The organism is Methanococcoides sp. AM1 (assembly GCF_900774055.1).
In the GTDB taxonomy this organism is placed as follows: domain Archaea; phylum Halobacteriota; class Methanosarcinia; order Methanosarcinales; family Methanosarcinaceae; genus Methanococcoides.
Genome location: NZ_CAAGSW010000001.1, coordinates 56,485 through 114,155 on the forward strand (window position 1 = coordinate 56,485; position 57,671 = coordinate 114,155).

Genomic DNA, 57,671 nt, shown 5'->3' on the forward strand with positions numbered 1-57,671 from the left:
TATTCTTATTTTAGTGTTTTATATCATCCGATGTTGGAAAGTTCCCACCCGAAATGTTCCCTGATGATAGTGTAGGCCATCTGTGGGGGGAATGCTCCTACCTCTGTTATTATCATGTCAATGTATTCGGCAGGTGTTATGTCGAATGCAGGATTTTTGACTTTCACATTTGGCATTTCTGCAAGAACCTTTGGATCAATGACTTCATCTGCTGACCTTTCTTCGATATCTATCATGTCACCAAGTATCGTGTTTGGGATGAACTTGAAAGTTTCAGCAACGCTTAGAACATTCTTCCTTGCTTCGTGTGCAGCATGGGCCAATTGTGATGTTCCTACCTTGTTTACAAGAGCACCATTGAACGTTATTGCATCAGCTCCAACTATTACGGTATCAACCTCTTTCATGAAGTATCTGACTGCAGAATCCACGATCAATGTGGTGGGAATGCCGTAATCGTTCAGTTCCCTTATGGTAAGGAATCCCTGTCTTCTCGGGCGTGATTCGGTTGCTATGACCGAGATGTCCTTGCCCTGCTTGAAAGCAGTAGATATGACCGAAAGTGCTGCATGGGAATTGGAGTGTGTCATGATAACGTCCCCGTCATGTATCCTTTTAGCACCGATCTTTCCCATTTTATCAAGAGCTTCTCCTGCATGATTGAGGAACATATCCGCATTCAGGACTATTTCCTCCCGTGCTCCTGCTACATCATCAGAATAATGACGTTTTGTGATCTGCACTGCATTTGAAAGGGATACGGCGGTAGGCCGTGTCTGGATAAGGACATTTGCAGCCTCATCCACTTTCCTGTTGAAATCCGTTATGTTAGTAACCTTGAGGCTCAGTACGTAATCACGAAGTGCAGCAGAGGCGGCTTTGGCGGCCCTTCCTGCTCCACATATCTCCATTGTCCTTATTTTTTCTGCGGTGTCAAGTAATTGCTGCATAAAGATACATTGGGGGTGAATGCATTTATATGTATTTGGTTATGTGCCGGGCTTCAATCCTGCATGCGTTTTCGACGTAGTGTGGTAGTATCAGTAGAATGCCATGACCCTGAATTAAAACGCGACGATTGCGCCTTATGTGAACATTTTAAATGCTGGAACGACTTCCCACGCGAAAGGGGATATGAATATACGTGTAACAAGTTGAATCGTTTAATCAAACATGAAACAGTTGAACCCCATCTTCTTCCTTGTTAGCCATCCCTCTCTCCAATACAATAATTGCAAAGATTTATTTGTGTATTTGTACAATTATTGTATATGTATATTCAGTGGGGTTCTGGAATATGTTAACATTAATCGAAGATAAAAGAGGGATATTAAATGGAATCTAAAAGGGATTCTTTATCAACGCATCTAAGTATCTTTTTGATTCTGGTCCTTGTCAACACACTCATTTCAAGGTTTGCAATTGTCAATTCTCCAATATCTCCGACTCCGGGTGTATCCGGAATATATTTTGCGGCGGCTTTCATGATCGCTTTTGGGCTGTGGTATGGAATGTGGGGTGCTCTATCTGCTTATCTGGGCTGCCTGATAGGTGCAGGAACTCTTGTCGACATGCCTTTTTCACTAAACATAATATGGTCTCTTGCAGATTTCTGGCAGGTTCTTATACCGCTTATAGCTTTCATTTCACTGGGCGCTGATATCACTCTGAAGACACGGAGGGATGTAGCCATTTTTCTTGTGTTCGGACTTTTCCTCAATAATCTAGTGGGTGCTGTATGGGGTTCTTCCGTACTTGTTGCCGGGGGAATTGTCCCATGGTCTGAATACAGGATTGTTTTCCAAGGATGGTTCATTGGCAATCTGGTTGTTACAATCCTCATAACGCCTCTTCTGCTCAGGTTCGTAACTCCTTATCTGAGTAATACAAGATCATATATCAGGGGTTACTGGAGCTGATGCCTTTATTCTCTAAAAAAGAAAAGTAAACACTCCACAACCCTCTTTTTAGGAGGCACAAATATAGAAGTCACCCAGCTTCACTTCGAAACTCTCCAACCTTTCCATCACATGAGCATTGAGAGCATCTACCTTGTAGAACCTCTTTGCCAATTCAACTTATTACTCACTAACGTTACCAAATTTGTCTATCAAGCAACCTAGTAAAGAACCCGCCGAGTCCAGTAAGAAACTTTAGATAGACCTAGATAGATGTCGATTTTCTGCAAGAATTGAGTATATAATTCTCTGTCTTTTTTGTACTTAACCTCAGTGGTAATTTGCGTGGTTCTGGTCAGAAAAAAAGCTGCCCTACATCAGCTGGGAGAATTGAGTTAGGCAGCACTTGTATTTTGTCGAGGCGTGAGGTTCGAATCATACACCCCGCATTTTAAGAAGGGGATATAGGTAACGATGAAAAACGGAACTTTTATAAATTTTTGATTTCCATAGGTTCGAATTTTACCCCTCGCATAGAAAGTTGGGGTAATAGGTATCTTGAAAAATAGATACTCAGAAATTTAAGAAGTAATCTCTAAAAATAGAATAGTAAAAAGTTTGAATGTAACTCATTTGAGTTCATCTGATAAATCATCAATTGTGCTTTTTGCCTCATTAAATATTCTGATTGCATTTTCCTTTTTATTTGATTTCATTTGCGTTAAATCATCAAGGTTATTGAAAATGATTCGATTTTGATTAGATGGATGAGTAATAGAAATCATTTTTACATTCTTATTTGATAAAGTCGGATCATTTTTCCAGAAATCGATTTGATGAAATCGACCGTCTTTTGTAGGTGTATCAAGAAAAATGATTAACTTCAATTGATTACTAAATCTAAAGTGCTTGAAAAAGCATCCTATTTCATTTTGTACATTTCTGAACACTTTTTTTGGTGGTTCAGCACTTTTTTTCACTGGATGAAGTATAGCACAGTTAAATGCTTGAGTTAATTGAATTCCAGAATCTAAACTATTATCTAAATTTTCAAACATACCATTCCATTTCGTCTTTGGGTCGTTTGTTTCCCAATATGATACAATTTTGCTCAAGTAATCAAATAAACCAATTTTACTCAAATACTCAAAAAGATTATCTCGCATTCCATTAGCATAAATAGATGAAAAACAAGCTTCATGCATTGACTTACCATTTTTCAATGCTTTTACAAATAATTCATGACTTTTATCAGATGTTGTTTTCCCACAAATAATTACATGAGGTTTATCAGGATAATTTCCTACTGGAGAATAATTTATAAAATATTCACCTACTTTTAGTGGAATTTTTATTTCTGTTGTTGAATTAGTTTTTATTTTCTCAAATTCATCATAGAATATTTGTTTATCATTAAAACATGAAAGAGAACAAATGTCTGTTGTTTTTAGCATATATGTGACTCCATCAAATAAAATTTAAAACGACATTCACTATAAACTTATTTATACAAATAAATAGTGTATGTTCTAAAGTTTAACTACTCTTACTATTGAGGATTCCCAATGCTCGATCTCAATGAATTCCAAACCAGAACACAGAAAATAGATGTTCTTCTCAAAGAACACGGATGGGATATTTCTGACAGATCAAAGGTTATAGTTGAAGTTGATACCAAGCAATCTGATTTTAGTAAGCAGATTTACAAGCAGGTTAATGAAACTCTGAAAAACGATATGGATAGCAAGTATGCCGATTACCTTTTGCTTGATAGTCTAGGTGATCCTATTGCTATTATTGAAGCAAAGAGGACCTCAAAAGATTCTATTGTAGGACAAAAACAGGCTGAGCAATATGCTGATGATATTAAAGCTCAAACTGGAAAAGATGTCTTCATTTTCCTTTCCAATGGTTATGATATCTGGTTCTGGGATCGGGAACGCTACCCTATGAGACAGGTCAAAGGATTCCATTCTCAAAAAGACCTTGAAAGAATGGATTACCAGATACAAAGCGGGAAGATTGAATCTGATATCGAGGTAAATACGGATATTGTTGACCGTGCAAAAAGCATCGAGGTTACAAAGAGGGTTGTTGAACATATCCGTAAAGGACATCGAAAAGCCCTGATTGTCATGGCAACGGGTACGGGCAAGACCCGTGTTGCAATGGCCATTATTGACCAGCTTATGTGTGAAGGTCGTATTCAGAAGGTCTTGTTTTTAGCTGATCGTAAGGAACTTAGAAAACAGGCTTATGATAAGGGATTTATGAAATTTTTCCAGGATGAGTCTAAGGAAAAAATCCTTTCAGGCAATTATGACCCTAACAAAAGACTTTATGTTTCCACCATCCAGACCTTCCAGGAAATCTATAACCAGAAAGACAAGAATGGAAGATACAAGATATCACCGGGAGAATTTGACCTTATCTTCTCAGACGAAGCTCATAGGTCTATTTACTCCAAGTGGAAAGGAATCTTCACCTATCTCGATGCCGTCCAGATAGGACTGACAGCTACACCAGCGGACCTTGTTGAGAGGGATACATTCAGGTTCTTTGAATGTGATGATAATACTCCCACAGCCCTTTACTCCTATGATGAAGCAATAAAGGATGGTGTTCTTTGTGATTTCCGCAAGAATGTATCAGGAGCAAGAACACATTTCCAGATAAAAGGGATTAAACCTGATGATCTCAGCGAAGAGGAACGTGAGGAATTGATCGCGAAAGGTATTGACCCTGATACGATTGATTTTGAAGGTACTGAGCTTGAGAAAAAGGTTGCTGTGAAAGGGACATCTGAAGCAATTGTCAGAGAATTTATGGAGAATTGTATCACTGATGAGTCTGGAACATTGCCTGCCAAGACCATCTTCTTTGCAATATCAAAGAAACATGCTCTGAGATTATGGGAGGCTTTTGAAAGACTATACCCTGAATACAAGGGACAAATGGCAAAGAGGATCGTCTCTGATGATTCAAGGGCTTCAGAATTGATCAAAGATTTCCGGGAAAAATCATTGCCAAGGGTCGCAATCTCTGTTGACATGATGGATACAGGTATTGATGTTCCTGAGGTGTGTAATCTTGTGTTTGCAAAACCTGTGTTCTCAAAGATCAAATTCTGGCAAATGCTGGGTAGAGGTACAAGGTCTGATGCTGTATGCGAAAATCGGGAATGGTTGCCAAATGGTGAGAAGGAATATTTCAAAGTATTTGATTTTTGGAACAATTTCGAGTACTGGGAAATGAACCCAAAGGGTGTCAAGAACGAATCCCCTGAAGCTATTACAAACCGTATATTCCTGTTCAGACTCAAACAACTGGACGAACTGAAGACTCGTGGTAATGAGGAACTTGTAGAAAGGGTCAAGACGACCATTATTGAAGACATCAAATCCCTTCCACAGGATTCTGTGAGTGTAAAGGAACACCTTCAAGATGTGGAAAAAGCACTTTCTCCAAAGCTCTGGGACAATGTCGGACTCAATCCGATTGAGTTCCTTCTGAAGAAGATAATGCCTTTGATGAAGTTTAAACCGGGCGTGAATCTCAATGAAGCAAACTTCACCTTAAAGTGTGAGAAGCTTGCCTATGCTATCCTTCAAAATAATACCCAAGAAATTGAACGTCTGAAAGAACCCATTGCCCAAATGGTTGACCGCCTACCAAGGACTTTGGACAAGGTAAAGGAAAAAGAGGATCTGATTGACAAAGTCCTGTCCCATTCATTCTGGAATGATATTGTTTTTGAGGATGCCAAGATGATGATCGATGAGATCTCACCTCTGATGCGCTATATGAACAAAGAGCCCAGAAAAACCATTGTAATTGACATGGGGGACACGATAGAAGAGAGGAAAGAGTGGGTAATCGGTGATGAAAAAGCTGAATATGAAACAGCATACATGGAGAAGGTGGAGAACAGGATCAAGAAACTTGCAGAAACACATCCTGTTATCATCAAGATCAAGAATGATGAGGTCTTGACAGAAAGCGACCTTCAACAGCTTGAAGATACACTTTTCAACTCGGAGCTTACCCTCAGCGAATCAAGGCTCAAGCAGATATTTCACAGGCAGAACTCAACCCTTGTGGATTTCATAAGACATATCCTTGGACTTTATGAATTCCCATCACCTGATAATACGATCAAGGATGCATTCCAGACCTTTGTTATCGAGAATAACAAACACTATACAGCAGACCAACTCAATTTCATCAGAACAATCCAGACGGTTTTCCTGCGAAAGAAACATGTCGAGTTCTCAAACCTCTGGAACGCTCCATTCACAAACTTTGGCACAAATGCACCCATGCCAATGTTCAGCAAGGAAGAATTAAATGCTTTCATTGACATCTGCAATGGAATCGAGAGAGAAATATTTGCTTCAGAGGCATGATTAATGAAACATGAATTACCAGACGGCTGGAAATATATCCAGCTTGGCGACTTAACCAAAATAAAAACTGGAAAACTAGATGTAAATGCACAAGATAAAGATGGTCAGTATCCTTTTTTTACATGTTCTCAAAAAACCTACAAGATAGCTTTCTACGACTATGATTGTGAATGTGTCCTAGTTGCAGGAAATGGCGATTTAAATGTGAAATATTATGATGGTAAATTCAATGCATATCAGAGAACTTACATAATAGAATCATTGGATAAAGAGATCCTTGATGTAAAATATTTATATTATTTTTTGCGTAAATATATAACAATATTGAGAAATAAAACTATTGGAGGAGTTATAAAATACATAAAGCTTAGTTACTTGACTGAAATAAAATTACCAATTCCTTCCATTAAAATCCAGAAAAAAATTGTCGCCATCCTCGAAAAAGCAGACGAAACAAGAAAACTCCGAACACAGGCTGATGAATTTTCACACCAGCTTCTTCAAAGCGTATTCATGGAGATGTTTGGAGATCCTGTTAAAAATAATAAAGGATGGAACATTGAGAAAGTTGAAGATGCTGTATTAAGTATCGAAGCTGGATGGAGCGCAAACGGGGAGCAACGACGTCACACATTGAATGAATACGGTGTTTTAAAAGTAAGTGCTGTTACTCAAGGAATATTTTTACCTGAAGAACACAAAGCAATTAAGGAAAATACTGAATTAAAAAAAGTAGTTATCCCTGAAAGAGGCGATGTATTATTTAGCCGAGCCAATACTCTTGAACTAGTCGGTGCAACGTGCATTATCAAAAAAGATTATCCATGCTTATTATTACCTGACAAGTTATGGAAAATTAAAGTTGATACAAAGGTAGTAACACCTGTTTTTTTAAAATTCGTTTTGAGCCATCCTGCAATCAGGGCAGAAATTTCTAAAAAATCCACTGGTACAAGTGGTTCTATGTACAATATATCAATGAAGAAATTGAAATCAATTAACATAACCATTCCACCGATTGAAATTCAAAATAAATTCACAAATATTGTTGATAGAATCGAACAAATTAAAGATAATCAAAAGCAATCATCCGAAGAAATTAGCACTCTTTTTAATGCACTTACGCAGAAAGCCTTCACCGGAGATTTGATACATTGAGCATACCAAGGTACAGGAAAAAATTCAAATTTGGAAGTTTAAAATCTTTAGTTGATCTGAATTGGGGGAAATACGGACCCTATGGTTATGTTGGTGCAAAAGCAAAAAATGGTATCTCTGTAGGTTACTCAATAGGTACTCGTGGACAATATGGATACGGTAGTTACAATAAAAAGGGATGGCAAGCTCGAATAAAATATAATATCGAATCTGGAAATATCTCGCCTCGAATAAAGAAATATACATCCAGAAATAAAAGACAAAAATGGAACTAATATCATGAGACTTTCACCTGAAATCAAAACAAAGATAGATGGCCTCTGGGATAGGTTCTGGAGTGGAGGTATGTCAAATCCCTTACAGTCCATTGAACAGATGTCATATCTCATATTCATGAAAAGGCTTGAGGACATGGATGTTCTAGAGCAGAGGCGTGCATATGCCATGGATAAGGAGTACATATCCATCTTTGAAAGCAATGAGGATTGCAGATGGTCTGTTTGGAAGCATAAGTCCGCTGAGGATATGCTCAAGCACGTCAGAGACGTCGTATTTCCGTTCATAAAGACAATTCGTGATGGTGAGAAAACGCTGTTCTCACAGCACATGAAGGATGCTGTATTTGTTATTCCAAAGCCAACTCTTTTGCAGGAAGCAGTTGGTATTATCGATGAACTCAATATAGCTGCTCAGTCAACAGATGTGCAGGGAGATCTCTATGAATACCTTTTAAGTCAGCTATCCACAGCCGGCAAGAATGGACAATTCAGGACTCCAAGGCACATAATCAGGATGATCGTGGAGCTTGTTGACCCCGACATCAATGACAAGATATGCGACCCTGCGTGTGGTACAGGTGGTTTCCTTTTCACCGCTCACAAACATATACTCAGGAAATACACATCTCCTGATTTGATCGAGCAGGATCAAGAAGGGGAATATCACAACCTTATTGGAGATAATATCACCGAACAGGAGCACTGGGATAAACTACACCATGATACATTTTATGGCTTTGATTTCGAGTCCACAATGGTCAGGATAGGACTTATGAACATGGTGCTCCATGGAATCAAATATCCTCACATCGAGCTTGTTGATACTCTCTCAAACCTATACAGTGAAGAAAATTGCTATACCGTGATTCTTGCCAATCCACCTTTCAAAGGCAGCATAGACAAGGATGATATCAATGACAAGCTGACACTTGACACAAAGAAGACCGAACTGCTCTTTGTGGAGAACATGATCCACTTGTTGGAGATCGGTGGAAAATGTGGTGTAATTGTTCCTGATGGTGTACTCTTTGGTAATTCAAGGGCACACACGAACCTTCGTAAGATACTGCTTGAGAAATGCCAGCTTGAAGGTATCGTCTCCATGCCATCAGGGATCTTCGAACCCTATGCAGGAGTATCAACTGCTGTACTGATATTCACCAAGGGAGGAAACACGGAAAAGGTCTGGTTCTATGACATGGAAGCGGATGGCTATTCTCTTGACAAAAAGAGAAATCCTATCGACATGAAAGGGGATATTCCTGATATAATTGAAAGTTTCCGGAACAAACATGAAGAGAATCCTGAAGACAGGAAGGGTAAATGCTTCTATGTTCCATTTGATGAGATCAAGGAAAATAACTACGATCTTTCAATTTCCAAGTACAAGGAAATTGAGTATGAAGAGATTGAATATGAGATGCCAGAAGTTATTCTTCAGAAGATCGATGAGCTTGAGGATCAGATAAAGGCTAATGTTGCTGAGTTGAGGAAGATGTTAAAGCAGGATCTATAATTCTGCTTTTCGTTTCTAAAATGCTATTTATTAGATTTTTTCTTGTCTTTTAGCTTGTCTTTTATGTCGCTTTTCAGTTGTCGCATTGTCTCCTGGAATTGTCGCCTAATTTTTATTGAAAAGAGACACCAAAACCCCCATGAAATTAAGCATTTGCGACAAGTTTTTCCCATTGATTCAAGCGCTCTCTTACATGAGCATTAAGAGTAAAAGGCTTATTAGCCTCAGCATTTTTCTTCATATAATGCAATGTTCCCTTTGAAAATCCTAGCTTTTTCCAATCCGAATATGATATGCTAAGTATTTTCTGTCGTATGTCGCTTGAATCCTGTCGCTTTGTCGCATACAGCGGTTCTAAAAAATCAATCTCTTTGCGTTTACCAGTCAAATAATAGGCTAATTCCCTAGCTTTCAGGAGAATTACATAATTCCACATTGGCATTTTATCTTGGTATCTAACTCTTTTGTTAAACCACAAATTGACTTCTTCAGCCAGCTTCTTAGCCCCACTGGGCCTGAGCCTTAACGAATAATTCTCTGTCCTGATGAAGTCTTTCTTGTCTATGACATTTGTCTCTATCAGGTTAAGAACAGCAAAATCAACAAGGAATCTGAAAGGTTCCTGAAGATCATAAGCCAAACTATTCTTGCTAGGATTCATTTCATGCAAAAAGCCCACGTGAGGATCTAGCCCCACAGCGTTGATGGCCCGCAGGCACTCTGCCTCTAACAAAGCGTAGCCGTAGTTAAGCATGGCATTTACCATATCCCCAGCCCCTATGGCCCTCCCACTCTGGTTAATTCGTGATTCTAAATTGTATTTCTCAGGGATAGCTTTTGAAAATTCATTCCAGTACTTGTAGGCAACACCACCCTCTACACCCAATATTCCCCCGATTGTGTTGATTTTCTTTAGTTTATCAACATCCTCAGAGAAATCAAAATCAACAGTAGGATATCGTTGATTTAGGAAATCAAGGACAACTGTTGATTTATCAATTTTGGCATCAATAAAGCTCCTTGCCATCTTTATTCTATTTTCTTGATTCTCAAATGCATGGTATTGAGCGAACTTTGTCTTTATGTTGGTACTCTCAGGAGGAAGCATTGTTGTTAACAATTTTCCATCCCAGTTGAGAATTGATATCTGTACATTATGTTTAATCAACCACCTGATAGCATCAAGAGTGAGGTTTCCATTTTTCCCATAGATTATGATACTATCAACATCCATCCTTTTTGGAGAAAACATATATTCTTCTGGTTCTTCAGTGGTTGAAAATCTCCCATCCTTGATATGAAGTTTTGATCCGTTTACACGCATGTCGATACCATGACCGTTTAGAAGAAGGAATTTCATTATCAATCAACTCCTGGGAAATCTGGTTCTTGTGAAACAATGCCTAGGTTTTTCCTTGCCCGATGCTTAATTTTCTGGATTACCTCAGCGTTTTTGGTCTTGCCTTCTTTTTTCAACTTTAATTCATGATTAAAGAGTTCCGTTCTATGATTTTCAATCACATTTGAAGTAAATGGAGTTTCATATTCATCTTCTACAGTAGAAAGGTCTTCTAATTCTATAGAATCTTTAATTAGTTGATCAACAACATCTTTATCATTAGACCAACCAAGTAAAGCAATAATGTATCCTCTTAATGATTTTCTCCTGTTTGGAGACAAAGGGTATCTACCTAATAAATGCTTCAAAACACTCAAATATTCATCTTCATTTGCTGGTTTTATTCTCTTTTTAATAACATGATTATACAGAATTATGAGAATTCTATAGACCAGTTCTTCATCTTTTTCATCTAGATTTTTCGCAATGATGTTTAATTGAATAGGGTCCAGAACATAAACATGCTCATAACTAAAAATTTCTGCTACGACTGAATGTTTGTCATCAATAGTTCCTTTTTCAAGAATTTTAAAGATATCATCTAAGTGTTTTTTAATATCAGATGTTTGTTTTAAAATGAGATATGTGGCCCTAGCATCTGTTTCTTTAATTCCAAATTTAGCAAAGTTTTCAGGTTTTACAATTTTTAAGATTCCAAGATCAGCCATCTTGTCAATTTTTCGGTTGATGCTTTTCTCACTATATCCTCTTTCTTGTTTGTGTTTTTCCGTGAGATAATCTATGAGTTTTCTTCTCCTGATTGGGCCAGTTTTTTGGATGATTGATTTTACTTCTGAGTCAAAATCATACTTAATACTCTCATTATCATACCTATATAGAAAGGAATCTGATGACAAACTCATACTCAAATTTATACTCAAATTGGTATATAATCTTTCCGACATTTGTTGCTTTTGTGAGAACAATGAATTCTACCAGAATTATTGCAACACTATCTCCTTATCTCAAGGAGAAACTGGAAAAGCTGTCAGACAAACTAGGATGCTCTCAGGCTGAAGTGGTCAGAGTAGCATTACTGAAATTAGCCGAGGAAGAGCTATGACCAGAAGACGGTTCTCTGAGAAGTTCAGGACCTATGGAGAATGGCTCAAAGCAGAATCCCGGGATTCAAGATATGCAAAACGAATAATTCGTTTTCATGAACGTTTTCCAAACCTCATCCTTAAAGAGTTGAGGGATGTCAGGCTCAAAGACCAAGATCTAAGCACTCGCTCCTGGGACAGTCTATCATCTCAGGAAAAGAGGGACAGACAACTTTCTCTTCAAATATTAAGAGAAATAAGAACTGGTAGCCACCTTAGCCGTGTAACGGAAAAGCTTGGAGTCAAAAAGGATTTTGCTGTAAAACATCTCGGGAAATACCTCTACAAATCAGGAGGAAAGTGGAAGGTTACAGCCTCAGACAGAATTGAGGTTGAGATGCTTTTCTATGAGAGGGGAGAGGGTCAGAGAACGATCATTACAGCTAGCTCGAAGGATCGGTCCTTGATTGGTCAGTACTTTGCTCTTGTACAAAAGGCACTGAGATACAATGACCCTACAGTTCTTGACAAGTTCAAGGATAGAACAATTGTGGATGCTGAAGGCAATGTACACCATTTTGAGACGGATCTTGATAGGTTGTATGAAATAATGGAAGCTCAGGAAGAGCCTGAGTTTTTAGAGATATATCAAAACTGAGGAGTGGATACTTTGAAAAAAGAAGACTATGCGAACTATATTAGAAGGAACAAGAAAGGAAAGAAGCCACCTATTGCTTGTGCTATATGTGGAGAGGATGATAAAAGCGTTATTGAACGACATCATGTTGATGGGAGGAATAATTCAGAATGGATTAAACCTCTTTGTAAAAACTGTCATACAAAGATAACAGCAGAGCAGAACAAACTCAGCCCTAAAGCAAGATCCAAAGATGCAACTCTGCAAAATCTGAAAGCCTTTAACATAATCTCACTTGGGGCTTTGCTCAGGTTAATTGGTGAACGATTGATCAATATTGGTATGGGGATGACTGTACATGTCTAAGATAGCTGCAAGGGCTTTCACCCAAAAGTGTAATCCCACCACGAAAAACTACCCTCAAAGAAAAGATCCTCCTTTGAGATATGACAGAGTACTGGTATTTGATACTGAAACAACAACTGATCAGTACCAAAACATGAAGATTGGTCATTTTGAAATATTCCAGGATGGATATACTCAGCATGAAGGGTTATTCTATGACTCTTCAAAGTTAGACGATAGTGAGAACAAGGTTATAGAGGAATATTCCAAAAATCAGAAACTTGCACTTTATACCTTAGAGGGATTTGTAGATGAAGTATTCTATCCAGAGACATTCAATCTTGGTACGCTATGTGTTGGTTTCAATCTTGCTTTTGATATTATTAGAATAGCAAAGAGATCGGGTGATTCAAAGAAAGGGAATAAGGGTGGTTTCACTCTTACCTTGTCAGATAATCCATTCAATCCTCCTATAATCATTCGTAAGATGGGAGAATCCAACACTTACAAGTTCTCCACAACGAAACAAAACAAAGGTGAAGAATACTTTTCGGGTCATTTCCTTGATGCTCAAACCCTTGGTGAAGTTCTCCTGCAAAAGAAGCATATCTCACTTGAGAAAGCTTGTGAGCTGCTTGACACAAAACACAAGAAAATAAAGGATATAGACCATGGTACTGTTACTAAAGAGTATATCGACTACATGATTATGGATGTTAAGACCACTTATGATGTTTATAGGGAATTGCTTGATGAACTGGATTTATATCAGATAGATATTCCTTTAACAAAGATCTTCAGTGCAGCATCTCTCGGAAAACATGCTCTTAAGCAGTTGGGAGTTCAACCATTTCATAAACAAAACCCTCTCTTCCTGCCTGATATACTAGGTAATATCATGACTGCTTACTTTGGAGGTAGGTGCGAGTGCATGTTCAGGAAACAGCCAAAAAAGGTCACAGTCCTTGATTTTACTAGCATGTATCCAACTGTTACAATGGTTCTTGACCTTTGGAAATTCATCATTGCCGAAAAGTTACAAAAGGAAGATGCAACCAGTGAGATCAAAGAACTGCTCTCAAAAGTGTCCCTTGAGTACTTGCAGAATAAGGAAAATTGGGAAGACTTTGTAGCAATGGTCAAAATAATTCCTGACGAAGATATACTGCCTGTGAGAATGGACTATAAGGGAAAGAAATCAACCTTGAATGTAGGACTTAACTATCTTTCGTCCAAGTCTCCCATGTGGTTTTCCTTGCCTGATGTAATCAGTTCTGTGCTCTTAACAGGGAAAGTCCCGGAGATCATTGAAGCGATCCGTTTTGTTCCTTCAGGTGTGCAGGATAGTCTTGTGGAATCATCAATTCTTGGTATTAATCTTGATCCCAGGAAAGACAATCTTATTCAGACATTTGTTGAAGAGAGGCAGAAGATCAAAACAAGAATGAAGAGCTTGAATAGAGGCACATCAGAGTATCGTCATCTATCAAGTCAGGCTCAGGCTATAAAGATCCTTGTTAATGCCATGAGTTATGGAATTTTCATTGAACTGAACCCCGAGGATAAGAAGAGTGATATTGAAGTCTATGGCCTTGATAGCTTTGATACGTCTGAGAATAGGTATGAGAAAGCCGGGAAGTACTTTCATCCACTGCTGGCAGTGATGATTACTTCTGGCTCACGCCTGTTTTTATCCATGGCTGAAGCCAAAGTAAAGGACCTTGGCTCGGCTCATGCTTACATGGATACTGATTCTGTGTTTGTCCCACCTGAGCACGCTCAGGAGATCATAGATTATTTCCAACCACTAAACCCTTATGATCTTGATATCTCTTTACTGAAGCCTGAAAAAGATGATATGTGGTTCTATGGGATATGTTCCAAAAGATATGCTCTTTACAACAAAGAAGGAGATAATTTCAGCTTCTATGAGCATGAGAGATCCTATAAGTTACATGGTTTAGGTCATTTGACCAATCCCTTTCCTAATAGCGATAAAGACTGGCATGCTGATGTCTGGCTGGATATTCTTCGCTTACATTATGGAATCATAAAGCCAATTGATATTGAAGAAAAATACTCTTCACTCTTTGCTGTTTCAAGGCTCACAGTTAGTACAGCTAATGTGCTGAAGAGGTTTAAAACGATTAATGACGGCCAGCCATGGTCCAAGCAGATAAAGCCTTTCAACTTCTGCAATGTCGGCTTTCAGACCATTAAAGATGATGGGAAACCAATCAAACCATTAGCTCCTTTCTCCAAAGATCCACAGAAAATAGTCTATGAGCCATTTTTAGACTACAATACGGGTGAGATCAAGCAGGGAATGGAATATTTCAAAACTCTGAGTAGGACAATTTTGGAGTATGCAAATCATCCTGAGTACAAGTATGAAGGAGATATTGGACAGATGAAACGCAGGCATATCCACGCGGATAGTATCGTTCTCATTGGCAAGGAGGCTAACAATATTGATGATCAAGCCTTGGATATAGGACAAGCTCAGGTCTTTATCAACAAGCAGGATATCATGGACAAAATAATGCAATTGGATGCAGAAATGGGTAGGAAGGTTGGTATTGCTTACAGAGGTACTCTGAAAAGGATACAGGACAAAATAAAGCTAACAGGGGACATAAACCTTAATACAAATTTTATGAAAGAACTTGTGGATAAGCTCATTTGAGAGCTTATTCCTCTTTTTCTTTTTGTCTTACAATCTCATCAAGTGTTTTGTCGTCTTTATTTTTCCATTCTCTCCAGCCATTTGCCGTTCTAGCTAATACAACGGAAGCGGCCAGAGATGGTGAAGAAAATGTGAAATTTTCCTGAAAAACATAAACACCATTTTCTTCTTTTAGTATCCCTTTATCTAGAAGGTTTATCCTGAAAGATTTTATTCTTTCTTTAATGGATGGAGTTTCTTTAATGTTTGATTTTGAGTCTTTATTGACAACAAAACCTTCTTCAGTATATTCACCTACTGCATCGGCCTCTTTGCTTTTACAGTAGTACATATTTTTCTTGCTCCTCTTTGATTGCTCAAAAATAGGATAGCCAAGAGTAGTCATGATTATTTTTAAGTCCTCAAAAATACGCAAAACAAAGTCTCGATCCTGATTTGTTAAAGATGATTGAGTGGGATTGTTACTGTTTTCAAGAGTACATTTGTTAACCTTTTTTGCTTCATTGCAGGCATGGTTTTCAAGGTACTTGATATGAGCTTTGTTCAAATTGTTCTTTTCAGAAACAAAGCATATAGCTTGGTTCCAGAAGTCTTTCTCCTTGTTATGTTTATTAAGCCGAGTTAACAATACCTCAGATTCTCCAACATAAATACTCGGCTTTCCAACTTCGTCTTTTTCGCCTATTAGGAAATAAACACCCGGCTGAGTAAGCTCTGGATTTTGTGATGCATCACTCAATTTTGCCCTCGGAATTGAAACCGCTTTGACAATAGAATCTAAAAAATCACATATCTTAATGCTTTGGGGATTGGCATCTGGCAGGTAAATTGAAATTGTTCTTCCTATTGTCATGAATTAAAATTCCTTTCCTAGAATTATTTTTGAACTATTAACTGGACATTAAAAATGTTTTGCAAGTTGCTTTAGTAAATCTTTGTAAATGACTAATACTCTATCATAATCATCTGACGAAATCCAACTATTATGTGCAACATGGTTTCTTGAAACTGCACTATGTTCTATCCATGTTTCTATATGGCTTAGTTTAGTAAAATAAGCATCAAACAAATCAGTCCAATTCCGTTCAATAATTTTATAAAGATCGTTTATGTCAACATAGAATAGGTCTTTATCGCCTCTTACAGAATGAAACGGTGTCTTTTCTCCATTTGCAATTCTGGTTTTCACTCTATTTCTTACTGGTCTTGGTATATCGAGATGATTCCAATAATCATCTCCATATTTATCTTTTGATACATTATCAATGAATGTTCTAAGAGTGTTTTCAAAGCAATAAATCAACAAATAAGCTTCTGTCATCTTCTTTCCATTTTCTAAAACATCAGTTGGAATTAATTTTTTGATAGTTGCATCATTAATTGCGTCCATTTGAAGATCATTAATCATTGCTTCAACGGGTTGCCTTTCTAAGATCTCTACATTGTGATTATCTTCATTAATCATTAAATTTAATGGTTTAAGTGTTTCATTTAAGAAATCTATCTTCGGCTCCCATGTATTATTATAATTTATTTCTAAAATCGTTTCAACAATATATTGTAATTCCTTTACATTAGATATATTATTTAACAAGAGGTATTTTATTTTTTCAGGTTTGTTTGGAAGTTGTTCCATGTCAGCATCCGAAAAATAAGTCTTCAAGGCAACTTCTACTTTTCTACGTCCTCCCACGTAAAAAACATTAGCAAACTTAGATATATTTTGTTCAATTTGAGATGAAATCATGACTTTAGAAGTATTTTAATTGTATTAATATGTTTTGATTTGATATAAAATTATAAGACAATATTAAAATTAAATTTGGCCAACATTACTTTTTAAATTTCTGAGTATCTGTTTTCCAAGATACCTATTACCCCGCATAGAAAGTTGGGGATATAGGGAAATCGGGAAAGGCAACAAGCTACCTTCGTAAATATTTTTGTCACCGATGGATAGTACAGGAGCATGGTTTTCTTTTACTTTTACAAGCCAGAAATCATAATTAAACCCATAGGTATCACCGGCTACAATATAGTCACCGTCGGAAGTCTGCTGGACAGAATATGCATAATCATCGGAACCACTGTCAAAGGTCATATTCCAGTCCTCGGCACCGGTGGAATTTGTCTTGATAAGCCAGAAGTCAGAATCAACATCGTAATCAGTCCCACCGGCTATAATATAGCCGCCGTCGGAGGTCTGCTGGACAGACCATGCATGATCACTAAAACCACCATCAAAGGTCACATTCCAATCCTCAAAAACTTCCACAGTAGCTGGAGATGCAGCCCCTATGCTTGAAAGTATTAGCATTACAATAGTAACAAGCAACATATACTTAACAATAAATTTATCATTTTCCATGATATCACCATATAAACACATATTAAAAATTTAAGATGATGCCTAAGATATAGACATTGTATATAAATATTAGTATATGTTAAGAAATTTGATAATTTGTATGATATGTTCACACGGATAACATTCATCTTTACCTGAACCCCAATAATTTTGTAAGCCACATAAATATGAATAAGATAATGGCACATAGGCAGAGGCACAATACCAAATGCAGGCATCTATATTTGTGCCATAAAGAACTTTGGAAGAGTTTTATAGCACAGATGTGACCGATGAGGAAGGAATATGACACCTCGAAACAAAACGTGGTGTTGTAGAATAAAAGTAGAGCTTCCCAAAGAGAGCAACATAAAGAGATTATTTCCAAAATTGCAGGTTCTGAAGGCTCCGGCAAAAAAGCTAAACTTCCACTCTCACTTGATTAAGCTGCAGAGGAGCTTACCAGAACTTGAAAAAGAGAACGAACATGTGCATTCGCATATCTACGAGCATACACATGTGAAAGTAAAGGATATTCTGCACTCATATAACCATCATACAAAAGGGCATGAGTGAGAAGTAAAACCCTATCACCCATCATTTACAAAGAATGATCTTGCATTAGCAATCGCATCATTCACCATTTCTTCAATATCCAGTTTTTCTTCTTCTCTGACGATCAGATCGAATGCAGCATTGATCTCCGGTCGTGCAGGAACTGCACCACATCCGGAGGTGGGCATAATGGAGATATCATAGGTACCAATACGCCTTGCAAGATCAATGATCTCAGTCTTATCCAATCCGATCAAAGGATGATAAAGAGGTATTCCAAGCCCATATATCTCAGCATGCATGTTAGCAGCTGTCTGTGATGCAACCTGTCCGATGGAAGAGCCAGTAACAATGCCATCAGCGCCTTCTTTTTTCATAATTTCATATGCCATGCGATACATAGTGCGCTTGCACAGAAGACATGTGTTCTTCTCATTGCAGTTCTTAATGAATGTGTCAAGATTCTTCCCATGCGGAACATCATACATCTTGATGTTATCTGCAGGAGACCACCTCTGTAATACTTCCACACATTTTATTGCCCTTTCGAGTGCACTGTCTTCAGCAAATGGTTTATTGTTGGCATAAACCGGTATTATTTTTACACCACGCCTCATCATAAGCCAGGCTGCGACTGGAGAATCGATACCACCAGACATTAGAACGATCATCTTACCCTGAGTTCCGAGAGGCAAGCCACCCACGCCCTTCACGATGTCGGTGAATACATATGCCTTGTTCTGCCTCATTTCAACGAAGATCTCACGATCCGGATCAGAAAGATTCACTTTCGGAGTCCTGCCAAGAGATTCCAGGCGACCCCACACTGCATCCCCGCAAAGGCGTCCAATGTCAGTGGATGAAAGACCAGTTTTACCTGAGCGGCGTGCACGGATACCAAAGGATTCGCCATCTTTTATCAGATCAGCACCAATGTCAGCACACACCTTTGCAGCGGCATCAATGTCAGCTTCGACCTTTATAGCAGAAGATGCGGACACGACTCCAAAAACATCTGCTGCTGCCTTTGCAGCACCAGTATCAGCTGATTCGATAAAAATACGGCCCCATTCCCTGTAAACCCTGGAGAACGATACATTCTCCTGCTTAAGCATGGCTTCAAGGTTACGAACCAGGACTCGTTCATACAGATTCCTGACACCCGGACTCTTAAGAGCCAATTCGCCATATCTTACAATAACCACGTCGTACATGAGGCATACTTATTCATACATGTTTTTTAAGCTATTTGGTAAAGGCAAAACTGACCAAAAAAATAAAGATGGCGAAAATTATAAATACTGATGAGATGATAATATAGGTTTACCGTCCCACCACCAATATAGGGGGCACGATGCAAATTTCGGCATCAGCAGGGACATGAGCGTGTTTGGGGAGTGGGAAACTCAACGCACCCATAGAGAGATCTTTGTAGATCATACGCAACCATATGAAATATTACTTGAAGTTAGGGGAAACGTAGCATGAAAACATTACACAAATGTCCAAAATGTAGCTCAAGATTGGAATTGAAAGGGGAAAACATACAGGTTTGCAATGTCTGTAAATACTGGACAGAAGCAGGAACTGCAAGACTTGATTCCATTACGATTCTTGAGTGAGGCGAGATCTTGGAAATCACTTTGAAATGTCACTTGTGTGACATTGATCTGAAGATCATGAGGATTGGCGATAACGCCATGTATTATTGCCAGAAATGTGGGAGAACAACCTCCATTGACTCTGCCCGCAGCATATCTGATCAAACTGCTTATACAGCCTGATGTGAATTGCCTGCGATCGACCTCAATTTTGCAACATAGGAATACAGGCTTTCCACATCTTTAATCTCTTTTTTTACCATTGAACTCAAACGGTCACGCATATGCATATCTACATCAATGCCAAAATACCTGAGATCTTCCGAGATCTTTGATGCCAGCAAGTCACCACGCCGATCCCAGTCGGTCAGGATCATAACTCTTTTACCAGTATCAACGATCCTGGCAGAAACCTCCGTAAGAGGCCGGTGGGTTGCAAGTTCAATGTCCCCATGGAAACCCAGTTTTCTTAAAGAAATAACATCCCTCTTCCCTTCAACAACAATAAGATAACCATTATTCGAACATTCCAGCATTTCTTCAAGAAGTTTCTCGATCAGTTCAAGCTTTCGTTGATATACAAAAAAAGGAGCTTTCAAATGGGGCCTGCCCGCTGGCACATTTGCAGTCTGTTCATGATCTGACATTAATATAGAATATTGGAATTCAAACCTTAATAATCATCCCATAAAATAAGAACTCCTAATTCCACTCACATCGATAATGTTATATATAAATGTCAATTAAACTTTATACAGATGGAGTAATCGACCAATCCATCAAGGAGTGGTATATATGGGTTGCATCTTTTGTGGAAAAGCTTGTACAGAAGCAGGGGTCGAAGGCGAATATGGAAAAGAGCTTGCCGAAGGCCGAATTGTCGGACATACTCACGTTTGCCTGGATTGTCTGGCAGAGCTAAAAGAGATCCTTGATATTGAAGAAATTGAAAAAAAGCTCGCTGAGACCGAATACGAAATTTTTGAAGAGGCCATACACTGAAAGGTATTAGTTGCCTGGCATAAATTAAGAAAGAAGACAGTCCGGACAGTTCCAACTGTTTAGGACTATCAAGAAGCAGTTTATCTTTTAATAGAGAATTCAGTGAATTCGTCAGAAGTATTGACCCAGCTAACATCGATGCTTTCAACGCTGGAATGTTCAGGCCCGATGCGCAGATTATCCAATAGCTCCGATATAAGGGATCTTTTACCCTGTGCAATGACCTTTACCCTTCCATCAGGTAAATTCCGGGCATATCCGACCAGACCTAATCTGGTCGCCACCTTCTGGGTAAAGCCCCTGAAGTACACACCCTGAACCCTGCCGGAGACATACACCTCCGCACAGGCATTATCATTATTTTCTGACATGAATACACTTTCCAGTACGTTCTTAGAGGAACTTTGGCCTCATTGAAAGCAACTTTGCAAGAGGTAAACTGCGGTATGGCATATCACCTATCTCGGACAGAACCCGTCCATTAAGCTCATCAGCAGTCATTTCGACCTTCATTGGCTTCTTTGGTTCGGACTCAGCACGTATGGTCACATTGACCTTTCCACTTTCCACTTCAGAATCGCCTATAACTGCCACGTATGGAACCCATTCACGACCGGCATCGCGTATCTTCTTACCCACGGTTTCTTCACGGTCATCAATATCCACACGGCATTGAAGAACGTCAGCAACCTGATTGGCAAATTCCATATGCCTTTCCGCAATAGGAATGACACGGACCTGTGTAGGGGACACCCATAATGGCAGATTTGGAACTTTACCAGCTTCTGCATCCATTGCTGCCTTTTCCAGGAGGGCATATATACATCTCTCAATTGCTCCGCTTGGAGAACAGTGAAGAACAACAGGATGTTGTGTCTCACCATTGGAATCAATATAATTGATGTCATAGCGCTCTGCATTTTCCACATCGATCTGAACGGTAGATAATGCACTTGCCTTTTCTATGGCATCCACGAAATTGAACTCGAACTTAAGGACGAAATAGAAGAACCTTGTATCCCACATTTCCACAAGTACAGGTTTGTCAACCTTTCTTGCAAGCTCTGTAATAAAGTCCCGATTACCTTCGTAGAAATCACGTGTAAAGCGAATAGCAACTTCAAAGTCACTTACATCAATACCGATCCTGTTCAATGTATCAATACACATGCTGTACTGCTCACCGAACTGAGACACGGCACCTTCCATGTCCGGACACAATGTGTGCATATCCGGCATTGTGAAAGCACGCAGCCTTCGAAGCCCCACAAGCTCACCACGCTGTTCCTTCCTGAAACTGTATCTGGTAAGCTCCATCATCTTAAGAGGAAGATGCCTGTAGGAAATGGTCATGTCATGATTCATCAGGAACTGCCCGAAACAGGCAGCAAACCTAAGGAACATGTGACGTTTGTCAGACTCAATGGAATACTGACGTGCAGGGAACCTGTCAAGATACTTCTTCAAAGTAGGATGGTTCATGTCGTACATCAATGGGGTTTCCACCTCCATTGCACCGATCTTTGCAGACTCATCAAGAACGAAATTCTCGATAAGTGACTTCATCAACCTTCCCTTAGGATAATAGCGCATATTACCGGAATCAGAACCAGGCTCATAATCTGCGATCTCAAGCCTGCGCATCAGCTCTACATGAGGTGGTGCTTTGTCAATATTCCTGTTCTTAGTGATCTCATAATCCACGAACTTCTTGAGATTGTCGTAGCCGGTAAAATCAAAGCCTTCTGCTTCATGAAGCTCTCCATCAGGAGTCAGGATGCGCCAGTAGGACTTTGCGGTGCTTTCTGCTTTCAGTGCTTCAGAAACTACCTCGTCCTTCTTTTCCTCAACTACAACCGCTTCACCGCAGGTTGCAGACCCTTCCGGCCTGATAGTACGGGAAAGTTCAGAGAGCGGATGACCTTTACAGCTGATACTGAATGCTTTATACCAGCCAAATGGAGCTCTCATGACATTGTACTTGCCAGAAAGTTCTTTTTCGATGCTCTTGAGCACAGAGACCGCTACCTTCGGAGATGAAAGATCGGAACTCAAGTGTGCATAAGGATAAAGCATCACATTTTCAGCTTTTACCTGACCTGCAACCTTCTCTATTTCAGCAACAGCACGTTCAACTACCTGCTGCTGATCAGCCTCATCGAAGCTCTCAACGGCCATGAATGCCGTAAGTGCTTCCTCAAGACGGCCCTGCTTGAAGGACTCCTCGATCTTTTCGGCCACAGGAGTGCTCTTTTTTACCTCATATTCAATGTAATCTGAATGGATAAGTAATAACTGCATGATCTCACCGGTTGAATAATCCTGTGCTTTAATTAAACCAATCCTTATTAACCTTTTTCAAGTAAGTGCTCTGGAAACAAAAATGGAACACAGATTAAAAAGAGATTTACTTTTCATTGTGCCTGTTCTTCTTCAACCTTTGCCACGTCTACCTGTTCAGCTTTAGCCTTATCAAGGCACTCCAAATAGACGCGGTAGGCTGCCACTAATGAACCCAGAAGTATCGGGGCTGCAAAGAAACCGGCAATTCCACCTACAAATGCACCACCCAGGAATGTCAGCATGATAAGGAACGGGTGAATGTGAGATTTTATACCTGCAAGATATGGACGCAGGAACAACTCAGGTGGCACGTAGATGACGATCGAACATATAACAAAGAATATCAGAGCGCTCTCAAGACCAAGACTGAAATAGCGTACAATCGAAAGAACGACCAGCACCATGTAGCCTGCAAACATGGGTATCGCAGATGCAACGAAGATAAGGGTTGCCAGCGCAAGCACATGTGACAGACCAAATGCATAGAATACGATAACAGAAAGCGTACTTACTGAAAGTGCAGCATACGCATTTCCAATGAACACACCACTAAGGATCACATCCATGTGATGTACATATCTTTTGACAACATTCTGATCCCCATCCGGAACGATCCTGAGCATTGAACGGTAAAGCGCATCACCATCTGCAAGAAGGAAAAAGCACATAAAAATAGCGATCATAAGATTGATCATGAACATCGCGATCCCACGTGCGTAGGAGACAAATACAAGATTGCCAAGAAGAGGCAGGACAGATAGAGAGGAATCCCATATCGTTTGCTGTATCTGTTCATAGTATGCCTGAGGTATATTGAGATTGCGTATAAAATCGAACAGAGATCCCAGTACAACACTTTGATTCTCGGTTATCCAGATTATCTGGTTAGCGATCTCGAGAATACCCATACCAAGTATCAGAATAATAGGTGCCACAATGAACATTGTAGCCACAAAAGCACCAAGATGCCGTTTCTTCTTCAATGGCATATAGATAGGACGTGCTATATATGCAAATACGAGTCCAAGCATTATGCCATCAGCAAGCGGCAGCAAGATATAAACAAAAGTGCAAAAAAGTATAACTAAAGCTATGATTACAAGGACCTTCCACCTGGAACCGATATGCCGGGACAGTTCATTCGATATGTTTGCTACCATCAAAAACACGTGCAGTAATTTTAACGAATAATAATATTATTTAGCATATAATATAACTATAACACACTATTAATACTTCACTCAAAGGACGTTCTTCTTGCGGACCTTCCATCCAGTTTCAGGATGTCGGAGAGAAGCCTGTCCGAATATTTCAGGACAACACAGGCATCTGTGCACCTGCCACACCGTATGCATTCATCACTTATGAACAACTTCCCCTTTTCGGATCCAAGAGCAATAGCATTAACAGGACAGACCTTCAGGCATATGCCACATTCGGTGCACTTGTTTATACGCATCAGTTGTTCTGCGGTCCTTTTGAGATATTCCCGGGCATCATCCTCAGTTCTTGCAGTAACCTTGAGACTTCCGGAAGAAAAGAATTTTATCGAATCCGTGCCTGTTCTGACAAGCAACATGCCAAGATCTTCCGAAAGAACTGTGGTTCCAATTATATTCAAAACTGCAGCAGCTTCGCTTAAAAGCACTCCACTGACAACTGCTTCAACGGTGAACCCACCTTCCCTGCAAGGAGAAAAACCTGAAGTGAGAGTGATAGCAAAATCTTCATCCACCCGGACCTGTTCAGTCCCGATCCCGAGTTCCTTAGCAAGATTTACCATCTTAGGAGGTAACTCTTTCCAGCGCCACAGCCCATGCTTCACATAATCATCCGAAAGACCTCTGGAACGTGACCACTTCAGGAGATATTCATTCCACCTGCCATATAACGATGGGTGGATATCACGCAACCTTTCATACTCCGCAGATAATTCCGCAGGGCACAGGTAGCAGCCCACCCGCTCAAAGCCGGTATCGTAGAGAGGATTGTACTCCAGCCCGCGCCAGTGTATGTAGAGCCATACCTCAATAGCACGCCAGTCCCTTATCGGGAAGATGTTCAGCTGGTCAGGAACAAAGGGATTCTTTTCACTGGCAGCAATATTTGCCCTGGAGAATGACTCATGCTTGCGCTTTCCATCAATGGTCAGGCACACACCACCACCTTCAGTGCAACGATCGATTATCCTTCCGGCAGGAGCAAGTTTACAGACCTTGCAGCACCAGCGGAAATCCTTTGCAGGCGGACCGAAGCTTTCAAGGTTATCCCAGAAAGCGTTCTCTGCTTTTTCTTCGATAAGTTCAATGCCCCGTTTTTCACAGTGGTCGTGCACAAAATCCACAGTCTCCGGAAACTCTATCCCCGTGTTCAGGAAGAAAGCGTTCACATCCCGATTCTTAAGAGCACTTAATGTTAGGTCCAGTACCACAAGACTGTCCTTTCCTCCGCTGAAAGACACATGTACAGGCAGCTTCCGGCATTCTTTCTGGTTTGCAATGCCCTTGATGGTGTTCATTGCATTCTTCCCTAATTGCCTCAGGTGAGGCAGATTGGCCTTGATGGCATCATCCATCATGGATATCTTTGGGTTCAGCATCAGACTATTGCCAAGGATCTTCCTTACCCGGATAACCGGACCTTCTGCCTGACCCATGTCCTCACTATTGCACAAAGCAATACCAGAACCAACGAGATTACCGGACACCACGATCACATGATCTCCTTTTTTGATGTTATTACTAAAGTGATCCAACATCTCTGCCTGCACCTTCTTGCCATTGAGATGGGACCTTGTCTTCTTCAGGACAACAGTCCTGCTGTCGGTCATAGAGTGCAATAACTGTGCACCCGTTGCAGATGGCTCGAACCGATGCCCCATTAGAGACATGTCATAGAACAACACACCTACCTTCAGCCCGTCAACAATGACCTCATCAGTCTTATCTTCACCAGGGATCTTGTTCAAAAGAACCATATGAAGTCCGATAGGATCGCAACCATATTCGGACAACAGCAGACCTCCAAGTACCTCACGTTCATAAGGCGAACAGAAACGTATGTCACCAGTGCCTGAAAGTTTCACTTCGAGGATCTCGCCATCACAGGAACCACATCCCGGATCAAGAAGAGGTACATTGCATTCCTTGCACCAGAAGATACGAGGATTCTCCTGTCCAACAGGCTTCCTGAAACCTTTTTTCTTTTCAGGAGAAACTTTGTTTCTATTATTGCCTTTTTTAGAAGGAGATTTATGCATCTGTGAGTCGGCCTTTTTTAAGTGCATTGACATAAAAATAGGGTTTGGTGTTCATAAATACTTCCATAACACATCAGTAATACCTGCATCCAATCGAGACTTGCAGTTCATTGTGATAGAAAAATGAAAAGAAAAGAAATGCAGATCATCATGACCTGCTTCAAGTATTCCTCAGACTTATTTTGAAAGGTGTTCGTTGATGGTCTCTGCAGCCAGTTTTCCTGCACCCATCGCACTGATAACTGTAGCAGCACCGGTCACAGCATCACCACCTGCGCAGACCCCTTCAAGGGATGTCATACCAGCCTCGTTCACAACAATGGTACCCCATGGAGTGACCTCAAGGCCTTTTGAACCGTCGAAGATTATCGGATTAGGTGAAGTGCCTATCGCAATGATGACAATATCAGCATCGATAACATGTTCGGAACCTTCCACCGTCACAGGTCGCCTACGGCCAGATTCATCCGGCTCGCCAAGCTCCATCTTGATGCATTCCACACCATTGACGGACATGTTCTCACCCTCAAGAATGCGAACAGGGTTATTCAGAAGACGGAAGACGATACCCTCCTCCTTAGCGTGCTCGATCTCCTCGCGCCTTGCAGGAAGTTCTTCATCACTGCGTCTGTAAACAATGCTTACATCATCAGCACCAAGTCTTAAAGCACTACGTGCTGCATCCATTGCAACATTACCGCCACCTACTACGATGACATGGTTACCGCGCTTGATAGGAGTATCAGATTCAGGGAAACGGTATGCTTTCATCAGGTTCACACGTGTCAGGAACTCATTTGCAGAGTAAACACCATTCAGGTTCTCTCCCTCTATACCCATGAACTTTGGAAGACCTGCACCGGTTCCAAGGAAAACTGCATCAAACTCATCCTCGAGCTGGTCAAGGGTCTTTATGCGACCGATCACATAGTCGACCTTAAGCTCTGCGCCCAGCTTCATGATATATTCGACCTCTTCCTTTACGATTGCCTTTGGAAGCCTGAATTCAGGGATACCATAGATCAATACGCCACCAGCCTCATGCAAAGCTTCGAACATGGTCACAGAATGACCTGCCTTTGCAAGATCTGATGCTGCAGTAAGCCCGGCAGGACCGGTACCTACAATAGCCACTCTCTTGCCGGTTGGCTCAGCAACAACCGGATCCTTTACACCGGACTCGCGCTCACGGTCTGCACAGAACCTTTCAAGACGTCCAATAGAGATAGGTTCGCTCTTCTTACCGAGGATGCAAAGCTTCTCACACTGTTCTTCCTGCGGGCAGACACGGCCGCAAACTGCAGGAAGGGTGTTCGTTCTCTTGATGACACCGATAGCTTCCTCGAAATTGCCTTCTTTCATTTTCGAGACAAAGCCGGGAATGTCGATGTTCACAGGGCAGCCTTCCACACACTTTGGCTTTTTGCATTCGAGGCAACGTTCTGCTTCAAGGATAGCCTGCTCTTCGGAGTAACCTAATGCAACCTCATCAAAATTATGGATACGTGCATCAGCAGGTTGTTCAGGCATTTCCTGTGTTATTGACATTTGCAATCATCCCCACAGCCTTTTTTGTAACTCTCAAGGGAATCCATTTCCTCTTTACGATACAATGATAAGCGGCTCATGAGAAGATTGAAGTCCACATCCTTTGCATTGAACTCAGGACCATCCACACATGCGAATTTGGTCTCGCCACCAATATTCACACGGCATCCGCCGCACATACCGGTACCATCCACCATGATCGGGTTAAGGCTTACAATCGTCTCCACATCATATGGATCGGTGACACCTGCAACTGCACGCATCATAATAGGAGGACCAATAGCTACGATCCTGTCTATCTTCTCATCACCGTCAAGGAGTTCCTTGACGAGGTCTGTGACAAAACCGTGATGACCTTTAGAACCATCGTCCGTTGCCACAAGAAGTTCGTCACTTACAGCATTCATCTCATCTTCAAGGATAAGCAAACTCTCATTGCGTGCACCAATTATGGAGATCACCTTGTTGCCTATTTCACGATATGCCCTGGCCTGAGGATAAACAGGAGCAATGCCTACTCCCCCACCTACAAGAACTACAGTGCCGATCTTCTCGATCTCGGACGCTTTGCCCAGAGGACCTACGAAATCCTGAAGCTCATCCCCTGCAGCCATCTTAGCGAGTTGCTTTGTTGTTTTGCCCATTTCCTGGAAGATAATGGTAACAAAACCCTCTTCTACATCATAATCTGCAATTGTCAGAGGGATCCTTTCACCCTCTTCATCAATACGAAGAATAATGAACTGACCGGGCTTTGCAGCTGCAGCCACATCAGGAGCCTCGATGTTCATTAGGTGCACATCCGGCACCAACTGACGTTTCTCTACTATTTTGTATGCCATTAGATCACTTTCACAATACAATAGGAAGTACGCGTACTTTTCACTAATATATTAATGTTATCCAAGAAATATCCATCTTATTTTAAGTTTTCTGTTCAAAACAAAAAACAGTACCTAAAGACCGATTTAGATAATAATGATAAGATGATTTGATAATTTGCAATATTAGCTTAAAGTTAATAAACATTTGTAAAAATTAGAAAATTATTACCGGCAGAATTTGCCGGTAAAATTGTACGCCCGAACCGGGATTCGAACCCGGGTCGGAGCCTCGACAGGGCTCCATGATAGGCCTCTACACTATTCGGACATTGCGTTTGATTGCTGTTGTGAGCACACCCTAATACGCTGCCAGATATATAAACCTTTCGCGCTTTTAGGATGTTTAGTCCCGCCTCCCAGACTCGAACCGGGGACATCGCGGTGCCTGCGCGGTATGTGCGACAAGTCGCATGAACCATACTACAGCCGCGCACTCTACCACTGAGTTAAGGCGGGCCTTCCGCTGAATACAGCATCCATTACACCCCACCACTGTGAGATGCAACCCCTCCATATCCATAATCATACTTATTCTTTTCGCCGTTTGAGCGAAAACAAGGCAAATAATAGAATAAATGACAGTGTAATCCAGTAAAAAAGAGTGTTAAGTGTAAAAGAAAAGGACCACAAATAAAAAAACAAAAAGAAATGGCAGTTACAAAGCCTGTTCCCGGTAACTGCCCACTTGTAAAAGACTTATTAATTCCTTCTCAGAAGGTCATGACGTCGCCGTTGACGACCATATCAGTGATCTTTGTGATGTTCTCAAGCCAGTCATCAATGACAACTTCTGCCTCAGACCTTATGTTAGCGAAGTTTGCACCTTCTTCAGGGATAATACGGGCATTTGCCACCAATGGCTGGTCAATAGGCTGTCCGATCTGGGAGAGCAACTTCACATGAACATCGCTAACCTCATCCACTGCACTTACGACATCCCTTGCCATCTGTGTGGACAGGATGTTGTAGATCTTACCAATGTGATTGATCGGATTCTTACCACTTGTTGCTTCCATGCTCATTGGCCTGTTTGGAGTGATAAGACCGTTAGAACGGTTACCACGTCCTACTGAACCATCGTCACCCATCTCTGCAGATGTTCCTGTAACGGTAAGGAAAACACAGTCGCATCCACCTTCAACATCATCCGCAGTATTGATGTGGGCGAAGACATTCCTTTCAGTATACTTGGTAGCAAGGTCAAGGACGTACTCGGTCATCTCTTCCTTTGCATTAATATAGTGGTCCATATCATCAATGTGCTTTCCCACCATACCACAGCAGATGGTAAGGGAAATATCGTCTTTGTCCCTCAGGCCCATTACCTTGATATCCTCTCCGATGCCAGGGATCTTCTTCTTTTTAAGATCGGTAAGAAGCTGCCTCTCGGTATTGTAAACGATCTGCTCAAGTTCTGAGAAAGGAGCATGACCTACACCAAATGATGTGTCATTTGCCATAGGCACATGGTCCCTGTGGAAAACATCCCTGAGATCGGAAGAACCGGTTCCAAGCTTACAGTCGATGATCATGTCGCGCTCCATATCCATGTCAACAATAGTGTTTCGGACATAGTCACGTGCGGCTTCAAGAGCAACTGACTCAACAGGGATCTCCATGCCATCGAATGTCTTGGTTGCCCTTCCCACAAGAAGAGTGTATATCGGCTTGGTAACTTCTCCACCACCGAACTGAGGATTGGACCTTCCTGCAACGATCTGAGTCTCATCAGTGTTGTGGTGAAGTACTGCACCGCACTTGTTGATGTACTCTTTACAGAGAGCACGGCTTACAGCTTCTGCCAGACCGTCACTGATACTGTCCGGATGACCTATACCTTTTCTTTCTACAAGCTCGATTTCCTGCTTCTCGATGGGAGTCTCGTGAAGGTGTTCAACTTTGATATTTCGCATCATTTTTAGCCTCATTTAATAAGTTTAAGACGAACAAGATTGAGATCCATATAAATTGAATGGTCTTTGGAATTAGCCTATAAGATGAATAAATTATATAAAATTGTTACTACCCAAGTTTCATTTAATTACTCATAGTAATATCATTGCACATGTGTAAGAATTATAACAAATGAAAGAAACAAGGAAGGAACTTCGGACCATCCATGCAATACTTATAAAGGATAAATGTATTTCAGAACATAATTCCCAAAAAAGTTAGACTAATCATTGATCATCAAAACACAGATCGTTCTGATCTTCAGAAGGACTTCAAATGATACGCATTGCAATACCCAACAAAGGAAGATTACACGACCCCACAGTAGAACTGTTCAAGGAAGCAGGCCTTCCGGTACTCGGAGGATCTAACAGAAAACTGTTTGCAAAGACCACAGATCCGGAAATTACATTCCTCTTCGCAAGGGCTGCAGACATCCCCGAATATGTGCAGGATGGTGCCGCAGACGTAGGCATAACCGGACTTGACCTGATCTCAGAAACAGAATCCGATGTCGAGATACTCCTTGATCTGAAATATGGAGGAGCAGACCTTGTACTTGCTGTACCGGAAGATTCGGAGATCTCATCTTCAAAGGACCTTGAAGGCATGCGAGTAGCGACTGAGTTCCCCGGGATCACAGCCAGATACTTTGAGAACATGGGGGTTAATATTGACGTGATAAAAGTTAGCGGCGCCTGTGAAATGACACCACATGTCGGCATCGCGGATGCAATTGTGGACATTTCAAGTTCCGGAACCACACTCACCATGAATCACCTGAAGATGATCGAAAAAGTATTTACTTCATCGATCTACCTCATAGCCAACCATAAGACACTGGAAGCAGAAGAGAAGATCCAGCACATCAAGACAGCTCTTGAAAGCGTTCTCCATGCCAAGCAAAAGAGGTACCTTATGATGAACGTGCCTTCTGACAAACTTGAAAGCGTAAAGGAAGAGCTGCCAGGGCTTGCCGGCCCCACGGTTATGAAGGTCGAATCTAAAAAGAACATCATGGCAGTACATGCCGTCGTCGATGCCGACATGATATTTGCCACCATCAACCGACTCAAGTCTGCAGGTGCATTTGACATACTGGTCGTACCTATTGAGAGAATGATACCCTGATGAGGCTACAAGATGAGCTTTGAAGTTATCCCCGCAGTTGATATGAAAGGTGGAAAATGTGTCCAGCTTGTCCAGGGTGTCCCCGGAAGCGAGATGATTTCCCTTGATGACCCCGTACAAGTTGCTCTTGATTGGGTATCACAGGGAGCAAAGACACTGCACCTTATCGACCTTGACGGTGCGATCGAAGGAAGTCGCACAAATGCACCCATAATCAGGAAAATCGTGGAAAAATGCAAGCCTCAGGGGATCTATATACAGGTAGGCGGAGGCATACGTTCCTTTGAGGACGCTGCTGCATTACTTGAGATCGGTGTTGATAGGGTCATCCTCAGTACTGCTGCATTGAAAGATCCTGAACTTATCAGCAGGCTTTCCAGTGAATTTGGAAGTGACCGTGTTAATGTTGCCCTTGATTCGAAGAACGGGAAGATCTCAATCGAAGGCTGGACAAAAGAATCCGAACACACAGCATTGGAGATGGGATCAATGTTCGAAGATAAGGGAGCTGGCACCATACTGTTCACGAACATCGATACAGAAGGACTTTTGAGCGGAGTTGACCCAAAACCTACTGAAGAGCTCGTAAAAGCCGTCAATATACCAGTGATCGCATCTGGAGGGGTTACAACACTTGAGGACATAGTCACCCTTAAAGATACAGGAGCAAGTGGTGTTGTTGTGGGAAGTGCCCTCTACAAGAAAAAGTTCACATTGACGGAAGCAATAAATACGATCACTAATCAAGTTTAAGTACAGATCGGCAAGAGGAACAGTATGAGAAATGCAAAGATCGCACGAAAGACGAAAGAGACGGATATTCGGATAGAACTTGACCTGGACGGCACAGGGTCATCAGAGATCAATACAGGTATCGGGTTCTTTGATCATATGCTCACATCCTTTGCAAGGCATGGAAATTTTGATCTGAAGGTCGATGCAACCGGTGATCTGATAGTTGATGAGCACCACCTCATAGAAGATACTGCCATTGTTCTGGGCCAGGCTATCGCAAACGCGATCGGTGATAAGAATGGGATCGCAAGGTTCGGAGAAGCTCGCATACCCATGGATGAAGCCCTGGCAGATGTAGTCCTTGATCTGGGCGGTCGAACTTACCTTGTGATAAATGCTGAATTCGAATCACCACGCGTTGGTGAGATGAATACACAGCTAGTCAGGCATTTCTTTGAGTCTCTGACAGAAAATGCAAAAATGAACCTGCATGCAACTGTTACAGGCTACAATGACCACCACAAGATAGAGGCACTTTTCAAAGCCTTCGCCTATGCACTTCGACGTGCAGTGAAAATCGAAGGTGAAGGTATCAAAAGCACAAAAGGCGTGCTTTAAAGTTTAATTATCAAAATGTAATTTCCAGGTAAGCCCCAAGCAACAGAGGCTTACTGGAATTTTTCTTTTAGTTTCCTATAGAACTCCTGTTCAATACCATCAGATCTTCTTGATAGCCTTTCAACTATGAGCTCAGGTGTGCTCTTTGCCACATAATTATATCTCGGGGTCCTCTCAACGATCAAGTTAAGGTCCTTGTCAAGACCACTAGCCTCAATTCCATCAACCCGCACAGGACATTCAGTATTCTCAAGAATAAGCTCCGAAAGATGTGATACGAATATAGACATACTATTGCTGTTCTCTGAAAGGACCTCAAGGATACCACCGATTATCTTTGCAGATGCACCAGGCTCAGTAATAGATTCAAGTTCATCGGCAAGCACGATCTTGGGAGAATTGTTAGCAACTACCGAAAAATCAACAAGAGTAGTTTCAAATGCACCTGCATCCAGTGTTCCCTTGGATTTTCCAAAATAATAGAAACCTTCTGTAAGACCGACCTCAAGGTATTTTGCAGGGGTCGGGAAGCCCATATGAGCCAGAATTATGCATTGTGCCACCAGCTCGAGCATCGAGGTCTTTCCACCGGAATTCACACCACTCAATAACACAACACCGCTCTGGTTTCCATCGGGGTCACGTGTGGTCCCACCAACTGAGTAATCGATAGGAACTACAGAACCATGCCGTGTTTTTATGAAAAGGTTCGTAGCATCTTCAAAGGCAATACCGGAACTTTCCATCAATTCCGGCATCTGGAGATCGAACTCCCTGGCAAAACAACCTATAGAAAAACCGACATCGAAATCCAGTGCTTCACGCACCATCTTTTGTGCAATATCATGGTACATGGAAAGTGCCTTTGCAATATTGCGTTTGTGCTGGACTTTCTTCCTCTGAATCTGGTTGGCTATCTGCTGCTTGAAGGCATAAAGCTGTTCCTGCTGCACTTCCAGTGGATGTGAGATATCTTCAGGGAAGAATGATTCCAGAAGCAATAGCTCACCTTTCTCAAGACGAAGTTCGCTTGAAAGTCTTTCCTTTGCGTCCTTTACAACGGAATTATAGGAATGATAAAGCTCCTTTTCAAGCAGGTCCTTTATCTCGATCTTACCATTCATGACCTGAAGCATATCCTGACCACTGAGAGTAAGTTTACTTTGTTCAAGACATGAATTAAGAGTCGCGTTTGCACCGGATATTACTTCCGAAACACATTCATCTACCTTATCCGAGATCAGAACAAGGCGATCTATCGCAGCATCTGAACCGGCTTTCACATCTCCGCTACCATCAATAAGAGAAAGTGTGCTTTTAAGGTCCTCAAGGCGATCATCCCCGACCTCCCCCACAAACCCGATCCCTGATGTACGCAACATCTGTGCCATTAGTATAGTGCTTTCCAGTGACCCGAGATTCTTTGCAAAGAATGCGATCTCAAGTTCCGGCACCATGTACCACATATCAACTTTCTGAATATCGGTCATGAACTCAGGATCAATGTCTTCCGGGAGATCAAAAGCCATGCATTTGTCATCTGCTGCTAAAACATGTGAATAACCTCTTGCGACATCCACAAATTCCCCGCCCCCCCTGACAAGCTGGACGTCCATCAGATCACCATATATCTGCTTTGCGACCTCATACTGTTTGCTGTCGGTCGTAAGTATGGCACGATCGCGTATTTTAGGAATTGCACATTTGCATTCAAGGGTTCTGATGCAGGACAGAAGGGAAACAAGATCCTGATTATCACCCATTATACGAGCTGTTTCCATATAGCCTGCTGTGGCTGTGCGTATTTCCTCTATCTTATCCCTTTTGCTTTCAGGATATGGAATATAGACATGCAGCTTATCCTTTGCATACTTTGTATGACTGAACTGCTTAATGATATCAAGAAGACGTTCATAGATATCAACACCCTCTTTTGTCTTTAGAAAATCATTCATGGTAACCCCTTCGAACTGCGCCCGAACCTCATGTACTAGGGAGATGGCATAACGCTGACCGACACCTTCTACTTCGGATATACCTGCAATATCCCCACCCATAATGGCTTCAAGAGCAGCATTCTCACTGCCAAAATGGTCTTCAAACCTCTTTGCCATCTTTTCTCCTATACGCGGAATATCCTGTAGACCTTTCATAATTTCACCTTGTAGTCCATCGGTCATGCAAAACTGTCAAGCCTGCAATTTGCTATACCTCTCTCGACCTTGTATCGATCCCTCTTCGCCATCTTGCTCATTGAAGCTGAGAACTTTGGCTGCATCTTCTTTGCGAGACCGATGTTTCGACGTGATTCAATCATCTGTGAGTCATAATAGACATCCCACAGATCATCAACATCATCTGATCCTGATGTTGACTGGAGACTTTCAATAAAAGCTGCCGTTATCTTTGCAAAGCGATCAAGTCCTATGAGATCACCATTGCCCACCCATGCTGTGGAATTCACAATCACAGCAACAGGAACATCGGGGTTTTTCCTTGCCAGCCAACTGCAGAAAAGCTCACCTATATCGTGTGGTGAATCGATCACAACAGATAATATCCCACCTTTGAACTCCGGCCGTGAGAACATGCATAGTCTTTCATATGCCCTTGACACATCGCGCATGTAATTGTAGTACCTTTTTGCAAGCCTTCCCTTGCCGGAATAAAGCTGATCAGTATCCCCATTGCATGAAACGATCAATTGTACCAGCTCAACCGGGTCACAGTCCTTGTGCCTAAGAAGAAGGTCCACATAACGCAGGGGATTCGGATCGAAACGTGCCATTCGTGTTTTTCGCTTGCCAAAGATCTCTTTTGAAAGCGATTCAGCCCTTCCACAAGGAGTGAAACCTAATCTCCGGACCTGACAATTCGAACCTGAAAAACGAAGTTTACGATCAAGTTCCCCTACATCCTTTGCAAAGACCAGTTCAGCATCGGGATCATCCCTGAAACAGGAACATGCAAGAAGGACGCCATCCACAGTAGGATTAAAAGCTATTATCATGAACATGCCCCCATGAAAGATGCCAGATTTGCCTGCCTGGAACCGTTTATCGAAATATATGGTCGTGCATGGGTTACAACAACACCCATACGCGCGAGCTCCTGCTCAGAGGCTATGGGACGTGTACGTATGATCCGGTTTGCACTTATCGGGCCGATCCCGGGTACCAGAAGCAGATCGGACATATCCGCAGAATTGATATCCACCGGGAATAGATCAGGTTGTGATTGCGCGAGCATTACTTTAGGATCAGAATTTCCAAGAAAGCCATGTTCATCATAGACATCATCAAAATCATTTGCCTTCAACCCATAATCCTTCAGCAGGAAAGACATCTGATACAATCTCTGTTCACGCCATTTCGGTGATGGCTTGCCGTCCTCAAGCGGAGTGTCAGGAACAGGATCAAAGCTCATAAAATACGGTCTTCTAAGCTCATACTTGTCCATGAACTTATCAACCGTCCTCACAATATCCTTGTCAGATTCCGACACCGCACCAACTACGAACTGTGTATCATTGGCTCCAACCAACCTGCCCATCCCAGAATACTCTTTCCTCTTCTTCTGTATGAGGTCCTTTGTCCATTTGAGTCTCTGGAGAACATCGTTCTTATAATCGAAATTCGGACATATCTCTGAGTAGTTCACTGAATTTGTAGTCTCTGCATTTACACCGAACTTGTTTGCATGTTCAGCTATTTGCTCAAGTAAGTACTTAGGAGTGCCTGGCATCACCCGTATATTGATGTAGCCTTTGAATCCCTGCCCTCTCAAAAGCTCAACAACTTCCAGCTGCTTCTGTGATGTCTGCTCGGCGTCACCCATTATGCCGGAAGAGAGGAACAAACCCTCGATAGCATTCCTTCTGTAAAAGGACCAGGTGATCTTTGCGATCTCCTCAGGATCAAGTGTTGCCCTCATTGTATCCCTTTCACAGCGATTCGGGCAATAAGCACACTCTCCTGCACAGGAATTTGATAATAATGTCTTATAAAGTTGTATGCATCTTCCATCGGGACCGAACGCATGGCAGACTGCACTCTGGTTGCAGCTGTCATATTTAGTTCCTGAGGAGAGTAATTTCATCCTCTCCGATAATGTCAGGTGTTGTTCGTTCCTTCGTTCAGCAATCATCAATTGATAGATTGCAACATAGCTATATAATCGCCAGCCAAGCGGAGTGAAAGTATTATTTTCAAAAAAAGAGAAGATCATTCCTTCACATGTATGTCAAGCTTGATCTTTGTGACAGGTTCCAGCTTCTTCCATTCTATTGTCGTATCTTCATCAAGAACACAGTTCTTAACAGATTTTTCCGAGAACTCGCCGTTTATCTCATAGACGTAAAGACCTTCTTCACCATCTGTAGAAACAATAACTTCTCGATCGCCTTTCTTCTGGACTTTGATAGCTGCAACTCCACGAAGAGCGTCAAGTAACGTTGTACCTTTTTCTACCTCTATTGATTTTGTAGGTGCAAACACATTCATAGCAAGGTAAATATTCTCCCGGTTTGGCTTCAACACGTGAGTTTTCCCGAAGATCTTTCGCTCAACAAGGTCAGCCTCTTCTAATATCTTAACGTGCTTTGCAGCCACAGGCACAGAAATACCCAACATTCTGGCAAGTTCAGATATGTGCTTCTCCCCCTCATCAAGCAATTCAAGCATCCTGACACGTGTATCGCTTCCCAGGGCATGGAAGACTTTATTATCTAACTGACTCATAAGTTTAAAGGGAGTTTTATCATATATAAACTTGTTGTCACGCCGTTAACTCTTAACATATTTTCGTTATCCCCATGAAGCAGAATTTCATTTTATACCCATTCTTCCAAGTGCCCCCAGACTTTTGAGCACATCCTCTTCACACTTATTCTCTATGATTTTAATTGCCTTACTTTTGTTAAGCAACCCTGAAAAGGATGAAAAATCAATATTGCCCCCACCAATAAAGAAATGGTCATCAATTTCCCCATTATTATCGTGCAGGTGAAAATGCGAGATCGATTCTCCCATATCCAGGAAATTGTTAAGGTTGCCCAATGTGTTCGCATGCCCAACATCCAGAGTAAAGCCATTACTTCCAAGATCAAGTTCAGGGTGTCTAAGTAAAAAACAATCCCATTTTGGCATGTTCTCGATACAGATCCTGACACCTGTATCCTTTGATATACCCTCAAGGTCAAGAATTGATCTTTCAAATGCCCTCTGTGCATGTATCATATCCACAGGATAGGAAAAATATCCGGGATGAACAACCAGAACATCAGAATCCAGCTCATTGCATATGTCAGCCATCTCTTTGACCAGACTGATAGCTGCAAGGCGTATTGGTTCTCTCAGGCTGGAGAGGTTCATATCAGTGCTTGGGGCGTGGACAGTATACTTCATGTTATAAGAGTATGCAAGTTCTTCCTCGCGGAAGAGGTCATGTGCACCTTCAGAGAAGATCTCTGCACAATTTGCCATCGGTTCGATCTTTTCAAGTGCTTCCGAAAGTGGAAGCTCATGAAAAGCAAAGGATGATACACCTATCACATTGTCAACTCCACAGATGCTACTAACTTATCGAATATATTTGTGTTCACTGAGGATCTCATCTAAAATTTAGAGTTTTGCGGCATGTAACCTGAAAGAATGCAATTAAGATTTCATGTATAATGACAGTAAATTTTATTTGATTCCAGAGCCTCATTGTTATCCATAATACTTATGAATATATTGTTTTTATAATGACATATGAGATCTTTTTTCAAAATAGTTATATATATAGAAGACAACAGTAACCATTCAAAATTAAAAACATTATCTAAATAGGTGAGAACATATGAATATAACAAGAACAAAAGTGTTTTTTAATAAAATAAGTATAATCTTATTAACACTGATGATATTATCCATTCCGGCAGCAGCAGCTGGAGATGAGATAACAGCAACACAAACACTTTCTGAGACCACAGCCAGTCCTGGTGACACAATTGATGTGACTGTTCAGATGACAATGAACACTAATCTAAAAGCACTAACATATCAAGCAGATGTTCCGGATGGCTGGACGGTTTCCTGGCAAAATGATTACATAGCTGAATTCAAATCCAACACATCCGAATGGATATGGGCTTCGCAGTACCCAGCAGGATTTACCCGTAGCATTACATACCAACTGGAGATACCGGAATCAACATTCGGCGGAACCTACACGCTCACAGGAGCTGCATCCGGTTATGAAATAACTCCAATAGCCACGACCGGACAGACACAACTAACCGTAACAGGACCAACACCACCCCTTCCAGCAGCTGACTTTGAGGCAAATGCTACATCAGGACTCGAATCTTTGACCGTCCAGTTCACCGACCTCTCAATAAATACGGATACATGGGTATGGGATTTTAACAACGACGGCGAGATTGACTCAACGGAACAAAACCCTGTGTATGAATTCACAAACCCAGGGGTTTACACGGTTTCCCTTAAGGCAAACAATTCATATGGAGAAATTACTGAGACAAAAGAAGACCTGATCACTGTTTCCAGAGATACGGTTGAAGTCTACAGTGGTACAGTTTCACTTTATCCGGATGAAAGAACCGCCCTTGGTGCACTTAATGCAACCGGCATGACCATTGGCTTTGATGATTCTAATATGATTGTTTCAATTGACGGGCATGCATCTGATTGGGATAACGAAAGTAACTTCTGGCAATTCTATTTGAACGGTGCTTTTGCTACGGATGGATTGGCAGAAGCTGTCGTTGAACATGGCGATGTTGTTGAGCTTATCCTCACAAGTAGCGAAGTCATAAGTTGGGATCCTTTCGTATCCGAGATGAACGAATGGGATGTAAAGGCCACCGTTACGATCAATGTTATTGACAAAATATCCCCTGTAGCAACGCTGATCTCGATCACACCGAACCCGGCTGCTGAAGGCGAGGAGGTCACATTCAACGGAACCGGAGTGGATGATGATGGGGCTGTTGTAGGCTACAACTGGACATCCAGCATTGATGGCCCGTTAAGCACCTCTGCTAATTTCAGCACATCAGATCTTTCGATCGGAACACACACCATTTACTTCAAGGTACAGAACGATATCGGACATTGGTCCTATGAAGTTCAGGACACACTCGAGATCATTGATGACATTGCCCCTGAGGTAACTATCGAGGAAGTTGCAACTCCAACAAATGTGGCCAATACAACGATCACAGGCACTTTTGTAGAAAAGCACCTTGACCAGATCACAGTAAATGGCATAAACGCTACAATTGGAGATGGCACATACTCAGCAGAATTGACACTTGAAGAAGGAATGAACACGATCACAGTTGTTGCTACTGACACCACAGGCAACACAGCTACTGAGACAACACAGATCGTACTTGACACAATTGCACCTGTGATCTATTCAACTTTCACCCACAATAGCACTCATGGAATGATTGATGTAACATCTTCTGAAAACGTTACAGAATTAGAAGTAAATGTTAATTCCAATCCAATAGTGATTGCTCCTAATGGCGATCTTATGTGGACAGGATCATTCCTGCTTGAAGATGAAAGCACATTCAATGTCAATGTAACTGGTACTGATGCTGCAGGCAACATTGGTTCAAGTAGTTCTACAGCCTTTGTAGAAACAGTCGAGTTTGTAAATGGAACTGCATTATTCAATAGCAGTACACATGGCACATCTATTAAATTCAGTGCCGCAAACGTCACCAATGCTAGCATTATCGTAACAGAAAGTACGAATCCAATGGCAAATTTGACAGATGAATATGTAGGATTGCACTTCATAAACGTAGAACTTGATGACAATCTTGCAGGTAATATGACAGATGCCATGATCGCAATACCAATAAGCACATTCAACCCTCTGCCTGATGGAATAACTAAAACTGATGTCAAGATCCATTATTACAATGCAACATCAGACAGTTGGGAAGAACTCGACACTTCAATCGAGATAATTGATGGCGAAGAATGCTGGGTCACACATGTAACTCACTTCTCCATCTACGCAGCAATTGCACCAACTCCAGTAGTAGAAGAGCCAGAGCCAACAACTAGACCACGTTCCTCAGGTGATAGCAGCGGTTCAAGAGCCAATATCATCACCAGCACTACTGAAATTACAGATACTGAAGAAGAAGAAGAAGAAGTGCAAGCACAGGATGAAGAGGAAAGTACCACATCTGTCGATTCAGAAACAACAACTCCAAGTGTTGGATCTGAGACCGAGGACAATGAAGAAAATGCCAGGAACGTTCCTATGATGGATGGCGTGCTTGGAACATGCGCTATTGTCATTGTTGGTATGTACCTCATACGCAGAAGAGACTAAGCGAAAGCAATCGAAAGGAGACGATCGAGTCTCCTTTTGAATCTTTTTTATTTTTACGTACGTACATTTTTATATCGCTTTTTCTAACAAGATAATAATCCTAGCCCGAGCTTCGTCCACGGACTCTTCAGGATAGAACAGACTATTGTACCTCATTTGTTCAAGCACCTAGAACAGGTCAACAGATAGAAAGATTGGACCCGGATCAAGTAAGTTAATTTGTTCATTTATACTAAAAATCAACGTTATGGCCGTTTGAGGAGGAGCTACAAGCAACACCAAATCAAAAATAACCGAATCATTGCCAACGATTGGTGGAAGATATGGCCTACAAATTCAACCATGTGATCCAGAACCTAAATTCAAGCACTGGTTCAATGAAAAAAGAAAAAGAAAAACTCGACCGGATATGAGATCCAGGTTTAGAACAATTGAACAAATCCTTCCCAATACATGGCTACAAATCCTGAAAGATCGCTAAAAGCAATTCAGGATTAGTGAATATCAGGGAAGAATCACCTCAACCTCCCTTGTTGTTATCCATACCGTTTTATTCTGGAAAGAAGAAGAAGAAGAAGAAACCGTGTTGTTCTCTACCCTTGTATCATTGGTCATTAAGATCAGGTATTTTTTCCATGCATCGGCCTGATCTGAACTTATATCCATACTTATGTTGCTGACATTGGAATAAACGTAATCCTCACTACCAACAACCCGAAGAGTGACGATCGAGTTCCCATTTCCGCTGAGACTGGACTTTTTTCCGGTAATATTAAAGACAGACATATGCAGTAAAGAATCATTGTTCTCAAAGGACATGAAGGGACAGGATCTTATCTCCGAATTGCGGCCTTGTTTCAGCATAACTGCACCGTTCTCAAAGATCAGTTCCTGATCGATCCAATAATTATTGGATGCCCTGTATTTGAAATATCCCGTACTTATGTTCAATGTTTCATTCACAGGTTTGTAAGTTACCTGGAAAGACCCATTAAAAGTCAAAGAGAAAGGTAAAGAATCAGGGTCATTGTAAGTATTGTTTAGAATCACGGGAAAATCAGATTGGTGCATGTTCAAAAGATCCATACCAAATGTGTTTCCAAGTATCAGTGAGTCACCCGGAATCCCGGACCGTAATGTAATATTACCAAGGGATGAATTATTTGCAAACGTATTTGTTACCAGAGCACCATTTTGAGATACAAATATTGAAGTCCTGTTCTCAGTATTATTATTGATAAATACGCTATACTCACCTGGTTCCAGATCATTGGTCCACATCCTTAAGGACGAGACATTGGTGATATTGTAGATGGTAGTAACACCATCAACATCCTTACTTATCTCAGAGATGTTTCCCAGAGATATATTGATACTACTGCCACCCGGATCCAGAGTGATGATCCCGCTTGAAGAAAGTGATGAATAGAAAGGCAAGCCACCATCTCCAAGAGGAATGTGGACAAGGGCACTTGGAGTATCTGAACATGCTTTGGCAGCAAATTCAGTGAAGCTTTTGTGAACCTCCTGCATATGATCGATCTCGTGCTCTGCAGCAAGAGCAGGAATATAATAAGCACGTATCGCCGTAACAAAGGTTGTGAGAACTACCAGAACAAGAAGTACTGACACTACCGCTGTTATTGCCTGACGGTCACGGAACAAAGCAATTACCATACCGGACTCACCTCTGCTGTTGCAAGAACTGCTCTGGGGTGTACTACAGAAATTTCTGTTATGTTCGTAAGGTTGGTACTCAAATGAAGCGTATCACCGAACTTCCAGTATTCCATATAGGAATCATTTTCCCATTCACCAGAAGTCCAGTTCATCTTCCATACGGAGTTTCTATCATTCAGCTTTATTTCCGGGTATGCCCCACTGGCATTGGATATCAGGATCTTCATATCGATGGAATGTACCGGATCGCCACCAACATGCCTTATATCGGCCGAGGAAGACGTTACATTGGTTATCTCGATCTCAACATAAGGTACCCTTTCATCAGGCATATTTCCATATACTGCTATTGAGAGCACTGACACCAGCGTTACTGCTATCGCGAGTTTCAACATTTCCCCTATAATCTCTGAGACCATTTTTAATCACCACTCAATAACCCATTAGCATAGTAAACGATGCATATGTCAACAACAAACAAAGAATGGAATGTTTTAATCCATGCAAGACGCTACCCTCAGCCATTTCGCCAAGTATAAGGCCTGAAAAAAACCCAAGTATTCCACATGTATTGAACATCGTTGTCTTTATGTGTTCCACATCAAGCAAATTCTGTCCCCCAAGACTGGTAACAGAAGGGAGGAACTGGGTAGAGAAAGAATAGCAAACATAAAGAAATGTTCCAAATGCGAGATATACCGTTGCGATGTAAATAATGCTGGTTTCAAGTCTTTGTTTTCTCAAAGACAACATGTTCTCAGCATCTTCTGCAGCGATGAGGAGGACATCCCTTGTATCCTCACTTACAAGACTGGCATTTACAATAAGAGTTACCGCACGCCTTAGTGAAGGAGTGCCTATTCGGTTCTCAAAACGTACCAGCGCATCTTTCATCTCGCCTCCCCACTCCATATCAAGCCATACCCTGTTTATCTCTCCTGAAAGGCGACCTACATCGGATTTCAATAGCATGCCTATTGCATTGTTCAATGTCAGACCCATTTCGTTGATCTCTGCAAGACGACGAAGGAAATCCGGAACCGCTTTATCGAGCTTTGCAAGTGTCCTCATCTTATATTCATAAGCTGCTGCCACTGGAAGAAGTGCAAGAATTGCCGAGATCAGAATCTGCTTGTTGATACCCAGATCAAGGTAGATGAATGGTATCAGCATCAAAGGAATACTTATGACAGAAGCCTTGAGAGGTTCTCTGAGAATCGGCTCCAGAGGATTCTTCAGTTGTTTTAATATTTTCTTATAGAGCTTTTTCTTGTTATAGAATTTCAATTTTGTTGCATATTCATTTTCATTTATCTCTTCTTCATCTATAGACATTGATTTTCGCAATACTACCTTCTCAACATACCTCATACCAAGATCTTCTTTGGGAGATATGGAATCCAGCAATATTATCAATGCAATAGAGCCTACTGGCAATCCAATGTAAAGTGCCTGAAAAAGGTAAGGCGCCTGTTCAAGATTTAGTAAACCTATCGTCACAAGAGTTATTAGAAGAAAGATTGGAACCGCCACAAAAGCTACAACATAGACCTCCGAGATCAACTCAAGGGTTTTAAGGAACATCTCCTGAGTTTTTCTTGCATGCTCAAAATACTGATTGGTCTTTATTTCAAAATAATGATGGATGTTACTACCACCTTCCATCATCGGGATCAGGTTTTCCAGAAAGTCTTTAAAGACAGGTGAAGGACTTACACTTGCAGTATTCTTTAGTGCAGTGACAAGGTCTTTACCCATCATGTCCACATCCCTGACAACATATGATGCCTCTGTTGCGATCTCACCATAGATGTGAGGGTTTTTCATAAGTTCCTTGAATATCTCATATATGGATGAACCTCCTTTGCTCATTCCAAAGCAGAATGATGCGGCATAGGGAAGAACCATGTCTATCTTTGTTTTGCGTGATTTTGCCGTAAAGGAGGGATACATGAGATAGAGGCGGAAAACAGAAAAACCGAATACAAGGGGAACAACTGCCAAAACAAGATCAGAAACGATAATCGACCTGTATGGCTCTAAAATAGAGAAATAGGGTGTTAAGAACATATAAGGAGTCAAAAAGAAAAAAATGAACATCAGAATATATGTCTGAACTCCATAGGATACGGCCTTCTCATAAAATGTGGAATAATGCATATCCATCCTTGCAGATCTGATGGACATTTGAAGATCAGTATATTTGCCAGGATACCTTCTCACATAACGACTGATAAAACTCATTCTATCCCCTGTGAGACCAGCATTTCGTTTTCGCATTCATCGATATTCAGAAGGCAATTCCCGGAAAGTATGGAATGCATTGGATCGGAACCATCCCCATCCAAAAGAGACAGCGTGTCAACAGGGTTTTTACAATATGCATTGATCCAGCGAACGACACTATCATAATCCCGAATACCACGTTCAATTAACTTTACCAAGAACTTTGAACGCATTTGCAGGATATCTTCAACTTCTTCGATGCTCCATCCCCTGCGCCTCCGGATATCTTCGAGTACGCCAGAACCTCCAAAATTGAGACCGTCTGCCACAACATCCCAGTGGAAGATATCTTTTGTATGAACATCTTTTCCTACGCCTGTAACCTCTGCAACCACTGATACTTTTCTTTTTTCAGTTCCATTTTCATAGGAATTGCTCAACATGCAGATCACATCAAGTGCAGTGAACATTGCAGCAGGCACGCTGATCGGCGGGTTCGTGAACCTGTTGATGACTTCTTTGGGGGTTCCGGCATGGAAGGTCGAACAGGTTGCATGGCCTGCATTCATTGCCTGGAATAATATCTCGGCCTCTCTGCCCCTTACTTCTCCAACAAGGAGATACTCAGGCCTTTGCCTGAGGGATGCACGGAGCAGGTCTTCCAGGTCGATGGTCGCAGCATCAATGCTGGAAACACCATCTCTGGTTACGGTCGGGATCCAGTTCTCATGAGGAAGCTGGATCTCACGCGTATCCTCCAGGGTCACAATACGTATGGTAAGGGGAATGAACATACAGATAGCATTAAGAGCAGATGTCTTGCCCGTTGCAGTTCCACCACATATCAATATGTTCTTGCGGTTCTCCATACAGAGCCAGAAATATGCCATCATTTCAGCTGAAAATGATTTCCATGCAATAAGGTCAAGGGGTGTAAGAGGAACCTTTTTCTGCCTGCGTATACTGAAAGAACTACCCAGAGGGCTTATGTCATGCCCATAGGTTATATTGATACGAGACCCATCTTTCATGACCGTATCAAGAATAGGGTTGGACTTGGACAGATGTCTGCGAGCCTGTTGCGCAATACGCATGACAAAAGAATCAAGCTCATCGTCCGTACTGAATACGATGCTCGTTGGAAGATCACCATAACCGGAATGGTAAACATAGATAGGAATACCAACTCCATTGCACCATACATCTTCCACACTATGATCACGCATTATAGCACTGATCTTACCAAACTCTACAAAGTCACGTTTTACATAGTAGAATATCTTTTCGAACGATCTGGTATCAAGTTTAGAATACTCCGAAAGGATGGAAGATGTTTTTTTTCTCAAAAGTTCAGATCTGTCGACACTCTCAAGCTCATCTATATTGCCAATACCCTTTAAGCTCAGAACATCCTCAAGCATCATCATGACCTCTTCAAGGAGTGTCTTCTCGAACCTGTTGAGCTTTGGCTCGACCACGACATATTTTGTGTCACTGCGGATGGTGTCATACAGGATCGATACAAATGAATAGGGTTCATCCACCCAGTATCTTTCAAGCTCATCGAAACCTTCCGGTATATTGAAAGATAACAGATCCTCATTTAACAGATCATGGCTGTCAGAAACATCATGTTCCTTTGATAATCTTCTCCCCTTAAGGCTACCCAGCAATCCACTAATCCCTTTAGAGGGCATCTTTTTCAAATTTGGGTTGGACTTGGACAGGTAGCTTTTGATACTTCCGGTAATTCTCTTCATAATTAATTATTAATAATGTTTCGTTTGGTTTCATGTCTAAAAAATCGAAATAGAACCTGAAATTATCAAGGACCCATTACAATCTTTGCAGAAGATATTGGCAGATCGGTCTCACGATCCACTACTGTTACTGTGAATGGGACTCCAAGCCCTATCACCTGGTCGGCAACAACACCATATTCTTGGCCCGGAGGCGCTTGATCGTATGATACAAAGCTGATCTTTGCAACTTTACCCGGTCCGAGTATATCCGGATTATAGGCGTTAGTATTTTTCGGATACAAAGTAACATTCGATTTGTCCACATAACTGGACATTACAGGTCGGCCGGAGCTGATTTCAAATTTTATAAAATCCATATAGATTGGATCTCCACCCAGATGTTCCACAGTGATATTTAATTCCGAATATGATGCTGATGCTTTCAAAGTAGCTGACGGGATCTCATCTTTCGTACCAATACTTCCAGTAAAAGAGCTAACTGCTGCGGCAAGAATAACGGTGACAACTATCATCAGCATAACTCCAATTACAGGGCTGACGCCACGTTTATCACTTATAAATGATAGAGAGGGGAACATTTAGATCACCCTCACATCTGAATCGAAGATCACAGTTTGACTTGGAGTATGAATTATTTTTATGTTAAGATGATCACCACTTTCGACACTTTCCCAATCTGCAAACATTGCCTGTATCCCTGTAATCTCATCCACCTCAGGATTTACTAAGAAGCCATTGCTATTCCTATAGCCCCATCCTTCGTCACCTTCAGACCAGTCTGCCTTATTATAGTTCGACCATGTATCAGCCATCATGCTTCTCCCGGGTTCAAGAGTATATTCTCCAAAGAAAGAATTCGGTTGGCTACTAAAGAATCCTCCCTGGTTCCACATCGGTGCAGTACCTCTGTAGGCCCCGGCACTGCCTAACGTATTGGTGTTATTCTGGTTTGGATAAATTTCCCTGAAACCATCACCTCCACGAGCTTTTGGGTTTTCTGTGATGATCATCAGGTCTTTGGTATCTATCGAATCACCTGAAATATGCTTAATATAGGCATATGATGTAGTCTCTTGGCTGCTACTATTCCCCATCGGTACTTTTATGTCTTTTACAATCTCGGCACTGAACACAGCAGAAGGTGCCTGCTCTGTTCCAACAAGCATTCCACCTGCATAATTACTGACTGCAGCTGCCAGAACCACAGTAACCACTATCATAAGCATAACACCTATAACCGGGGACACAGCCCGGGAATCATTCACAAGTTTCATTTTTCTTTTCATTGCCAGACCACCTATATCATGAGTTGAACCGTATACAAGACTAGATAGAAGAGAGAGTGTTAGCATAAAGATATATAAAGATTGGGATTTTAATAACAAAATTTAACCATATAGATAATATACAATTGGATAACACTAACCATCATGTATTATAAATGTAATTAAAGTTTGTATTTTGAATTACAAAAATATATTATATAAAAACATAAAAGAGTTATTTAATTAATATATGATATTAGATAACTAAACAATAATTCTAAAAATAAACGGTGGTTGATATGAACACTCAAATATTTAAAAATTTATTAACACTGACAATTGTATTGATGTGTATAGTAACAATGTCATCTAACGTCCTGGCTACACCTGCCATGGAAGATGAATGGCATCAGTACCAGAAAAATGCACAACACATAGGATTTACAAATTCCGATGCTCCGGATACCAATACCATATTGTGGACAAGTAATGATATCGGGGCCATAAGCGGATCTTCACCGGCAGTTGCAGAAGGTAAGGTTTATGTCAACTGCGGCGATGCCGTAAAAATACTGGATATGTACAACGGTACATATCTAGGAAATGCAGATGTATTCGGAAGTTCCGGTTTTGATTCGTGGACCTCGCCTTCATATCATGGAGGAAGGGTCTGGTGTGGCCATCCTACTGGCGTAAATGGCGGTACACTCATAGCTGATGGAAAATATTATCATGGAGACTATGGAGGTTATATGTATCATTGCTACAACGAGAGCACTGACACTGAACTGTGGAGTTTTTATGTGAACGGATATTCACAGGGAACTCCTGCATATAGCGATAATAAAGTATACTTCACAGGATGCCTCTATCAGGACAGCGGCTATGTTTATTGTGTCGATGCAGACACCGGCTCAGAGATATGGAGCAAAACATTTGATAGCGAGACCGATGGGACTCCAACTATCCATGGCAATACATTGTACGTTACAACCTATAATTGGGAATCTAATACGTATGGAGACCTTATTGCAATGGATAAGAACACAGGTGAGATACTTTGGTCACAGACTATTCAAAGGACCGATTCGGCACCATCGATCGCTTATGGAAACGTCTACGTATCCGGTGGCTGTTATGCATTCTCAGCACTTCAAACATATTGCTTCAATGCTACTACGGGCGAACTTGTGTGGAGTACCGAGGAGAGCGGAACAGGCCTTGGCGACTGGAAAGTTTCCCCGGTAGTTGCTGATGGAAAGGTCTTCGTCGGGAAAGCTGATGGATCCTACACCTACGCAGGCCTTTATGCTCTGGATGCTTTCACCGGAGAGACGGTCTGGGCATATGCAAGAGGAGGATCAAGCCCTGCCATATCAGATGGTATTGTCTTTACGGTCGGGAAAGCCGGAAAAGTTACGGCCTATGCTGAAACATCACCGGACCTTGAAACTTCGACCATAGTACAATCATTTGCATCTTTCGGACAATCAAATAATATGACTGTCCAGATCAAAAACAATGGTAATGTGGATGCAGGTTCGTTTGAAGTTATGATGTTAGTGGATGGAGTCACATTAGATACAAAGACTGTGTCATCCCTGGCAAAGACCTCAAACGCAGAAGTCACCTTTGAGTGGACACCTGCAGCCGAGGGAGAATATGAACTGCAGATTGCCCTGGACACACTGAATAGCATCGATGAAAGGGATGAAGCCAATAATTACTTTGCCAAGACCGTAACAAGTGCTAACGATGTAGACTGGAACCCATGGAACAATATGAATTCTGATGGAGCAATGGCAATTACAACCCCTGAGTTGCAGGAAGGTATCTACTACTGGCTAAGCGATTTGCCGGCTCCGGTCACTGGAGAAGTCATCACTACTGAAAGACTACAGCAATTGATCTACGACTGGCTGAACTCTTAAGGCGTTATAAATAGCTGAATGGTCAGCATAAGGCACCTCCTGCAGGTGCCATCTTTTTTATTAATTGTGCCTGAACCTGAAAAATGAAGAAAATCATACGGCAGTCAGGATTATTATTATTAATAAAACTAACAACTGTTATGCTGAAGAGAAACTTTTTATAGTGATATACCGATTGATTGTAAACTTAAGAAAAGAGAGAGATAATAATGTTCAAAGGTTTTTATGTCTTATTTTTAATCCTTGCACTGATATCTGCTTCAAATGCAAGCGCGATAGAATCCGGTATGACAGAATACCCGCTTACCATAGTGGATAATGTGAACAATACTATTACAATAGAAAGTAAGCCTGAAAGGATAGTGTCCACCATGCCAAGCAACACAGAGATACTTTTTGCTGTAGGTGCCGGAGATAATGTGGTCGGCGGCACGATCCACGATGAGTATCCACCCGAAACTGCAGATATCCCGAAGGTGGGAGGATATACCAACCTTGAATTTGAATCGATCGTCAGCCTTGAGCCTGATGTTATATTTGCTTCTGAAGCAAACGGCGAAGATGCCATCAATATACTAAAGGACCTGGGATTTACTGTAATAGTAATCGAGCCAAAAACCATCGATGATATCATGAGCAACATCGAACTGATAGGAGAAGTGACCGGGAATAAAGAGATGGCACTATCGATCACCGATGATATGAGAACACAGATGGATGCCATCACAAGTAAAACAACCAACATCCCTGCTGAGGAAAGGCCTCGTGTGCTCTACCTGGTCTGGCATGATCCAATGTACTCTGCCGGACTTAATTCATACCCGGACAACCTCATAACCATGGCCGGTGGAGACAATATACAGAAAGCTGAAGGATGGCCGGTCATCAATCTTGAAGATGTCGTAGACAGCAATCCACAGATCATAATCTGTTCCGGAATGGGCGGAGCATCATATACAATTATGGACTCAATCAAAAATAATGATGCGCTGGCCCAGACAGATGCCATAAAGAATAACAGGATCTACCCTATCGCTGACCCCAGCATCATCGAGATCCCTGGCCCCAGGATCGTGGAAGGATTGAAGGAATTAGATATATACATCGAAGCTGAGATAGGGGGCTATGAAGTGGAAGAAACTGTGATCAAAGCCAATGATGAACAGTCAGAAGATGCGACACCACTGGACAATACACCCGAAAACAGCGAGTCAGATATCCCGGCCAGTGAAGATGGAAACTGCGAGGAAGTCCCGACAACCAGCTCACCTGGATTCAGCGTCCTGATAGCTTCATGTATGCTAGCAGCAGGATACCTCAGGGCAAAGCGTTCCTGAATACAAATACGGAAAAGGATGAAGATGGCAAGAGACGGAAAAGCTGTAATGGTCTTACTTTCGGTATTGCTGGTAGCCATGATCGCCAGCAATACCGCAATAGGCAGCAGCGATATTTCACCTGTCGACACCGTTAAGATAATGGTTACTGCCATTACTGAAAAATTAATGCTCGGAGATATCCTGAATATCGAGAAGGTATGGAGCGATAGCCAGGGAACTATTATAATGAACATAAGGCTTCCGAGAGTCCTCCTTGGAGCTTTGGTGGGTGCAGCTCTTGCAACCGCCGGTTGTGCCATGCAGGGATTGCTGAAAAATCCCATGGCTGACCCATACATAATAGGGATGTCTTCAGGTGCCGGCCTTGGTGCAGCTCTTGCTTTTGCACTGATGTTACCCTTACAGCTTCTTGCTTTTGTGACAGCAGCAGGATCCATTTTCATAGTCTACAATATATCGAGGATCGGAGAAAGAGTACCTACGGAAACACTGTTGCTTGCAGGAATTGCTGTTGGTTTCTTTCTCTCGGCAGTCACGTCTTTCATCATATTCCTTTCCCAGTCACCACACCAGATAATATACTGGATGATGGGAGGGCTGTGGACTGCCAGCTGGGATAAAGTGAAGATCACTTTTGTTATGATACTTGTGGGTATTTTCATGCTCTACCGGCAATCATGGAACCTCAATGTTATGCTCCTTGGTGAGGAACAGGCACAGTGCATGGGAGTGGATATCGAGAAGGTAAAACGAAGCGTACTCATATTCTCATCACTTGTTACTGCAGCTGCAGTATCTGTTAGCGGGATCATAGGTTTTGTAGGACTTATCATACCACACATAATGAGGATTATCGTGGGGCCTGATCACAGGATACTCCTGCCCACATCAACCCTCATGGGAGCAGTATTCCTGGTGTTCTCAGACACTATTGCAAGGACAATACTCGAATCCACCGACCTGCCCGTAGGAGTTGTTACCGCCTTTTTCGGAGCTCCTTTCTTCATTTACCTGTTAAGGAAGAGGAGAAAGACAATCTATGCTTGAGATCAAAGGCCTTAATGTGAGCTATGGCAGCCGAAAGATACTGGAAGACATTAACATATCTGCTGAAAAAGGCGAGTTCCTGGGCATCCTTGGGCCGAACGGATCCGGCAAGACAACATTAGTTAAAGCTATCACCAAAGTTCTCAAACCCGAATCCGGAGAGATAAACCTTAACGGAAGATCCATAAAACATATGAATGGCTCTGAACTTGCCAGACATATAGCAGTGGTTTCGCAAGTCATATCCATCAATTTCGAGTTTGCTGTAAAAGATATAGTGATGATGGGGCGTACTCCTTACATAAAGGGTAATGAATCCCCTGAGGACTTTGACATCGTTGAAGAATCCATGGAAAAAACTAAAACAGACTTCCTGAAGGATAGGCTTGTCACACAGCTGAGTGGCGGTGAACTTCAGCGTGTCATCATAGCAAGAGCACTTGCGCAGCAAACGGACATCCTGCTTCTCGATGAACCAACATCACATCTTGATATCACGAACCAGATCGATATCCTGAACCTAGTCAAAGATGAATCAAGAAAGGGGAAGCTTGTAGTTGCAGTGGTACATGACCTGAACCTTGCAGCATATTACTGTGACAAGATAGCACTCATACGGGATGGAAACCTGATGTCGTTGGGCACACCAGCAGAAGTGCTCACCCCGGAAATCATTGGAAAAGTATATAATCTGCCTGTAGAGGTTGTCACCAATGAGATCACGAATTCCCTGTATGTGATACCAAAGCTAGAGCCTTTAGCACACCCTTGAGATCTCATTTTTAAGCAAATGGTAAAAGAAATAAAAACCTTTTGGGATATATCTTTATTCTATTTCGGCCCAAACCACGAGTATTCCCTTCATAGAACCAATATTTGAGTAATCAGAAGGTACATGAAGGGTAAGGTCCGCAGTCCCCATTTCTTTTGGACCAAGCAATGCAGAATATTCATACCACACTCCGGAATTAATGTGCAGACCACTTATGAACAGATCATCTGCTGTACCAATCACATTCACAGAGATAGTTGCATCAGCTCCTCCTCCATTATGCACTTTGATTATCTTTACATCACTTACCTCACCTGCTTCAAGGCAACCAAAATTGATGGTACCGGGAGTTGCGACGACCCCAACTGCCGGAATGATCTCTGCACCAAGAGATACACCTGAATACATTGAAGCGTTGTTCAACGTTTCATTCCCATCATCGTTGTCATTGTCGTCTTCATCTTTGTCATCGTGAGAGTGGCCATTCCTTTTACCACGATTATTGCCACTATATCTTGGAGCATCAATTGCATTGATATTGGCGGTGCTTGGATGTTCCAGGTCAGAATATGTGATCTCATGATGATCTTCTGTGGGAGAGGAGGCAAGCTCCGGCGAATTCGTAGAAATGTTTGCAAGACCACTCAGTAGCAATGTCGTAAAGAGTAGAAGCCCTAAAGGTTTGATCATCGGATGCATAATTAACCGCCACACATTGTACAAAGATCACTACTTTTTCCCTGAAATCGACATTTTACACGCTTTATCAAGATAATGCCACCAAATGACAAATTTAACACATAACACCATAGCAACATACCTTTTTAGTGTACAAAACCGAACAGAAGAAATGATCAATATGTACGATAAGGCAAGCTTGGGATGAAACATTACATCACATGAGATGCACAGAGACAATCACAGTAATCACGATTTAGTTCGTATAGATAAAAAAGAAAAGGAAAAGATCCTTTTCAAAATTTACCTTAAGCTTCACTCAATTTCTGCCCAGACCACAAGTATACCTTTCATAGAACCAATATTAGAGTAATCAAAAGGCACATGAAGGGTAAGGTCCGCTGTCGTCATTTCCTTAGAACCAAGCCATGCCGAATAATCATCCCACATTCCATTATCAACATACAGACCATCCATGAACAGGTCATCTGCAGCGTCTATCACATCAGCTGTGATTATTGCATCATCTGCACCCCTGTTAGTAATCTGTACAGTTCTCACGTCACTGACCTCACCTGCTCCAAGGAAACCGAAATTGATAGTACCTGGAGTGACAACAATACCTACTGCAGGGATGATCTCTGCACCAAGAGATACTGCTGCAGATATTGATTCATTCTCAAGTTCTTCATCGCCGGGATCGGAAACGACGATATGGTTGGGCTTTATGATTGAATCACTGCCTACGGAGTTTGCCACAGTGAGAGTTACGTCAAAGCTACCTGCTGAAATGAATGTATGTTCAGGATCCTGTTCAGTTGAATCGATGATACTATCATTGTTAAAATCCCATGCCCATTCTGTAGGAGTACCCGTTGAAAGATCGGCGAACTGAACCGTCAGCGGAAATGTACCGGAAACGACGCTTGCAGAGAAATCGGCTTCTGGTGCAACTAGCGGATCGCTGGCAGTGGTAGATACAACGATTTCCTCATCGCCAAAAGTGCTTGAGTAGGGAATTTCATTTGCGGAATAGGCTCCCGATATTGTATAGCTCCCTTCCGGCGTATCTGAGGGTACTGTTACATCATAGATTATCGTTCTGCTTTCCCCTGCATTGAAAAGGGACACAAATACCCATTCTAAAGCAGACTCTTTGAAAATGGAAGCCCCAGCATCGTCAATTACAGTCAAATTCCACCCATCAGGAAGGTTTTCTTTAACAGCCGGACTTGATATCGCTGAATTTATAGATAGGGTAACAAATACCCTGAAAGTATCCCCTGGCACTACCTCTGAGGTCGATATCGATCTTGTAGCACTTAGTTCCCCTGCTGCCATTGCAGGCATGGAAACTGAAATAAGCACGAAAAATACCATCAATACCGTTATTATTCTTCTTTTGTTCATTATCGCACCACCTTTTTCACCTAGATCTTATTTTTGTCTTTTAGTACCTTTTACACAAAATAAAGACATCAGTAGTCCTGAAACAGCCATTATAAGTTCAAAACCCGGAGTATTAGGCTCCGAATCCTGAGATTGTACATCATCCCGGGAAACTTCAGTGTTTTCAAGTTCCCCTACAGGTTCTCCCCCGGTGACCGGATCAACATTACTTTCTTCTTTATTCACTTCAACGCTTTCTTCCGGAATTATTTCAGCAGAAGAAGTGGAAGTATCTGTTAAAGAAGAGACAGTTGAAGAAGAATCGTCGGTATTACCTGTGTTTCCAGAAGACGAAGAGCCTGTAATAGTGATCGTGTCATCACCTATGATCGGGACGGAAATGTATTCATCGGAACTTGTATAAAACGATGCTTTACCATGAATAATATAAGTTCCTGCTTTTTCACTTGATGGAACCGTCACTTCATATACCAGATCCCTGGATTCACCCGGGAGTATATGACCAGACCACATCCATTCATGGGTCGATTCCTTGAAAAGAGCTCCATTATCCTGAACCATGCTCACAGTCCACCCTTCAGGAAGGTCTTCGTCAATCATTGGAGCCTTGTATGAGTCAGTGGAAGACAAACTAACGGTTACTATGAAGCTGTCACCTGCACTAACGGTATCTTCTGAAATATCTCTACCAACAGTAATACCTTCATCGGCTAGTGCCGGAGAAGACATTAATGATAACGCTATAACCAATAAACTCAGAAAAACACTGTACTTTTTTAGATTAAACATATTAATTTTCCCATATATTCTTTTAATTTATTTGTGATCATCAACGGACTTTGCCAAAACCGAAATGTATAGGACTGTTTAAATATCTTTGATTTGGATTTGCTTTACTTTTATCAGTGCTATTAATATTTGATCCAATTTCTTCATAATTTATGAAGTAGATCGAGGAACATACATACGAACATTCTTATAGCTGTGGAATTCAAAGGCGACAAGAAATCGAATGATATCTTAATTTGAAAGCAAAATACGAAAGGAGCTCATACCCACATTTCAGAACTTACCATCGATATGCTTCCACTTTATCGGGAAATTATACCCATCGTTCACATTCCTGTCAAACTTGTCATTTCTCGTAAATACATGTATAAGCGATCTTATCATCCACCATCCAACTTATGCACAATAGACTTTAATTAATATAATAAAGCCAATTATATAAGCTAAAATCCATAAAGACATTATATGATTTAAACATATCTTTTTGGGTTATTTACATTATCTTGATGCATAACAGTATAAGAGAATCTCTTTTAAATGCTTAAATAGATGTACACTTATTCTTGTACATCCCTTCGTCTCCTGTACATTACATAAGCAAAAGTGCCTGCAATTAACATTAGGAAAAGTACAGCTCCTTTTGCAAACACATTCGAAACATGGACATTAACAGGGATCTTAATACCACTCCCCACCCCAAGGTCACCTTCCGGGGATGTGGATAGAACATAAGCTTTAAACTCGTGCTCACCAGCGCCAGAAACTGGGGGTTTTAGCTCAAGAGTTACTTCTTTAACCTCCCCTGCATCCAGAGTGAAATTATCATTAGAGATCAGGAACCATTCTGTATACTCATCATCCACATAAACAAGATAATTGGAAATCGAATCGCCTGTATTTTTTACGTACAGGGACTGAGTATCTGAACTTCCAACCTCTACAGTGAAGTTCAACCTTCCCGGAGAAGCACCGACACCAGTTGCCGAACTTGCCTGTGCTATCATTAACAGTACCAGTATACTGATTACAATTTTTTTTAGCATCATTCACACCTATAAAATCAT

Annotated in this window: 50 protein-coding genes and 2 tRNA genes; 19 read left to right on the top strand and 33 right to left on the bottom strand. The window is 41.5% G+C overall.

Translation table 11 applies throughout. From position 1 onward, the window contains the following. Positions 1-23 precede the first annotated feature (23 nt). Entirely contained in the window at positions 24-950 is a 927-nt protein-coding gene (locus E7X57_RS00320) for a ribose 1,5-bisphosphate isomerase (RefSeq protein WP_135609392.1), read from the bottom strand. A 384-nt stretch (positions 951-1,334) separates the two neighbouring features. Here E7X57_RS00320 and E7X57_RS00325 point away from each other — a divergent pair, with 384 nt between their 5' ends. Further along, positions 1,335-1,919, top strand: coding sequence for a hypothetical protein (locus tag E7X57_RS00325; RefSeq protein WP_135609394.1), 585 nt, complete (start codon positions 1,335-1,337; stop codon positions 1,917-1,919). A 608-nt stretch (positions 1,920-2,527) separates the two neighbouring features. Here the strand turns inward: E7X57_RS00325 and E7X57_RS00330 are convergent. After that, positions 2,528-3,352, bottom strand: a complete 825-nt coding sequence (locus E7X57_RS00330) for a hypothetical protein (RefSeq protein WP_135609396.1) — start codon at positions 3,350-3,352, stop codon at positions 2,528-2,530. Positions 3,353-3,463: 111 nt separating this feature from the next. On the opposite strand from E7X57_RS00330, the gene E7X57_RS00335 reads away from it, so the two are divergent. Genes E7X57_RS00335 through E7X57_RS00350 form a run of 4 tightly spaced genes read left to right on the top strand, consistent with a single transcriptional unit; the run spans position 3,464 to position 9,256 of the window. Then, on the top strand, positions 3,464-6,304 hold the full coding sequence (locus E7X57_RS00335; protein ID WP_135609398.1) for a DEAD/DEAH box helicase family protein: 2,841 nt from the start codon (positions 3,464-3,466) through the stop codon (positions 6,302-6,304). A 3-nt stretch (positions 6,305-6,307) separates the two neighbouring features. Beyond that, positions 6,308-7,462, top strand: coding sequence for a restriction endonuclease subunit S (locus tag E7X57_RS00340; RefSeq protein ID WP_135609400.1), 1,155 nt, complete (start codon positions 6,308-6,310; stop codon positions 7,460-7,462). After that, positions 7,459-7,737: a hypothetical protein gene (locus tag E7X57_RS00345; RefSeq protein ID WP_135609403.1), complete on the top strand. Its 279-nt coding sequence runs from the start codon at positions 7,459-7,461 to the stop codon at positions 7,735-7,737. The genes E7X57_RS00340 and E7X57_RS00345 overlap by 4 nt, the downstream gene beginning before the upstream one ends. A gap of 4 nt (positions 7,738-7,741) precedes the next feature. Continuing rightward, entirely contained in the window at positions 7,742-9,256 is a 1,515-nt protein-coding gene (locus E7X57_RS00350; RefSeq protein ID WP_135609404.1) for a class I SAM-dependent DNA methyltransferase, read from the top strand. 145 nt (positions 9,257-9,401) lie between these two features. Here E7X57_RS00350 and cas1 read toward each other — a convergent pair whose 3' ends face one another. Both cas1 and E7X57_RS00360 read right to left on the bottom strand, forming a co-directional pair. Further along, entirely contained in the window at positions 9,402-10,616 is a 1,215-nt protein-coding gene (cas1, locus tag E7X57_RS00355) for a CRISPR-associated endonuclease Cas1 (RefSeq protein WP_135609406.1), read from the bottom strand. A 2-nt stretch (positions 10,617-10,618) separates the two neighbouring features. Next, entirely contained in the window at positions 10,619-11,518 is a 900-nt protein-coding gene (locus tag E7X57_RS00360; protein ID WP_135609407.1) for a hypothetical protein, read from the bottom strand. 62 nt (positions 11,519-11,580) lie between these two features. On the opposite strand from E7X57_RS00360, the gene E7X57_RS00365 reads away from it, so the two are divergent. From E7X57_RS00365 to E7X57_RS00380, 4 genes are read left to right on the top strand one after another with little or no spacing between them, the layout of a single operon-like run. Beyond that, complete coding sequence (locus E7X57_RS00365; protein WP_135609409.1) at positions 11,581-11,718, top strand: ribbon-helix-helix protein, CopG family; 138 nt, start codon at positions 11,581-11,583, stop codon at positions 11,716-11,718. Continuing rightward, complete coding sequence (locus tag E7X57_RS00370; protein WP_135609410.1) at positions 11,715-12,356, top strand: hypothetical protein; 642 nt, start codon at positions 11,715-11,717, stop codon at positions 12,354-12,356. The genes E7X57_RS00365 and E7X57_RS00370 overlap by 4 nt, the downstream gene beginning before the upstream one ends. Positions 12,357-12,359: 3 nt before the next feature. Further along, the gene (locus E7X57_RS00375; RefSeq protein ID WP_244603548.1) at positions 12,360-12,701 is read left to right on the top strand and encodes an HNH endonuclease; all 342 of its coding nucleotides are present in this window, start codon (positions 12,360-12,362) and stop codon (positions 12,699-12,701) included. Beyond that, a complete protein-coding gene (locus tag E7X57_RS00380) occupies positions 12,694-15,366 on the top strand; it encodes a DNA polymerase (RefSeq protein WP_135609414.1) in 2,673 nt (890 codons plus the stop codon). The genes E7X57_RS00375 and E7X57_RS00380 overlap by 8 nt, the downstream gene beginning before the upstream one ends. 4 nt (positions 15,367-15,370) lie before the next feature. Here E7X57_RS00380 and E7X57_RS00385 read toward each other — a convergent pair whose 3' ends face one another. The 4 genes from E7X57_RS00385 to thiI form a co-directional block, all read right to left on the bottom strand. Beyond that, complete coding sequence (locus E7X57_RS00385; protein WP_135609415.1) at positions 15,371-16,219, bottom strand: GIY-YIG nuclease family protein; 849 nt, start codon at positions 16,217-16,219, stop codon at positions 15,371-15,373. A 48-nt stretch (positions 16,220-16,267) separates the two neighbouring features. Next, complete coding sequence (locus tag E7X57_RS00390) at positions 16,268-17,059, bottom strand: Swt1 family HEPN domain-containing protein (protein WP_135609417.1); 792 nt, start codon at positions 17,057-17,059, stop codon at positions 16,268-16,270. 123 nt (positions 17,060-17,182) lie between these two features. Next, a complete protein-coding gene (locus tag E7X57_RS00395; RefSeq protein ID WP_135609419.1) occupies positions 17,183-17,734 on the bottom strand; it encodes a hypothetical protein in 552 nt (183 codons plus the stop codon). A 569-nt stretch (positions 17,735-18,303) separates the two neighbouring features. Continuing rightward, positions 18,304-19,482, bottom strand: a complete 1,179-nt coding sequence (gene thiI / locus E7X57_RS00405; RefSeq protein ID WP_135609423.1) for a tRNA uracil 4-sulfurtransferase ThiI — start codon at positions 19,480-19,482, stop codon at positions 18,304-18,306. A gap of 270 nt (positions 19,483-19,752) precedes the next feature. Here thiI and E7X57_RS12315 point away from each other — a divergent pair, with 270 nt between their 5' ends. Next, positions 19,753-19,890, top strand: a complete 138-nt coding sequence (locus tag E7X57_RS12315; protein ID WP_167879472.1) for a hypothetical protein — start codon at positions 19,753-19,755, stop codon at positions 19,888-19,890. A gap of 149 nt (positions 19,891-20,039) precedes the next feature. On the opposite strand, the gene E7X57_RS00410 is transcribed toward E7X57_RS12315, so the two are convergent. Next, on the bottom strand, positions 20,040-20,516 hold the full coding sequence (locus E7X57_RS00410; RefSeq protein ID WP_135609425.1) for a toprim domain-containing protein: 477 nt from the start codon (positions 20,514-20,516) through the stop codon (positions 20,040-20,042). A gap of 148 nt (positions 20,517-20,664) precedes the next feature. On the opposite strand from E7X57_RS00410, the gene E7X57_RS00415 reads away from it, so the two are divergent. Then, entirely contained in the window at positions 20,665-20,871 is a 207-nt protein-coding gene (locus E7X57_RS00415; RefSeq protein WP_135609427.1) for a hypothetical protein, read from the top strand. An 80-nt stretch (positions 20,872-20,951) separates the two neighbouring features. Here the strand turns inward: E7X57_RS00415 and E7X57_RS00420 are convergent, their stop codons facing one another. From E7X57_RS00420 to E7X57_RS00460, 9 genes are all read right to left on the bottom strand, one after another. Continuing rightward, positions 20,952-21,242, bottom strand: coding sequence for an acylphosphatase (locus tag E7X57_RS00420; protein WP_135609428.1), 291 nt, complete (start codon positions 21,240-21,242; stop codon positions 20,952-20,954). A 22-nt stretch (positions 21,243-21,264) separates the two neighbouring features. Beyond that, complete coding sequence (locus E7X57_RS00425) at positions 21,265-23,172, bottom strand: threonine--tRNA ligase (RefSeq protein WP_135609430.1); 1,908 nt, start codon at positions 23,170-23,172, stop codon at positions 21,265-21,267. Positions 23,173-23,285: 113 nt separating this feature from the next. Further along, entirely contained in the window at positions 23,286-24,374 is a 1,089-nt protein-coding gene (locus E7X57_RS00430; RefSeq protein ID WP_135609432.1) for an AI-2E family transporter, read from the bottom strand. 77 nt (positions 24,375-24,451) lie between these two features. Next, complete coding sequence (locus tag E7X57_RS00435) at positions 24,452-26,500, bottom strand: phosphoadenosine phosphosulfate reductase family protein (protein ID WP_135609435.1); 2,049 nt, start codon at positions 26,498-26,500, stop codon at positions 24,452-24,454. Between the two features lie 150 nt (positions 26,501-26,650). Continuing rightward, a complete protein-coding gene (gene gltA, locus E7X57_RS00440; protein WP_135609437.1) occupies positions 26,651-28,021 on the bottom strand; it encodes an NADPH-dependent glutamate synthase in 1,371 nt (456 codons plus the stop codon). Next, the gene (locus tag E7X57_RS00445) at positions 28,012-28,863 is read right to left on the bottom strand and encodes a sulfide/dihydroorotate dehydrogenase-like FAD/NAD-binding protein (RefSeq protein ID WP_135609439.1); all 852 of its coding nucleotides are present in this window, start codon (positions 28,861-28,863) and stop codon (positions 28,012-28,014) included. Before E7X57_RS00445 ends, gltA begins: the two co-directional genes overlap by 10 nt. A gap of 237 nt (positions 28,864-29,100) precedes the next feature. Beyond that, positions 29,101-29,173: transfer RNA gene (locus tag E7X57_RS00450), tRNA-Asp, on the bottom strand. A 79-nt stretch (positions 29,174-29,252) separates the two neighbouring features. Further along, a tRNA-Tyr gene (locus E7X57_RS00455) sits at positions 29,253-29,361 on the bottom strand. A 254-nt stretch (positions 29,362-29,615) separates the two neighbouring features. Then, the gene (locus E7X57_RS00460; RefSeq protein WP_135609441.1) at positions 29,616-30,821 is read right to left on the bottom strand and encodes a methionine adenosyltransferase; all 1,206 of its coding nucleotides are present in this window, start codon (positions 30,819-30,821) and stop codon (positions 29,616-29,618) included. A 313-nt stretch (positions 30,822-31,134) separates the two neighbouring features. Between E7X57_RS00460 and hisG the strand changes: the two genes are divergently transcribed. The 3 genes from hisG to hisB are packed head-to-tail and all read left to right on the top strand — an operon-like array spanning position 31,135 to position 33,342. Continuing rightward, positions 31,135-31,989, top strand: a complete 855-nt coding sequence (hisG, locus tag E7X57_RS00465) for an ATP phosphoribosyltransferase (RefSeq protein ID WP_135609443.1) — start codon at positions 31,135-31,137, stop codon at positions 31,987-31,989. Positions 31,990-32,001: 12 nt separating this feature from the next. Beyond that, positions 32,002-32,742, top strand: a complete 741-nt coding sequence (hisA, locus tag E7X57_RS00470) for a 1-(5-phosphoribosyl)-5-[(5-phosphoribosylamino)methylideneamino]imidazole-4-carboxamide isomerase (RefSeq protein WP_135609445.1) — start codon at positions 32,002-32,004, stop codon at positions 32,740-32,742. A gap of 24 nt (positions 32,743-32,766) precedes the next feature. After that, positions 32,767-33,342, top strand: coding sequence for an imidazoleglycerol-phosphate dehydratase HisB (hisB, locus tag E7X57_RS00475; RefSeq protein ID WP_135609447.1), 576 nt, complete (start codon positions 32,767-32,769; stop codon positions 33,340-33,342). A gap of 50 nt (positions 33,343-33,392) precedes the next feature. Here the strand turns inward: hisB and E7X57_RS00480 are convergent, their stop codons facing one another. From E7X57_RS00480 to E7X57_RS00500, 5 genes are all read right to left on the bottom strand, one after another. Continuing rightward, a complete protein-coding gene (locus E7X57_RS00480; RefSeq protein ID WP_135609449.1) occupies positions 33,393-35,495 on the bottom strand; it encodes an endonuclease MutS2 in 2,103 nt (700 codons plus the stop codon). A gap of 23 nt (positions 35,496-35,518) precedes the next feature. Further along, a complete protein-coding gene (locus E7X57_RS00485; RefSeq protein WP_135609451.1) occupies positions 35,519-36,352 on the bottom strand; it encodes a DUF4130 domain-containing protein in 834 nt (277 codons plus the stop codon). Then, on the bottom strand, positions 36,349-37,488 hold the full coding sequence (locus E7X57_RS00490; RefSeq protein ID WP_135609454.1) for a helix-hairpin-helix domain-containing protein: 1,140 nt from the start codon (positions 37,486-37,488) through the stop codon (positions 36,349-36,351). Before E7X57_RS00490 ends, E7X57_RS00485 begins: the two co-directional genes overlap by 4 nt. 77 nt (positions 37,489-37,565) lie before the next feature. Further along, entirely contained in the window at positions 37,566-38,081 is a 516-nt protein-coding gene (locus E7X57_RS00495) for an ArsR family transcriptional regulator (protein WP_135609456.1), read from the bottom strand. 87 nt (positions 38,082-38,168) lie between these two features. Further along, the gene (locus E7X57_RS00500; RefSeq protein ID WP_135609458.1) at positions 38,169-38,894 is read right to left on the bottom strand and encodes a sugar phosphate isomerase/epimerase family protein; all 726 of its coding nucleotides are present in this window, start codon (positions 38,892-38,894) and stop codon (positions 38,169-38,171) included. A 349-nt stretch (positions 38,895-39,243) separates the two neighbouring features. Between E7X57_RS00500 and E7X57_RS00505 the strand changes: the two genes are divergently transcribed. Then, a complete protein-coding gene (locus tag E7X57_RS00505) occupies positions 39,244-41,706 on the top strand; it encodes a PKD domain-containing protein (RefSeq protein ID WP_167880841.1) in 2,463 nt (820 codons plus the stop codon). Positions 41,707-42,210: 504 nt separating this feature from the next. Here the strand turns inward: E7X57_RS00505 and E7X57_RS00510 are convergent. The 6 genes from E7X57_RS00510 to E7X57_RS00535 form a co-directional block, all read right to left on the bottom strand. Beyond that, positions 42,211-43,383, bottom strand: coding sequence for a hypothetical protein (locus tag E7X57_RS00510; RefSeq protein WP_135609462.1), 1,173 nt, complete (start codon positions 43,381-43,383; stop codon positions 42,211-42,213). Further along, positions 43,377-43,805: a type IV pilin N-terminal domain-containing protein gene (locus tag E7X57_RS00515; protein WP_135609465.1), complete on the bottom strand. Its 429-nt coding sequence runs from the start codon at positions 43,803-43,805 to the stop codon at positions 43,377-43,379. The genes E7X57_RS00510 and E7X57_RS00515 overlap by 7 nt, the downstream gene beginning before the upstream one ends. Before the next feature lie 13 nt (positions 43,806-43,818). After that, the gene (locus E7X57_RS00520; protein ID WP_167880842.1) at positions 43,819-45,630 is read right to left on the bottom strand and encodes a type II secretion system F family protein; all 1,812 of its coding nucleotides are present in this window, start codon (positions 45,628-45,630) and stop codon (positions 43,819-43,821) included. Then, positions 45,627-47,372 (bottom strand): type II/IV secretion system ATPase subunit, encoded by a 1,746-nt coding sequence (locus E7X57_RS00525; protein WP_135609469.1) that lies wholly within the window; start codon positions 47,370-47,372, stop codon positions 45,627-45,629. The genes E7X57_RS00520 and E7X57_RS00525 overlap by 4 nt, the downstream gene beginning before the upstream one ends. A 65-nt stretch (positions 47,373-47,437) precedes the next feature. Further along, positions 47,438-47,953 carry a type IV pilin gene (locus E7X57_RS00530; RefSeq protein ID WP_135609471.1) on the bottom strand — a complete coding sequence of 172 codons (516 nt, stop codon included), beginning with the start codon at positions 47,951-47,953 and terminating at the stop codon, positions 47,438-47,440. Further along, positions 47,954-48,661 carry a type IV pilin N-terminal domain-containing protein gene (locus E7X57_RS00535; protein ID WP_167880843.1) on the bottom strand — a complete coding sequence of 236 codons (708 nt, stop codon included), beginning with the start codon at positions 48,659-48,661 and terminating at the stop codon, positions 47,954-47,956. Between the two features lie 341 nt (positions 48,662-49,002). Here E7X57_RS00535 and E7X57_RS00540 point away from each other — a divergent pair, with 341 nt between their 5' ends. The 4 genes from E7X57_RS00540 (at position 49,003) to E7X57_RS00555 (ending at position 53,730) form a co-directional block, all read left to right on the top strand. Next, positions 49,003-50,571, top strand: a complete 1,569-nt coding sequence (locus E7X57_RS00540) for a PQQ-binding-like beta-propeller repeat protein (RefSeq protein WP_210409016.1) — start codon at positions 49,003-49,005, stop codon at positions 50,569-50,571. A 209-nt stretch (positions 50,572-50,780) separates the two neighbouring features. Further along, on the top strand, positions 50,781-51,908 hold the full coding sequence (locus E7X57_RS00545; RefSeq protein ID WP_135609476.1) for an ABC transporter substrate-binding protein: 1,128 nt from the start codon (positions 50,781-50,783) through the stop codon (positions 51,906-51,908). Positions 51,909-51,926: 18 nt separating this feature from the next. Further along, complete coding sequence (locus tag E7X57_RS00550) at positions 51,927-52,958, top strand: iron ABC transporter permease (protein ID WP_244603549.1); 1,032 nt, start codon at positions 51,927-51,929, stop codon at positions 52,956-52,958. Continuing rightward, positions 52,951-53,730 (top strand): heme ABC transporter ATP-binding protein, encoded by a 780-nt coding sequence (locus E7X57_RS00555; protein WP_135609478.1) that lies wholly within the window; start codon positions 52,951-52,953, stop codon positions 53,728-53,730. The genes E7X57_RS00550 and E7X57_RS00555 overlap by 8 nt, the downstream gene beginning before the upstream one ends. Positions 53,731-53,784: 54 nt before the next feature. Here E7X57_RS00555 and E7X57_RS00560 read toward each other — a convergent pair whose 3' ends face one another. From E7X57_RS00560 to E7X57_RS00575, 4 genes are all read right to left on the bottom strand, one after another. Beyond that, the gene (locus E7X57_RS00560) at positions 53,785-54,429 is read right to left on the bottom strand and encodes a hypothetical protein (RefSeq protein WP_167880845.1); all 645 of its coding nucleotides are present in this window, start codon (positions 54,427-54,429) and stop codon (positions 53,785-53,787) included. A gap of 294 nt (positions 54,430-54,723) precedes the next feature. Next, entirely contained in the window at positions 54,724-55,818 is a 1,095-nt protein-coding gene (locus E7X57_RS00565; protein WP_135609481.1) for a PKD domain-containing protein, read from the bottom strand. A gap of 27 nt (positions 55,819-55,845) precedes the next feature. Then, a complete protein-coding gene (locus E7X57_RS00570) occupies positions 55,846-56,547 on the bottom strand; it encodes a PGF-CTERM sorting domain-containing protein (RefSeq protein WP_135609483.1) in 702 nt (233 codons plus the stop codon). 617 nt (positions 56,548-57,164) lie between these two features. Next, positions 57,165-57,650 carry a hypothetical protein gene (locus tag E7X57_RS00575; protein ID WP_135609485.1) on the bottom strand — a complete coding sequence of 162 codons (486 nt, stop codon included), beginning with the start codon at positions 57,648-57,650 and terminating at the stop codon, positions 57,165-57,167. Positions 57,651-57,671: the final 21 nt, after the last annotated feature.

Coding starts and splice junctions, on each gene's coding strand:
- E7X57_RS00320 (WP_135609392.1), bottom strand. CDS start 950: ATGCAGCAATTACTTGACACCGCAGAAAAAATAAGGACAATGGAGATA.
- E7X57_RS00325 (WP_135609394.1), top strand. CDS start 1,335: ATGGAATCTAAAAGGGATTCTTTATCAACGCATCTAAGTATCTTTTTG.
- E7X57_RS00330 (WP_135609396.1), bottom strand. CDS start 3,352: ATGCTAAAAACAACAGACATTTGTTCTCTTTCATGTTTTAATGATAAA.
- E7X57_RS00335 (WP_135609398.1), top strand. CDS start 3,464: ATGCTCGATCTCAATGAATTCCAAACCAGAACACAGAAAATAGATGTT.
- E7X57_RS00340 (WP_135609400.1), top strand. CDS start 6,308: ATGAAACATGAATTACCAGACGGCTGGAAATATATCCAGCTTGGCGAC.
- E7X57_RS00350 (WP_135609404.1), top strand. CDS start 7,742: ATGAGACTTTCACCTGAAATCAAAACAAAGATAGATGGCCTCTGGGAT.
- cas1 (WP_135609406.1), bottom strand. CDS start 10,616: ATGAAATTCCTTCTTCTAAACGGTCATGGTATCGACATGCGTGTAAAC.
- E7X57_RS00360 (WP_135609407.1), bottom strand. CDS start 11,518: ATGAGTTTGTCATCAGATTCCTTTCTATATAGGTATGATAATGAGAGT.
- E7X57_RS00365 (WP_135609409.1), top strand. CDS start 11,581: ATGAATTCTACCAGAATTATTGCAACACTATCTCCTTATCTCAAGGAG.
- E7X57_RS00370 (WP_135609410.1), top strand. CDS start 11,715: ATGACCAGAAGACGGTTCTCTGAGAAGTTCAGGACCTATGGAGAATGG.
- E7X57_RS00380 (WP_135609414.1), top strand. CDS start 12,694: ATGTCTAAGATAGCTGCAAGGGCTTTCACCCAAAAGTGTAATCCCACC.
- E7X57_RS00385 (WP_135609415.1), bottom strand. CDS start 16,219: ATGACAATAGGAAGAACAATTTCAATTTACCTGCCAGATGCCAATCCC.
- E7X57_RS00395 (WP_135609419.1), bottom strand. CDS start 17,734: ATGGAAAATGATAAATTTATTGTTAAGTATATGTTGCTTGTTACTATT.
- thiI (WP_135609423.1), bottom strand. CDS start 19,482: ATGTACGACGTGGTTATTGTAAGATATGGCGAATTGGCTCTTAAGAGT.
- E7X57_RS12315 (WP_167879472.1), top strand. CDS start 19,753: ATGAAAACATTACACAAATGTCCAAAATGTAGCTCAAGATTGGAATTG.
- E7X57_RS00410 (WP_135609425.1), bottom strand. CDS start 20,516: ATGTCAGATCATGAACAGACTGCAAATGTGCCAGCGGGCAGGCCCCAT.
- E7X57_RS00415 (WP_135609427.1), top strand. CDS start 20,665: ATGGGTTGCATCTTTTGTGGAAAAGCTTGTACAGAAGCAGGGGTCGAA.
- E7X57_RS00420 (WP_135609428.1), bottom strand. CDS start 21,242: ATGTCAGAAAATAATGATAATGCCTGTGCGGAGGTGTATGTCTCCGGC.
- E7X57_RS00425 (WP_135609430.1), bottom strand. CDS start 23,172: ATGCAGTTATTACTTATCCATTCAGATTACATTGAATATGAGGTAAAA.
- E7X57_RS00430 (WP_135609432.1), bottom strand. CDS start 24,374: ATGGTAGCAAACATATCGAATGAACTGTCCCGGCATATCGGTTCCAGG.
- E7X57_RS00435 (WP_135609435.1), bottom strand. CDS start 26,500: ATGCACTTAAAAAAGGCCGACTCACAGATGCATAAATCTCCTTCTAAA.
- gltA (WP_135609437.1), bottom strand. CDS start 28,021: ATGTCAATAACACAGGAAATGCCTGAACAACCTGCTGATGCACGTATC.
- E7X57_RS00445 (WP_135609439.1), bottom strand. CDS start 28,863: ATGGCATACAAAATAGTAGAGAAACGTCAGTTGGTGCCGGATGTGCAC.
- E7X57_RS00460 (WP_135609441.1), bottom strand. CDS start 30,821: ATGATGCGAAATATCAAAGTTGAACACCTTCACGAGACTCCCATCGAG.
- hisG (WP_135609443.1), top strand. CDS start 31,135: ATGATACGCATTGCAATACCCAACAAAGGAAGATTACACGACCCCACA.
- hisA (WP_135609445.1), top strand. CDS start 32,002: ATGAGCTTTGAAGTTATCCCCGCAGTTGATATGAAAGGTGGAAAATGT.
- hisB (WP_135609447.1), top strand. CDS start 32,767: ATGAGAAATGCAAAGATCGCACGAAAGACGAAAGAGACGGATATTCGG.
- E7X57_RS00480 (WP_135609449.1), bottom strand. CDS start 35,495: ATGAAAGGTCTACAGGATATTCCGCGTATAGGAGAAAAGATGGCAAAG.
- E7X57_RS00485 (WP_135609451.1), bottom strand. CDS start 36,352: ATGATAATAGCTTTTAATCCTACTGTGGATGGCGTCCTTCTTGCATGT.
- E7X57_RS00490 (WP_135609454.1), bottom strand. CDS start 37,488: ATGATTGCTGAACGAAGGAACGAACAACACCTGACATTATCGGAGAGG.
- E7X57_RS00495 (WP_135609456.1), bottom strand. CDS start 38,081: ATGAGTCAGTTAGATAATAAAGTCTTCCATGCCCTGGGAAGCGATACA.
- E7X57_RS00505 (WP_167880841.1), top strand. CDS start 39,244: ATGATATTATCCATTCCGGCAGCAGCAGCTGGAGATGAGATAACAGCA.
- E7X57_RS00510 (WP_135609462.1), bottom strand. CDS start 43,383: ATGGTAATTGCTTTGTTCCGTGACCGTCAGGCAATAACAGCGGTAGTG.
- E7X57_RS00515 (WP_135609465.1), bottom strand. CDS start 43,805: ATGGTCTCAGAGATTATAGGGGAAATGTTGAAACTCGCGATAGCAGTA.
- E7X57_RS00520 (WP_167880842.1), bottom strand. CDS start 45,630: ATGAGTTTTATCAGTCGTTATGTGAGAAGGTATCCTGGCAAATATACT.
- E7X57_RS00525 (WP_135609469.1), bottom strand. CDS start 47,372: ATGAAGAGAATTACCGGAAGTATCAAAAGCTACCTGTCCAAGTCCAAC.
- E7X57_RS00530 (WP_135609471.1), bottom strand. CDS start 47,953: ATGTTCCCCTCTCTATCATTTATAAGTGATAAACGTGGCGTCAGCCCT.
- E7X57_RS00535 (WP_167880843.1), bottom strand. CDS start 48,661: ATGAAAAGAAAAATGAAACTTGTGAATGATTCCCGGGCTGTGTCCCCG.
- E7X57_RS00540 (WP_210409016.1), top strand. CDS start 49,003: ATGTCATCTAACGTCCTGGCTACACCTGCCATGGAAGATGAATGGCAT.
- E7X57_RS00545 (WP_135609476.1), top strand. CDS start 50,781: ATGTTCAAAGGTTTTTATGTCTTATTTTTAATCCTTGCACTGATATCT.
- E7X57_RS00550 (WP_244603549.1), top strand. CDS start 51,927: ATGAAGATGGCAAGAGACGGAAAAGCTGTAATGGTCTTACTTTCGGTA.
- E7X57_RS00555 (WP_135609478.1), top strand. CDS start 52,951: ATGCTTGAGATCAAAGGCCTTAATGTGAGCTATGGCAGCCGAAAGATA.
- E7X57_RS00560 (WP_167880845.1), bottom strand. CDS start 54,429: ATGCATCCGATGATCAAACCTTTAGGGCTTCTACTCTTTACGACATTG.
- E7X57_RS00565 (WP_135609481.1), bottom strand. CDS start 55,818: ATGAACAAAAGAAGAATAATAACGGTATTGATGGTATTTTTCGTGCTT.
- E7X57_RS00570 (WP_135609483.1), bottom strand. CDS start 56,547: ATGTCTTCTCCGGCACTAGCCGATGAAGGTATTACTGTTGGTAGAGAT.
- E7X57_RS00575 (WP_135609485.1), bottom strand. CDS start 57,650: ATGCTAAAAAAAATTGTAATCAGTATACTGGTACTGTTAATGATAGCA.